Source organism: Candidatus Villigracilis sp. (assembly GCF_057083605.1).
Window position 1 is genome coordinate 1 of sequence record NZ_JBXMTI010000140.1, and the last position, 57,671, is coordinate 57,671.

Genomic DNA, 57,671 nt, shown 5'->3' on the forward strand with positions numbered 1-57,671 from the left:
GGGCGCGGAACCACATGCTGGCTAAATCCATTCACGATTGGAATCTGGCGCGTTCCTAATTGTGCAAAATAGCCTGTTATCGGTAGTGCAGGGAGATTAAGGGTTTGTTTACGCCAACGATTAATTGCAGTACGAAACATTTGCCATGCGATTTGTTCGCCCAGATAGTAAGTTGCTTTGTTGTAGCCTGGCATGGGAAGTTTAGGAAATCCCATGAGAGGAAACATCTTGGTACGAGCCAATGGAATTACAGCCGCTTGTGCCATATTTTTCTGCCAGGTCAAAGCCATATAAACCCGCTGGCAATTGATTAATGATAAGGTCTGTTTCACCCAACTGAGGTGCAGAGAGATCGCGGGCATAGCCTTCTGCAAGAGAACCAAAAGATCGCACAAGCCCGAGCATATCAGCCCCTCCGTTGGCGACTAATGCTTGGGCGTTTCCTTGAATAGGGTGAAAATCCAGTTTGTTTTCGGCAACAAGAGAAGCAAAACTCTCAAACGTAATAAAACGAACTTGGTGCCCAGCAGATTTCAGACCATTGCCGAGTGTGGCATATGGTTGAACATCACCGCGCGAACCAAGAGCAAGAATTGTTATGTGCACAGAAAATATTTAGAGTGTAGGCCACTGCATGCTGTATTAGGTGGCGCTGGAACCCGCAACTTCTTATTCTTGATCCACATTAGTTTGTAGTGTATTCTCAATAAACCCGTTAATGGCATTGTTTACTACGTGTTCAAACCAGACAATAGGGGGAAACAGCTTTGATGATTGAAAAACACTCATGAAAGCTCTCGATGGTGCTGTTGGTCCTATTCCAATCGCGGAACCTGGAGGAAAGGGATGGCCACTATGCGTTAACTTCCCGCGAGCGCTGTAAATGATGTCTAAAACAGACACGAAATCTTCCCTCTTGGGAGAAAGTGAAGTTGGTAATTTAAATAGATCATCTTCTTCCCAAAGCTTGTCATTTGTATTGTCGACAATGAATTTAGCAAACTTGCGCGATGCCCATGGGATGCCTCGGCATGCTTCAATCGCAAGTAAGTTTGCTTGCTCGTCTGACAATCCAAATTCTTTTGCTAAATTTGCCACAGATCTCTTGACTTCAATCTTTTCGTCTTCAGTAGGAGTATAGTTTTTCAATGAACTATTTGCCATAGTCTCAATAGATGCGATAAGCAACTGATATGCAATATCAATATCTTGTTCAAGTTGCTGAAGTGCAAGAGAATAAAGTCTAGCGCTAAGAATAATGCTCTCAGCGAACGGGTGTTGGGAAATACTTGCTAATAAATGTTTTAGCCGTGTTGGGTCTATACCAAGCGGGGAAGGGTTGTAGTCAGTAATTTCAGAAATTCCCTCTGGGCCGTAAACAAATGTAGAAGGTTTGTATTTCCAATGAGTCGGCTTAAGGGATTTCACAAAACCAATAGGCCAATCTTGAAGAAAAGGAGGCTCACCAAGACGTTGCTTTGGATAGCCCTCTCGTATTTTTGTGGCTACCGTAATAAGACGCCGACAAAGAAGTGTCAACAGGGCAGCAAAATCTCGCGCTATATCATCATCTGGATAAAACATAGATGTAGATTGCCCATATTCTTCCCTAACTAAGGGAGCTGAAAAGCGCAGGGCAAGCTCTTGTGGGAATTCGTCAAATGGATGGCTACTAACAATGAGAGTGACAGGTGAATTCAAGAGAATTCGAGTAGCATCACTTTTGCTCCAATCTGCAGTGACAACACGGTTGTTGTAGATCACACCACTGCACAGCAAGCGATATTCAAATGAAACTATATCCTCTGCTCGTGGTAAATTTGGAAACCCTTTGAGAAAGTCTAGAATATACATAGGAAAAAGCGTGAAAGCCACCTAACTAGGGTTAGACTGTTGTCGTCTGTATAACTGCTTATGGGCGGGCAAAAGATTAAAGCCGAGTGAGCAAATTATAGTATGGGCATTTTGCTTCAAGACCGCAGACAATAAACCATTGTCCACCGTCTATCGTCCGTCGTCCAACCTCATGCCTTCCAATCGCTTAGCCTTTCGCTAAGTTTCGTAATTCTCTCCCGCATAAGCACGGCCAGAATGCCGAGCGCCAGCAGGATTACGCCAGTGCAGCCGATGATGACGATGGCCGCGGGGCCTTTCAATGCGCTGTAGACCAGGGTCATCACGCCGAGCACAACAAATCCAATTGGGAAGAAGGTGAGGCTGCGCGAGCGGATGACCAGCCCATAGATCAGCACCGCCAGCGATTGGAAGAACAACACGAAGAAATAAGCCAATTCGTTTTTGTTCACCATCTCAATATAAGTTGTGCCAAGCAAAACAAATTGCGAAAGCATGCCCATGATGAACGCGCCCGTTTTGCTTTCCGCGCGCACCAGCAGGTAATGTTGGATCAACCCCAGCAAAGCCGCGCCCATCGAATAGAACTGCGGCTCATCCACCTTCAACTCGAAGAGGATGATGAAATACGCCAGCAGATACAAACCATTTGCGGGAAGGGCCAGCCAGGCGTTTCTCTTTGCGAAGGCTTCAGCCGCCCAAAGCGTGGCGGCTATCGCGACGGGGATCGCCGCATCCAATCCGCCGATAGCTGGTGCGGCCAACGAGACAACGACTCCCAGCCCAAGCCCGCTGTAGAGCAGGGTTGCGTCCCAGCCTGTTAAACGTTTCATGGCGCGAAGGACGTATCCCGTAGCGTAATACATCACTGCAATGACGATGACGGGGTGAATCCACTTGGTAATGTCAAATTCGCGGAATACGAATGTGACAAAAAGTGGCAGGGTCGCAGTAAAGGCGTAGAACAGGTTTGGTTGGCGATAGAGCAGGCTGACGATCAGGAAAAGAAGCGTGTAGATTCCGAATCCGACCATGGCGATGGAAGTGTCATTCTCAAAGAATAGGAATCCGTAATTGAAGAACGCCAGGATTGCGCCAGTCCCGCGCACAAACCACTTAAGCGGACGTGGGTCCTTGAACGCGAGATGGCTGATCAAATCGGAGACTAGCCACAGGCCGCTGTAGACGAGTAGGTGGTAGGGCACTTGGTCAATGTCTAAATCACGCAGAATGAGGAAGGCGCCGATGTTGAACATGATGGGTGTGCCGATCTCAAACAGCCCATTGTGGCGCAGGTACGTTTCAGCTGTGAAGAGCAAGCCGATGACAAGCGCATACCATCCGCCTGTTTCTTTGAGGGCAAAGAGCGCGGCGAATGAGATCAATGTACCAAGCGCAAGCGCGCTATTACGAAGCATGAAAGACCATGTTTCTTTCGCGCGAACTGCAAGACCAACGACGAAATAGAGAACGGCCAGCGCTGTGAGAGCGGGAAGCCAGGCGTCAATGTCAAAATATTCAAGGGCGAAAATAATGGTTAAGGGGAGATACGCAGCAGGGAGATAGCCAAAGATGGCTTTACGCTGGGCGAAAGCATAGGCCGCAAAGAACAATGTGTAAGCTGCGAAACAAATTGCAACATGGTTTGCTTCGCTTTGGAGCAGAAGCACGAGGGTTGTATACAAAGCGAATAGCGCGCCATAAATGCGCGGAGGCAGCCGCCACTCCGGGTTTGCCGTCAAATCTTTTTTCAGGAACAGGTCTGGCAGCAGGAAGAGAATGCTGATCCCGAGCACTGGATAGCCAAAGAAGATATCCAGTTTTTGCATGAACTCAAGCTCGAAGAAGGCAAAGTAAGCGATGATGAAACTGAATAATGCCAGTGTCCACAACCACCAGCGCGTGCGCAGCAGGTGCAAGCCTGTGTAAATAAGCGCGACGCCGAAAGCAGCGATCATCCCTAGTGCAGTGCTGTAAACAAAACCATTGATGATGGCGAGGGCAAAAGATGGCATGGAGGCCAGGAGGAGAGGCAGGCTGTATTTGCGGCTTGCATCAAACCTATGTGATGCTTCACTGGCTATGGATGCTATTGCCGCCCAAACAAATAGGAGGATGGTGGAACCCAGACTTTCGAGTTCAAAAGCGGCGGCAATGAACCACGGCATCGGAATGAGCGTACCCGCCGCAAGCCACGGAAAAAATAGAAATGGAAATAATATATCAGAGAGGATGTAAAAACCAAAAGCAAATGCCCAGGCAATGAGGGTTGCGAGATGCCAAAGTGGCGGGTTGGAAGAATCGAAAGTATTTATGCCAAAGATCGAAATGGAGGAAACCAGGATGGCGACTTGTAATATTTGTGCGGTCGCGAAGAGCGGGAGCGCGAAATTTGAGTCTTTCCATTTTTTGAGAAGCCACACACCAGCCAACCCTATGAGGGCGGCCAAGCCCGTCATGACTGTATAAAATTCTGGCTCGGCATCGAAAATATCACCGATGCGGAGGAACGCGAGGACAAGCGAAATAAAAGCGGTGATACTGAATAGGCGTGATACGTATAACCAGGTGCTGCCACCCCAGATGACCGCCATGATGAAATAAACAAACACCCAATACCCTGCACTGAAAGCCGTACTGAGGTTGAGTGCCTCGTGAAGCGTTTCTTCAATGGTGTTCGCGGTGATCGGCAGGAGAAATGAAAAAACGATGAAGAGCGCAAAACTTGGCTGGGGGAGTCTCTTTTTTATGGCAATCGACAGCGCGCCAAAGATGATTGTGCCGATAATAAGTATGGGCAGGCGCAGTTCAGGGATCACCGCACCTATGATCGCGGCAGAGGCGATCACAAAGAAGGCGCCGAGGTAAAGATATATTTTGATGCTGGCTTCACTAAGAAGCGTTTGCATCAAAGTTGGGCGAGGGCCTTCAGGCTGAGCTGGAGTGGGTGGCGCGACGGGTGCTGGGGCTTCAGTAGCCTGAGAAACTGCCCCAGGCACAGCCCTAATCTTGGGCGCATCCTGAGCGCTGGTTGCAGGTTGCGATGCAAAGTCAAAATCGTAGCGGCGGCGGATCACATCCGCGTTTTGGTTTTCAAGCAAACCATCTTTTTCCCAATCATTGATTTCCTGTAGAAGGGCGTAACGCTCACCACGGCTTATTTTATTAAAGCGGCTCAATACATTGCGTTGTGCGGGCAGGTTGAGTGCGGCAAGCGCATCTTGGCGAATATCCTTGTTGCCACTTTTAAGTGAAAGCCTCTCAAGTTGACGGCGAATAGCTTCACTGCTGAAATTTAGGTCCTGCAAAGATGCGAGGGCTTGCAAGACAACCACATCATCATCGCTTTGCAGGTTTGAGAAAAGTTCCTTGAGAATTTCTTCAGGCGTGCGGGGGTCGTTTTCGGACATATCGCTCTCCTATCAAGCAAGATCAGAAATTTGAACCGCCAATAGCTTTCACTTTTTCATGCCTAATTACAGAGTATCGCGTAACTTGCCTAGCCAGAGTTGTGACTGACTCAGTTTGCTTCCTGCGGGCGGCGCAGGACTTACTCAGAAAACGCCGCCGAGGACGGCGGCTTCGAGCCTACACCAACAAACTTTGAGTGCTCCCTTTAAAAAGCCAGGTTGATTATCTGACTTTTACATTCCTACTTTATCACAATTCCACTGCGTGGAGGGATGGTAATTTTATTTCCCGTAATTAGCGGATTCCCGAAAAGGATCTGTGGCTTTTTGGCGTGTTGGTGTTCCAATATCTTTTCTTCGCTGGAGACATTGAAAGCGATAATGATCGTTTCATTCTTGTATGTTCGTGAAAATGCCATCACCTCGCCATCGGCATGGATGCGTTTGTATTCACCTCTGCGCAAGGCTGCGTGTTCTGTCCGCAGGGAAGTGCAGGCTTTGGCATATGCGAGCAGATCTTTATCCCACTTTTTCTCGTCCCACGGAAAAGACTTGCGGCATTCAGGGTCGTGCCCGCCATCCACGCCGACTTCGTCACCATAGTAAATGCAGGGCGCACCGGGGATCGTGAACAGAAATAGCCAGGCGAGTTTGAGCGCATCTTTATTTCCACTGGCGCAGGAGAGGAAACGGGGCATATCATGGCTATCCAGCAGGTTAAGTTGGGCAAAGGTGATCTCCTGCGGATATAAATTCAAAATGCGTTCCAATTCGTTTGCGGCGTCATGGGCATTCATCGGGCGCACCCGATGCTTTAGGTCACCTGTGTGCTGGATCACGTTCATGTTTAGATGATTCGCCGCAAAGAAACTTAAGGAAACTCCTGTGATGAGATAGTTCATGACAGCATCGAACTGGTTACCTTGCAGCCAGCGCTGCGCCTCATGCCAGATTTCGCCGACAATATAGGTATCGGGGTTCACCGCACGCACGCGGCGGCGGAACTCGCGCCAGAATTCGTCATCATCAATTTCGGCGGGCACGTCCAGCCGCCAGCCGTCAATGCCAAACTTTACCCAGTACTCGGCAACATCGAAAATAAATTCTCGTACCGCAGGTGTTTTCGTATTGAACTTTGGGAGCGCTGGCAAATTCCACCAGGCACGGTAGCCAATGGCGGTGAGGCTGTCCTCATGTTTCAAGGCCTGCTCTTCGTGATGGGTTGGGTAGGCTCCCCAATGCTTTTTCCCATTCAATCTTTCTTCATCGAAATGAAACCAATTACGATAGGGCGAGGCCGCGCCTGTTTCCAGCACGTGATTGAATTGCCAGAAACCTCGCGAGGCGTGGTTGAATACTCCATCCAATACGATGCGAATCTCGCGTCTGTGGGCTTCTTTTATCAATTTCTTGAGCGCCTCATTCCCACCGAGCAGTGGATCGACATTGTAGTAATCATAGGTGTGATAACGATGATTGGAGGCAGAAGCAAAGACCGGGTTGAAATAGATCGCGGTGATGCCTAGCTCCTTCAAGTAATCCAGTTTTTCGATCACACCATATAAGTCACCGCCTTTGAAACCATGGTGCGTGGGCGCGGAATCCCAGGCTTCGAATGGTAAATTGCTTGCAGGGTTGTGCTCGCTCTTCGCGAATCGATCTGGGAATATTTGGTAAAAGATCGCATCTTTTACCCAGGTTGGGATTTTCATGTTTTAGCCTCAGTTATAAAGTTTATGTGGAACCAAACATCATCCGTTCGAGCAGGGTGCGTTGGAAGATGAGAAAGATGACAACAACAGGTGCAGACATCAAGATGGCAAGCGACCCGATCTGACTCCAGGGTTGGGCCGAGCCAGAAGTAAGGATGGCATAGATGGACATAGCAAGTGTGACGGTTTCCGCCTTTTCGACAAATAACCAGCCGATGGTGAATTCAGAATAAGCCATCAGGAAGGCGATCAACGCGGCAACTGCAATTGAAGGTGTTGCCAGTGGCAGAGTAATGCGCCAGAAAGAGGTGAAGTATCCTGCTCCATCCAGGAAGGCGGCCTCTTCCAGTTCTTTTGGAATGGACTGGAAGGCAGCGCGTAAGTTCCATACACAGAATGGCATGGCAAATGCAGCATACACAATGATCAGCCCAATAAGTGTTGCACGGATTTGCATCCAACCGAGCAGAAGATACAGTGGTGTAGTGAATGCGACGGGGGGCAGAACCGCGGTCAACAAGATCAGGAAAAGCCCACGCTGTCGGCCCGGGAAGCGGAAACGAGCGAAGGCATATGCCAGGCTGATGCTAAGAACGGCTGCAATGAGGGCGGCGCTGCTGGATACTATCAGACTATTTTGAAACAGCGTCATGAATGAGACAGATTGATAAGGCCGATCCAACACGCTTAGAAGCGGCTGGATGCTGAACTCCTTTGGAAACCAGTGAAACTCAGTTGGGCGATTCCTAATGGAGCCGTCAAAGGCCAGGTGCAGGATGCCCCAAATAGGGATGATGACGTATAAGCCGATCACTGCCAGCACAAGCTGGGATAGGATCTGCTGAAACGGCTTCATCTTTCTATGCATAGGTCACTCCTTCCCCTGCCTTGCTCCAGCGATTGAACAGGATGATGAATACGGTCAGGAAGAGAATGGTAATAATATTGACGATGGCTGAACCCGTGAACCACCTCGCATCATAAACGAAAAAATAGGAAAGACGTGCGAGAGTGAACATGGTGAAATCGGGGTTTACAAAATAAAACATCTGGAACAGGTAGAACTGGTTGAATGCAAAGATGGCGCGGATGATAATGGCTGGCACAACCAAGGGTATGAGAAGCGGCCAGGTAACGTAGCGAAACGTTTGCCAGGCACTAGCGCCGTCTATGGATGCGGCATCGTATACTTCCTGTGGAAGCAGTTTGAGGCCTGCACTGGCGGCCAGCATCATAAAGGGGAATCCATACCAGAGTGCCGCGATAAGTAAAACAACCAACGACATATTCGGGCTGTGCTCCCAATCTTTAAAAATGTTGAAAAGAACAGTAGGGCCAAATTTTTGCACTGCCAGATTCAGCCAGCCTGATATGGGTGCGAAGACGTTCAGCCAGAGCATGGTGCCGATGGCTTCGGGGATTGCCCACGGCAGAATGAATAATACCTGCCAGCCTCGGCGGAATTTGATATCACGCTGCCAAAGTAAAAGCGCCGCACCAATGCCCAGCACAGTTTGCAGCGCCACGGAGATGATTGTCCACATCGTGTTGAAGAATGGTAACCCAGTTCCGCCGACCCAACTGAAAATTTCGGAATATGCATTCAAGCCGATAAAGTGGACTTTAGAATCTTCCACATAATCGCTTAGTTTTATCTGTCCCGTTATTCCGCCCCAAAACTCGCGCCAGATTCCGCCTTGAAAACCATCGCGCAGTGTACTGCCATCCAGGCCGATCACTGAGATGGCGAATTGAAATAGCAGGGGAAAAATCGTAAGAGCCGCAAAGGCGATTAAGCCTGGGATAAGCCAGGGGATGGCACTCACAGTTTCTTTGCGGGATGGTTTTACCGCTTCCGCCCGCCGCTGATGCCTGCTCTGCCACCATTGGAGAGCATTCCTGCCTGTTGCCTTTATCCCCTCTGCCGCAATAAACGAGAGCGGAGTTGTTACGACAAGAATGTATTGTGCCCATTTTGTGCGCCACACGAGCAGGGTGAATATACCCACGAAGAACCAGATGGCTATGAATCGATTCTTTCGCCATGTATCCGCTATTCCAATCAGGGCGAGAACAAAAATGATTCCGTCCACCCGAAACAGGAAACCCTCTTCATTCCAGAAACGCGGCACTGAAGAGGATAGATGTATCAGTGGCTGCCACACGGGCAGGTTTGCCTTTATTACATTTGGGTTCGTAGCCGTGGCGCTGACTGCCTCATACGTAACCTGAATGCGCTCCAGCGGAGCAGGCCAATAAAACGGATTGAACACAAAAAAGACAGCCAGAGAGAGCAATCCCCATAGCAGAGCATCCCTAAGGTATTTTTTTATTTCATTGGATTGTATGGCAGAGAGCAGCCAGTCAATTAGAATTGCAAGACCAACCATTGAATGCAAATACTTGGACGATGTACTCAGCCCCAAAAAGACGGCTGATGTAACCAGCAGGGCAGTTTTGGATTTTCCGTTTTTCTTTTTGGAAAGATAATACGTCAATGCCGTGGCTGTGCTCATCAGGGAAGCGAAACCATCCAACATGACCTGGGATGTATATTTGATGGTGAAACTATGAACAGCAAGAATCAGGCCTCCCAACGGGTTGATCAGCGCCAGCAGCATCGCAGTGAGCGATCCCCACAGCGCAGACATTTTTCGCGCTGCTGCTAACAGGTCAGGTGGGAGATTTCTTGCAGGGGCGGCTGTGATAGGAACATCTGCGATCAAGGGTTCTTCGCGCAGGCTGAGGATGCTCAACCCGAACATGATCTTTGCAAGCTGCGGATGCTCAGGGCGGTAATTCGTTTCCAGAAAACCAGACCAGTTATCAGTTTGGATGAGATGCGCGAATTCCTGTCCCGCACGCAAATAATCATCTTCGTCATAGTCAATAGACAGGTTGTTGGCTGCGTAGGTGCGTAATCCAAAAGCGACTGCAAAAACCAGCAGGACGGAAAGGAGATAAAGGAGCGTGCGAAAGGGTTTGTTCATTGGGCCCCGAATGCGGAATTATGTGTAGGATTGTATCAGCACTTCACAGTTGTGTTTTTGGAGATTGCAGACAAGATTAAAATATTATTCATGCTTAGTGGTTGCTTCCTGCGCCGTCCTCGGCGCAGGATTTACTCAGAAAACGCCGCCGAGGACGGTGGCTGAATCCTACCTAACTTCAAAGTTGCATTTTTGGAAATTGTAGGCAAGGTCAGAATATTAGACATGTTTATTTGAGGGTGAAGATGTAGGTCTCGTACGGTAACAATTCATTGACTGGTTTATAGTCGATGAATTGCCCGTTTATGATTTCCAGCGATTCAGCTTGTGTGGAATCGATAAGAGATGATGGCGTGATGTCTCCATCGATGAGTATGTTTTGTTCCAAACTCAATGAATAGTCTGTCACTGGTTCATCTCCCAGATTGATGACGATCAGAATACTTTCACTGTCACTCTTACGCAACAATGCAAATATGGCAGGGTTGTTTGTCTCGATCAAAACGGCATTACCTGCAAGCAAAGCTGGGTTTTCCTTGCGGAGTTTTATCAATGTGCGGTAATGATTTAACAGTGAGTTGGGGTCTTCAGTTTGTGTAACAACATTAACTGTCACGTAATCTGCATTTGGAATATGCCACGGTGTGCCTGTGGTGAAACCTGCATTGTCTGTATCTGACCATTGCATGGGCGTGCGGATATCTTCATCTGGTTTTTTGCCTGCCATGCCGATCTCTTCACCATAATAGATAAACGGAGTGCCAGGGGAAGTGAGCAATAATGTTGCTGCAGCCTTTGTCTTGCCTGTATCTCCATTGAATACCGACATGGCGCGGTTTTGGTCGTGATTGGTGAGAAAAGTCCCATAATTAAAATCGGGCATATCTTGAAAGGCGAATTTGAATGCGCTGGTTACGCCTGAGTTTGCGCCGCCATTGACGCTGTTCACGAATCCGCTGGACATTTCAAAGTTGAAGATATGGTCAAGTTGATTGCCCGTATACGATTTTACAACTGATGATCCCGCTCCAAATACTTCACCAATCGCGTAGGCTTGCGGATTCTGTTCCTTATATGCTTTATAAAATCCTTTGTACCATTCGTGTGTGGCGGGGGTGTTCTCGCGCTTGCTGCCCTCTTCAATGAGATGCTTTGCGGCATCCACGCGGAAGCCATCCACGCCAATATCTTTTAACCAGAAGCTGGTTACCTTTAGCATGTCTGCGGTCACATTGGGGTTGTTATAGTTCAGGTCAGGCATGCCTTCCCAGAATAAGCCGAAATAATATCCCTGATTGCCCGGATGCCAGCCGCCATCTCCCTCGCCAGTTTCAGACCATACGTAGTAGTCATGATATTTTGATTTAGGATCGCTGTTGGCTTCAACGAACCAGGGATGTTGATTTGACGTGTGGTTAAGTACCAGATCAATGATGATGTGGATATCACGTGTGTGCGCTTCGGCCAGCAAGTTTTTGAAATCATCCATTGTGCCATATTCAGGGTTGACAGCGTAATAGTCTGTTACATCATAGCCATGATAGGATGGAGACGGGTGGATGGGCATCAACCAAATGGCTGTGATGCCAAGTGATTCCAGGTAATCCAATTTTTGGGTGATGCCGTTGAAATCACCGATTCCGTTTCCGTCAGTGTCATAAAATGATCGGACGAATATTTCATAGAAGACCGCTTCGTTCCACCAGTTGGCTGATTCTGTTTCGAGGGGCTGAGTGGCTTCTTGAGCAGAGTCAGTTGTCGGCGGGGTGGGAGCGCAGGCTGATAAAAAAGATAAAAGCAGCAGCGTGGAGAAAATCCGTTTAAGCATGAGTATCCAGGGGCAAAAAATTTCCTCTCTCGTCTCTTTGCAGAAAGAAGGAAGAGGAATGATCTGTGTAATTTTTTTGAATTAACCTTTGACGCTGCCCGTGGTGAGGCCACCGACGATCTGTTTTTGCAAACCGATGTAAACTATGGCAACAGGCAGGGCAACGATAACGGCCATCGCGGCAAAGCGATTCCAAGGGACGCTGTTGGCGTATTGACCGGTCATGTTGTAGAGGGTCATAGCGAGGGTGTAGTCTTTGGGTTGAGAAAGGAAGAGCCAGGTGGTTACGAATTCCTGCCAGTGACCGATAAAGCCCAGGAAGAATGTAACGGCAAGCTGCGGCGCGGCCAGCGGTATGACGATCTGCCAAAAGGTTTGGTTGGTGTCAGCGCCGTCGATGGCGGCAGCTTCTTCCAATTCTTTTGGAATGGTATCGAGATAGCCTTTCAGATTCCACACTGCAAAAGGTAGCGCGGTGGCGGTCATGGCAATGCCAACACCCAAAAGCGAGTCGCGCAGGTTGAAAACCAGCTTGCCTTTGCTTCCGCCTTCACAGGATGTAAACGGCTGAACCGCTACAACACCTCCAGCACAGTTCTTTACCTGTACATTATTTAATAGAAGGTAAAGCGGGGTGGCTAATCCAACTGCTGGCATAAGCAGTGGGATAAACACTAGGATCATAAGAACTTCTCGCAGTTTGAACTTCAACCTGGAGAAGGCGTACGCGGCTGTGACTGCGATTAACAGGGCGGCCAAGCCAACACCTACGGAGAGCACGATGCTGTTTCTCAAGAGCTCAATAAAGGTCACGGGGTTGCCGGTTGGCCGATCCAATACCTGCCCATAGGCGACAAAGGATATTTCAGTTGGAAACAGTTGCAGTGTGGATGGACGGGTTGTTTTGGAACTAAACGACAGCGTAAAAATATACATGATCGGGAACATCACCGATGCAAGGATCGCCAGGCAGATGAGTTGGAGCAGGATTTGCCGCCATAGCGGGAGACTCCGTCCGCTGGTTTGCCCGGAGGTGTTCATAGTCAGAAAGCGAACAATTGGGTTTTTGCTGGTTTCTACTTTTGGGGCGTTCATGGTTAGGCCTCCATGTAGTTTTGCGTGGCGCGGGTAATGCGGTTGGTGATAAGGAATACGATCAACGCAACCACAAAGATGATGACCGCGAAGGCTGCGGCTACTGCATACCAGCGCAAGTTGCGCACCAGGTTATATGCAAATGTGACCAACAGTTCAGTGGAGCGTGCAGGGCCACCCCCTGTCATGAAGAAGACGAAATTGAATAAGTTAAAGGATAAGGTGAAGCCATATACAGCGGCTGGGATCATTGCCGGGCGCAACAACGGGACCGTAATATTCCAAAACTGCTGGCTGCCCGTTGCACCGTCTATGGAGGCGGCTTCGTACAGGTCTCTGGGAATGCTTTGCAGCGCGCCTGTGGCAACTACAGACATAAAGGGCCAACCCAGCCAAAAGTTTGCGATCATCATGGCGTAGTATGCCAGGGTCAATGGTGCTCCAGGTAGAAAGCCCGGTATGGGCGGTCTCACTTCCTCGAACCAGCGGATATATACAGGACCCACGTGCCCAAGATATGTTCCAATGTTTGCGAGCAGTTGGTTCATCGCCCCATAGCGCTCATCGAAGATATTCGTCCATACTGTAGCTACCACCAATGGCGGCACAACAACAGGCAGGATGAAAATGGCGCGGTATAGGCGTTTCATCCACAGGCCCTCTGTGTTGAGCAGGGTGGCGATCAATACACCGGCAGGCACATGCAGCATTACATTGCTGAGCGCCCACCAAAAGTTGAATTCCAAAACACGAAAGAAATTAAAGTTTTCGACAGGCAGTGCTGCCGTAAAGATATCAACATAATTTTTTACGCCGATGAATTGGAGGTCTGGGGAATCCAAGCCAAGCAGGAGGTGTTGTGTATCAAAATTCGTGAACGAAATGATAACTTGATAGATCAATGGATAAAATGTGATTACCCCCATGATCAGAAAAGCGGGTAAAAGGTAAAGGTAGGGCAATGATTTTTTTTGCCATTGGGCTTTTCGGTTGGAAGACTTTGCAATTTCCATTTTGTACCTCCTGGCTTGAAAATACAACCTATCACTAAAGAAGGAGCGGACAAGTTCCCCTGTCCGCTCCTGGATTACAGTTTAGATCAAAAGCTTACTTGGTAGCGCCTTCAAAGGCGGTAGCAACCCAGTCAGCGGCAGGAGTGCCGGCATCAAAGACCTGGTCGGTACCACAGAAGTTGCCCCAGTAGTTACCCATGGCTTCCACTTGCGGGCGGAAATATGAGGTGGAGAATGCATCGAGCAAGCCCTGGATGAGCGGATCAGTAACTTTGACGGTGGTGTTGGCAGGGACGTGACCAGCATCTTTCATCATGAGGGTTTGAGCATCGGCATTGGTCAGGTAGAGAGCTACCTCAATGGCGGCTTCTTTGTTCTCACTGTTGGGGTTAAAGTACCAGCCGTCAACACCGAGAAGTGGATTGGAAGGACCACCAGGACCGGCAGGGATCGGAGCTACGGCAAGTTTGTCACCGAGAGCAGTGCGATAATCGCCCATGGCCCAGTTACCATTGGTAATGGCAGCGACTGTACCTTCGGTGAAGGGAGCCAGGCCATCACTATCATTGCGAGGCCAGCCGTTTTCTACGGAGATCTGATACAGATCGTTCAGGTAGGAGATTGCATCGGCAACCTTGGCCTGGTTGGCATCATCAGCAACGAAGGCGAAGTTGTCATCGAAGATTTGTCCGCCGAAGGAGCCGAAGAAGCCCCAGTGGTGGTAGCAGCCAAAGCTGAGTGCGACCGGTGTGCCGCCTTCCATCAAAGCCTTGAGATCGTCGGTTGTAGCGGGGGCTTCGGGGAGCATATCTGTGTTGTACCAGAAGACGACGGCCTTGAGGGATTCGGGAATACCGTACATTTTGCCATCGTACATCATGCCGCCCTGGGAGAGTTCGCTATAGTCGCCAAGTTTGCCAGCTACGAGGTCGGTGATGTCGGCGATTGTTCCAGCGCGCACCTGGCCGCCGAGGTTATCGTTCGGGGCGATGAACATGTCAGGCCCACCACCAGCAGCGACATCAGTATCATATTTGGTGAAGACGTCGTTGAAAGGAACCTGAAGCACGTTGATCTTGTACTGGGGCATATCCACCGCGGCTTTTTCGAGAAGGGAGGCCAAGGCAGTCTCTTCAGCGGAGCCGGTGCCATAGGCGTGCCAGAAGGTAACTTCTGTTACTTCACCACCAGCGGCCGGGGCGCCACCACCACAAGCGGAGAGCGCAAGCGACGCAATGATCAGCGCGCTCAACAAAACAAGCAAATTCTTTTTCATTCTCTTTTACTCCTTGAAATTTTTAGGAACGTTCGTACAAAACCTGAAAGTGAATCGACATCTCGTTACTTGATTTGCGATAGCGTCCGACCACCTCCTTTCAAGGGATTTTAGCGGACCGCCTCTTCAGTGCTGGCATCAAAGATATGGACCTTGTCCATATCTAAAATGACATCGGATGAAACGCCCACGTGCAGTTTGGAGCGCGGATCCACACGGCCCACAAAGGTATTCTTTCCGCTGAGGAGATAAAGCAGGGTTTCGTTGCCCATTAATTCCGTCACGTCAACTTTTGCCGCGATTTTTTCGCCGTTTATGTTTTGAGGCGCGAATTCGGGGTCATGGATATTCTCAGGGCGAATGCCGAAGATGACATTCTTTCCATCCATGCCTTTATATGGCGCGGCATGAGCTGCCGGGATTTGCACCTTGAAATCGCCTGCATCCACGATGATCTTCTCGCCGCTTTTCACTAATTTCGCCGGGAAGAAGTTCATGGCGGGGGAGCCGATGAAGCCAGCCACGAAAAGATTATTGGGATAGTCGTATAGGTTTTGGGGAGTATCAAGTTGCTGTAAATTGCCCTTGTTGATCACGGCAATGCGGCTTGCCATCGTCATGGCTTCGGTTTGATCGTGGGTTACATAAATGAAAGTGGTGTGCAAACGCTGGTGTAACTTGCTGATCTCGGCGCGCATTTGCACGCGCAATTTCGCATCCAGGTTTGAGAGCGGCTCATCGAACAAAAAGACCTTTGGCTCACGCACGATGGCGCGTCCTACAGCCACGCGCTGGCGCTGTCCACCGGACAGCTGGCGCGGCTTGCGATCGAGCAGGTCTGTAATGCCGAGGATTTCCGCTGCTTCACTGACGCGGCGCTTGATCTCTTCCTTTGGCGTCTTGCGAAGTTTGAGGCCGAAAGCCATATTGTCATAAACAGAAAGATGGGGATACAAAGCATAGGACTGAAAGACCATGGCAATGTCGCGGTCTTTCGGGGCGACGTCATTCACAACCCTATCGCCGATAATGATCTCTCCTTCTGAGATCTCTTCCAAACCAGCCAGCAGGCGCAGGGCAGTTGTTTTGCCGCAGCCTGATGGGCCGACCAGCACCAGGAACTCTTTATCTTCCACTGCAATATTGAGATTCTTGATGATCGTCAGGTCGCCGAACTTTTTTACAACATTTTTGTACGTAACGCTTGACATGGTAATCCTCCAGTCTTAAGAATATGGTAACTTTATTATAACCACAAGGTCAAGTTTGACCTATGATTTTGTTAAAAGAGTTAGTTGTGTAGAAAAACTAATCACCACTTTTTATAGGAAAACAGGCTTATGTGTATTGCTAGATTCAATCAGAGCCAGAATGGCAGCAATATTTCCGCGGCTATCACTGAGCGAAATGCGAGGCGGCTTATTGAGCAAAATCGCATCACACATATCTTCCACTTCTCCAAGATATAACTCGGTTCCAGTCACGTTGATTTTTTCTTCCACGTCACGATGCACCAAAAACATGCTGCTTTTACTTCCAGGTTTAAAAGGCACGGGAATTTTCAAAACTGCCTCACTGCCGACGATTTCCATATAGGATCGATTTGGTGACTTAAAGCCCGAATCAAATTGAAGATGGACTCCGTTTGCAAATCGCATTTGCCCGATGAAAGACTCATCGCTTCCTCCCTGACCCTCAACCTGCCAGCCAAAAACTTCAACCGGTTCCTCCCCGACGATCATCCGCGCATAACTGATGGGATAGCACCCCACATCCCAGATGCTGCCACCGCCCATTTCCTTCACGAAGCGATAATTCCCTTCGCGAGTCAGCGTGAAAGTGAAAGCACCTTTGATGAGCTGTACCTTCCCAAGCGCGCCGCTTTCAATAATTTCTTTTACCTTCAATGTCTGTGCGTGGTGGCGGTACATAAAGGCTTCGGCCAGCACTTTCCCCGTTTCGTTTGAAGCGGCGATCATTGCATCCACTTCGTCAAGTGTGAGGGCGAGAGGTTTTTCGCATAAAACATGCTTGCCTGCGCGGAGGGCCTTGATGGCCCATTCGGCGTGCAGGTGGTTGGGGAGGGAGTTGTAGATTACATCAACTTCAGGGTCGGCGAGCAGGGCATCGTAGCTCCCATGTGCGCGAGGGATTTTATGCTCGCGGGCATAGGCCTCAGCGGAGGATTGGCTCCTCGATGCAACGGCCAGCAAGCGGGTCCGTTTTGAAGCGTTGAGGGGTTTGATCAAAGCGTGGTTAATTTTCGCTGTCGAGAGGAGTCCCCAGTTTAGTATTTTTTCCATTTTGGTTATTCCTGAAAAGAATGAGGATGAAAATAAGCATCAATGCAACCAGTATGATATTTACGGTAAAGCCGATTTGCAAGCCGAAAAGCTCACTGCCCCAAGCCACCAGCCAGGGGCCAAATACACCGCCGAGTCCTGCAAAAGTAAACAATAAGCCGAGCAAAGTATTTACGTTTTCGTGATGCGAATCTGAGGCTGTGGCGGTGATGGTGGGAAATATGATGGAAAAGAAAAACCCTGTGAGCGGCAGAAAGAAAGATAGATTCGTAAACGTGCCGATGGATAAGCTGACCAACGCACAAGAAGCAGCAATGAGGATCGAATAGAGATAGCCTACGCGATGAACGAAGAAGCCGCCGACTAATCGCCCTGCCATCAGCATGGCGAAGAAGAGGGCGAGTGCCTGATTACTAAGCGCTACGGAGACACCGCGAATCTCTTGCAAGTAAATGACCAGCCAAGATGCAACGCCGATCTCTGCTGAAACATAAAACGCGATAGCAATATAAAATAATGGCATCTGGTCCTTGAATGCCACTTGCGGGACATCACGAAAATCAAGCGAGGTTCTTTCCGCTGGTTTTGGAAAACGCAGAAAGGTGGATAAGAAAATGAATGCAGCAATGACAACCAGGTCCCAGCGATAGACCGTACGCCATGTGACATCTAGGCTGAAGAGCCAGCCCGCGAAAAGAGGGGCAAGCGTGGCTCCCAGACCATGCATGACAGCCATCAAATTAAGGAAGAGACCTTTTTGCTCGTGATACAAACTGACGATTACCGCGTTGGGGCCGAGTTCGAAAGCGCCCAGCCCGAGGCCTATCACAAAGAGGGAGGTCGAGAGCAGGAGGGCGGTATTAAACGTGCTGTATCCGCCCACGCCGATCCCAAGAAGAATCCCTGCTAATACGATGACGAGTTTGAGCCCAAATTTATCGGCGAGGATGCCGGTTAGCAGGGTGGCAACAAAAAAGCCAACATATTGGCTAAAGAATATATTGCCGCCAGTACCGTAATTAATATTCAATTCGGCGAGCATGGGTGGGAGCGTAGGCCCCTTGAGATTATCGGTAAACCCAAAGAGAAAGAATGCCAAAAAGCATCCGGCAGTGAGCAGGATTGTTGTAGTGGTAGCTGTTTTGTTTTTCATTTGAAGTTTTGGGGGATAGAGCTGGTTTCAGATGAAACCAGCTCTATTTTAGGTGAGAGGCTTAGCCTTTGAGTGAGCCCGCTAAGAGCCCGCGCAGGAAGTAACGCCCAAGGAAGATATATACAAGCAGGGTAGGGAGTGCAGCCAGTAGTGAACCTGCCATTTGCACATTCCAGGCAATGATCTGGCTGCCCGCCATATTATTCAGAGCAACCGTGATGGGCCATTCCTTGTTGCCTGTGAGGATCACAGCAAAGAGAAAGTCATTCCAAGCTGATGTGAACTGCCAGATTAGCACCACAACAAAGCTTGGGAGGGAGATGGGTAATAAGATGTAGCGATAGATGCCAAGCATATCCGCGCCGTCCATTTTTGCGGCTTCGAGTAATTCCTGCGGCAGGCTGGCATAATAATTTCGGAAGGTGAGCGTGGTGATGGGGATGCCGTAAATGATATGCGCCAATGCCAGCCCAGGCAAACCTGAAAACCCCATGCCATTCATAAATTGTACAAGCGGGATCATGATGCTTTGATATGGAATGAACATGCCAAAGAGGATAAATGGGAAGATCGCATCTGCCCCGCGGAATTTCCATTTCGCAAGCACAAAACCATTCAATGAACCAAGCGCAGATGAGATCAGCGCAGCAGGGATCACCATTGCAAAACTATTCCATAGGGAAGGCGAAAGTTTTGTCCAAGCTTCTATATAGTTATCAAAGGCAATGCCCTTCGGAAGATCCCACATGGTTTTCAGGTCGATCTCTGCGAAACTCTTGAAACCCGTCGCAAGCATCACGTACATTGGCAATAAATAGAAGATCGCCATCATCACCAATGGAACATAAAGCCAGTTTCTGCCAAGGCGGAGTTTAGCTTTCATTTTCACGCTCCGTCTTCAGGGTAAAGCGGATATACGGAATAATAAGGATGGCCACGCTGATAAGCAATAGTATGCCAATGGCAGCGCCTTTTCCGTAGAATAAACCATCAAAGGTGATCTGCCACATGTAAATGGCAGGGACGTCCAAAGGCAGTTGCTTCCCTGCGATCGCTATGATCAGATCAAATACTTTGAGTGACATGTGCCCAAGAATAATGAGTGCTGATAGAGTGACAGGTGAAAGCAGGGGGAGCATAATATGACGATAGATTTGAAGTTCGCTGGCCCCGTCAATTTGGGCTGCCTCTTTTAATTCCTGAGGAATTGCCCGCAACCCGGCTAGGTAAAGTGCCATGGTGTAACCTGACATTTGCCAAATTGCCGCAAGTGCAATGGCCGCCATGCCCCAGGTTGGGGTCGTATGCCAGGTATTAACGAGAGAATCCAACCCAAAATTTGTGAATAATAGGTTCAAACCGCTGGTACGTGTGCCTGTTGCCGGGTTCATCAGCCAACGCCAGACCACGCCAGTTACGATATATGAAATTGCCATAGGGAACAGGAAAAGGCTTCGGAAGAACCCCTCACCTTTTAATCCCTGGTCAAGCATTACTGCCAGAATAAAACCCAGAGAAATACTACCAATCACGAATACGCCTGTGAAGATCAGCGTGTTACGAATGTCAACATGAAAGCGCGGGTCGGAAAAAAGTTCAAGATAATTCTTTATACTGTTCCATGTGTAATCTGCGTTCAATCCCTTCCATTTGCTTAGCGATACACGCACAGACCAGCCGATAAAAACATAAACAAAAATGAACACGGCCAATATGGAAGGCGAGATAAGAAGGATATTTAAAAAGCGGTCTTTATCCCTGTGCATGTCATGCCTCTTTTCTGAAATCAAGCCACATAAAAGGTTGAGGCTCCGCAAATACGGAGCCTCAACGATTCTAACATTAAGTCTTTACTTGCAAGGGCCAGAGCTGGCACAAGCCGCAACCAGTGCGGTTTGGAAGCCCTCTACATTGCTATCGGCCAGGAACAAGCCAAGAGCGGTGTCGATCTCAGATTTCCAGGAGTCATTTGCAACCACGCCGTGAGTCAGCGAACCGACCACAACATCGCTGGACCAATCATCCATGGCGGATTGTAGATATTCGCCAAAGAGGGATTTGTCGCAGTCGGTGCGGGCGCAGATGGAACCCTTAACAGGATTGAACGCTTCCTGACCTGCCTTTGAACCTGCTACTGTCAACCAGGCAGTTGCCGCCTCTGGATCCGGGGCGCCTACTGCAAGGACGAAGGAGTCTGAGAGGAACTGGAAGACACCATCGCTTCCTGGAGTGGCGGCCCAACCGTAATCGGTATTAGGAGCCTTGCCCAATTCGCGGAAGTAACCTTCAGCCCAGTCGCCCATCACGTTGAATGCTGCATCGCCGTTGATGACGAGTTGTGCGGCATCCTGCCATGAGAGGGAGGTGGAGTCACTGTTGGCATAGGTGAGGGCATTGGCGTAGTTCTCCAAAGCGGCTGTAACTTCAGCGCTGCCCCAGTCAGTTGTGCCATCCCACAAACCATTGTAGGCATCGGCGCCAAGTGAGCCAAGCAGGACGGTTTCCAGCAAGTGCATCTTGGTCCACTGTTCACCAACGGCCAGAGGAGTCACGCCGGCAGCTTGCAGGGTATCCATCGCGGCAAACCATTCTTCAACTGTGCCGGGAACTTCAACACCATTGTCGGCCAGGACGGTTGGGTTGTACCAGAGTACATTGGCGCGGTGGATGTTGACAGGCACAGAATAGATGTTGCCATCCTGTGAGATCAATGGGATCAATGTTTCGGGCATAACCTCAAGCCAGCCCTGAGCTTCGTAGAGGTCATTCAGAGGTTCGATCTGGCCGCCAGCAACATAGGTGCCGATCAATTCCTGCCCGGCATGACCCTGCCAGCTATCGGGTGGGTCGCCAGCCTGCAAGCGGGTTGCGAGCACGGCACGGGCATTGGTTCCTGCGCCACCTGCTACTGCCGCATTGACGAATTCAATGTCGGGATATTCCGCGCTGAACACAGCCTGCATGGCTTCCAAACCCGCCGCTTCACCGCCGCCGGTCCACCATGAAAATACTTCAACGGAATTGCCGCCAGCAGCGGGAGCTTCTGTTGCGGCAGCTCCGCCGCAAGCTGTGAGCGCAATGGATGCGATCACGAGGATGCTCAATAGAGCAAAAAACTTTTTGTTCATTCTTCTCTCCTTATTTGGAACATTGATATTGATTCGAATATTACGGTCTTACACAGAAGTTATTCCTCGCGGCGATCACCTCCTCTCAACATGAATCGGTTTTGACAAAACATCGTCTACAACGATGGCAATGGCTCCGATCAGGCTGGCATCGGGCCCAAAGGGAGATAAAAGCACCTCGGCCTGCTGATCAATTTCGGGCAGGGAATGACGCGTCACTGTTTCTTTGATCGCAGGTAAAAGGTATTCACCGGCGATGCTGAGCGGTCCGCCAAGGATGATCTTTTCAGGATTGAAGATATTGATCAGACCGGCAAAGCCTTGCCCCATGGCATGGCCTGCCTCGGTAAAAGAATCAATCGCTTCTCGGTCACCCGCATCTGCGGCTTGTTTGATGAGGGCAATGGTGAGGGGAGAATTTTGTTCTGCAATAAGTTTTGGGATGATGCTGGTACGTTTGACTTCGAGGCGTGCCTGTACCCGCTGGATGATGGAATATTGGTTGGCGTATGTTTCCCAACAGCCGCGATTGCCGCAATGACAGACTGTCTGCGACGGCTCTGCCATGATGGGGGAGTGACCGATCTCGCCGGCGTAGCCATTTTTTCCGCGATATAGCTTGCCATTCAGGAACAGCCCGCCACCAATGCCAACACCGGCAAAAACAAAAAGGAAGTCCTGGCATTGGCGTGCTGTGCCAAATAAATGTTCAGCGATGGCGGCGGCATTCGCATCGTTCTCAACAAAGACGCTAAGTTTTGTTTGTTCTGAGAAAATTCTTCCAAACGGCACATCTCGCCAGTGAAGATTTGGAGCGAAGATCAAGACCCCTTCTTTCAGATCAACAGTTCCGGGTGTTGCGAGACCGAGCCCTAAAAAGCGAATGTTTCGTTTCCTCCCAGCGGCCATTGCTTCTTTGACAATGCGCAGGGTTTGGTTGATCATCTTTTCCTGGTCTTCATTTGGGTTGGCGTCTTCGCGCCTGCGCCAGATGATGCTGCCGAGGAAATCAGTTACAGCCACTGAAACGAAATCCACACCGAGCTCCACGCCAATGATCAGGCCAGCTTGTGGATTCATTTCAAGTAATGTGGCGGGGCGGCCGGCCCCACCTGAGTTACTGCCAGTTTCATGGACGAGCTTTCGGGCGAGCAATTCGTCCACCAGGCTTGAAACGGTGGATTTATTCAGACCACTGATGACCGCCAACTTCGCGCGTGAAATGGGTGACTGGGTGTGGATCAACCTCAGCACTGATGATAAATTATGTTCTCGAACGAAAGCTTGATCTGCTGTGTTCTTAGGCATGTTAATTAGTATGTTGGGGCAACAAACTAATTATAACCACCGGAGAACTTTTGTCAACTTAAAAAATTGGACTCACAATGAAAATAAAAAGTGCGGAAGTTCAAACGAACTTCCGCACAAATTTCCGTTGCCAATTGGTCTAGGCGTTCTTCAAAGCGCCCCAGCCTGCATACCCTGCTTTGGTTCCCAACTCTGCTTCGATGCGTAGGAGCTGGTTGTATTTCGCCACTCTGTCCGAGCGGGCGGGTGCTCCAGTTTTGATCTGCCCGGTGTTGAGCGCAACTGCCAAGTCTGCGATAGTGGCGTCTTCAGTCTCACCGGAGCGGTGGGATGTGACCGCTCTCCATCCGGCGCGTTGACAAAGTTCAACGGCTTCAATGGTTTCGCTTAATGAGCCGATCTGATTTACTTTCACGAGCAAGGCATTCGCCGCATTTTCTGCAATAGCTTTGCGGACGCGTTCGGGATTGGTCACCAGGAGATCATCACCAACGATCTGGATCTTGTCACCTAATTCCTTGGTCATTAAACTCCACGAACTCCAATCGTCCTGCGCGTGACCATCTTCGATGGAAACAATGGGGTAGTCCTTGACCCATTTGGCCCAGAATTCAACCATTTGCTCGCCAGTGAATTCCTTGCCTTCCTTGCGCAGATTGTATTTCTTGGTCTTCTCATCATAGAATTCGGATGCGGCTGGGTCAAGCGCGATGGCTACTTCCTGGCCGCGCCCAACCTTGAAACCAGCTTTTTCAATCGCGGCCAGGATCAATTCAATGGCTTCGCTATTTGCTTTGAGTGCGGGTGCGTATCCGCCTTCATCGCCGACAAGGGTGCCATATCCTTTTTCTTTCAAAACGGATTTGAGAGCGTGATAAATTTCCGCGCCCCAGCGCACGCCTTCAGTGAATGAGGAAGCACCAAAAGGCATGACCATGAATTCCTGCATATCTGTGCTTTGCCAACTGGTGTGTGCGCCGCCGTTCATGATGTTCATCATAGGCACTGGCAATACGTGCGCATACACGCCGCCGAGATAACGGTATAAAGGCATACCAAATGAATTTGCTGCAGCTTTGGCAACCGCCAGGCTGACTCCTAAAATGGCGTTCGCGCCAAGCTTGGATTTGTTGGGCGTGCCATCCATAGAAAGCAATTCAGAGTCAATCGCTTTTTGTTCAGATGCATCCCAACCGAAGAGCGATTCTGCGATCACACCGTTGACGTTGGCCACTGCCTTCGAAACGCCTTTACCAAGATAACGCTTCTTGTCACCGTCGCGCATTTCCAATGCTTCATGCTCGCCAGTGGATGCGCCTGAGGGAACCGCTGCGCGCCCCCATGCGCCGTCCATTAAAACCACTTCAACTTCGATGGTTGGGTTGCCGCGCGAGTCTAGAATTTCCAGCGCGGAGATGCTTTCAATTGTTGTGTCCATTTTGAACTCCTGGGGTTGTGATATAAAGCCAGACCCTAAAGGTCTTTGTTGTATTGATGTGAATTTTGCAGCGTTTCGTTGACAGATTGGAACTTACAATATTTGTGTGCAGACCCTTAAGGTCTTATTGTCGTAGCAAGTATAATCCCAAATATTGGGGACGAAACTATAACGAGTAGGGCAATCGCCCTTGGATTTTTTTATCCACCAATCCTCGCCAATCTCCGCGAATTCATATTCAGATTATCGTAAATTTGCGGAGATTGGCGGATTCTCGAACGTAATTACTGATTACTTCTTCACCTTTTCCTTCGCGGCCTTGATCAATCCCACAAACAGCGGATGTGGCCTCATGGGGCGTGATAAAAACTCAGGGTGGAATTGACTCGCCACCATATACGGATGGTCAGCCAGTTCAACGATCTCAACCAATTTGCCGTCGGGGGATAAACCTGAAAAGACCATGCCGTGTTCACCGAAGGATTCACGATAGGCGTTATTGAATTCAAAGCGATGACGATGCCTCTCATCCACTTTGGAAACGGCATAGGCGTTGGCGGCCTTCGTCCCTTTTTGGAGCAGGCACGGGTAGAGTCCGAGGCGCATGGTTCCACCCATTTCGGTGACGGAGCGCTGATCGAGCATCAAGTCGATCACAGGGTGTTCCGTACTTCGGTCAAATTCGGAGGAGTTGGCTTCTTCAAGATCGAGTACATGACGCGCGAAATCAATGCACATCACTTGCATCCCCAAACATAAACCAAGATATGGGACTTTGTTTTCACGAGCGTAACGCGCCGCGAGCACCTTGCCTTCGATGCCGCGCGACCCAAAGCCGCCAGGCACAAGGATCGCATCCGCTTTTTTGACGATATCCCAGCCTTTATCTTTTTCGAGATCGGCGGAGTGAACCCAGTCGATCTCAACCTCAACGCTGTTTGCAAGCCCCGCATGTTTGAGCGCCTCGCGGACAGACATGTATGCATCCTGCAATTCAACATATTTTCCGACAAGCGCTACTTTGACGGTGGGTTTCGGCTTGCGGACTTCATCTACTAGTTTTTTCCAGGGCTTCATATCTGGTTTGCGGTTGGCTTTCAACCCAAGCTTGCCGAGCATCAATTCGCCCACACCAAGTTTTTCCAAAAGCAATGGGACTTCATACAACACATCTGCGGTTTTCATCGGAATGACTGAGTCTTTATCCACGTCGCAGAAGAGCGCGATCTTTTCACACAGACTTTTGTCCACATCCTGATCTGCTCGCGCGATGATGATGTTAGGCGAAATGCCAATGGAACGTAACGCAGCTACGGAATGCTGTGTAGGCTTTGTTTTGATCTCGCCCGTCGCGCCGATGGTAGGCAGCCAGGTCACATGCACGAAGAGACAGTTCTCACGCCCCACTTCATTGCGCAGTTGACGCAGCGCCTCAAGAAATGGCTGCGATTCAATATCGCCAACTGTACCGCCAACTTCCAAGATGACGATCTCTGCACCTGTTTCCTTTGCTACAAGACCGATCCTGCGTTTGATCTCGTTGGTGATGTGCGGGATGACTTGAATCGTCCCACCGAGATAATCACCGCGTCGTTCGTTGGCGATGATCTCGGCATAGACTTGTCCCGTAGTGAAGTTGCTGACTTTGGTCAGGCGGTTATCAATAAATCTTTCGTAGTGCCCAAGATCAAGGTCCGTTTCTGCGCCGTCATCCAGCACATATACTTCACCATGTTGGTAAGGTGACATGGTTCCAGGGTCGACATTGATATAAGGGTCAAGTTTCTGTACGGCAACTTTGAAACCGCGCTCCTTGAGCAACAGCCCCATCGCCGCGGCTGTCACACCCTTGCCAACAGATGAAACAACTCCACCGGTAAAAAATAAATATTTTGTAGTCATATAAAATCCTTTCTAGGATAATTCGCCCTGAGCGGAGTGACGAGTGTTTTTCGAGGAATGCAGTCGAAGGGCAGCTTGATGTTACTTTTTTCTACCTTGTAATCTGTCCTTCGACTGCGCCGCGCAAAAGAAAGGGCGTGCGGCTCCGCTCAGGACGTAGTTAATACAAAGAGAATGGGGAGGGCGTTTAAGCCCTCCCCATTTGGGGTTGCGTACTTTTTGGTTGTGGTTGTCGTATGTTTCTCATCCGACCAGTTTCACCAGATCTTCGGCGGCGCGCCTCATCTCGAGGAAGATCATGCCGAGTTTGCCATCCTGGCGCGACATCGCGGTCAGCACGGCTTCTTCGCCAATGGCCGTCAGCACAATTGCGCCCTTGTCGCCCTTGATATACACCTGCTCCAGCCCGCCGCGTCCAAGTTCCCCTGAAATACGCTCGCCAAGGCTCAACATCGCCGCAGACATGGCCGAAACGCGGTCTTCCTCCACACCCTGCTGCAAAGCAGACGCCATGATCAAACCGTCCACAGAAACGACGGCTGAGGCTTCAATGTCTGGTGCGGCGGCCTGCATATTGCGAAGGCGTTCCACCATTTGGTCAGAGCGGGATTGTGCCATAACTCGGTCTCCTAAGGAAGCGGGTTGCCCCGCCATTAAGTGTGATTGAACGGTTAGAGTTTACCAGAAAAATAATCATTCGAGAATTGCCCGCACATTTCAATTCTTTTTCAAACCCTCATCTCCCATTATGCACCGATGAGGGATGGATATTTGACCCTGCCACTTCTTCATGTTAGACTCAACGGTTGCCATGATGAAATTACTTTTCACTCTCCTGCTTTTTTTGATTCGGGATTCGCCTATCAATATCTCATCGCCTCAAGCAGGTGAGATTTTACGAGGGCAGGTGGAGATTATTGGCAATATGGACACTCCGAAATTTTCATCCGCTGAGCTGGCTTTCTCATATGCCGCTTCCAACTCCGCCGATACCTGGTTCGCCATCCAGACATTTTCTCAGCCTGTGGCTGACCTCACCGTCGCCGTTTGGGACACCACCTCACTCACGGATGGCGATTACACCTTGCGTCTGCGTGTCTTTCTTCAGGATGGCACTTTTCAAGACCTGCTCATCTCAGACCTAATGATTCGCAACGATACCCCTTTACCAACGGAAGTTGGTCCAACCGAAACAGCATTTCCTCAATTTATCACCACTCTTCAGCCCTCTGTTTTGGTTGATCCTCCCGCCACTGCTGGAGTAACTTATCCCTCGCCCACGCCATTGCCTGCCAACCCCGCATCGGTCACCACCTCATCCATCTATTCGACCTTTGGCCGAGGTGCACTGATAGTTCTAGTCTTATTCGCCATCTTCTCATTAATACTTCGGCTCCGCAAAAACTGACAACTGTTTACTTGTCACTGGAAACTAACATATGACAGACTCCACATATCTCTTGATCGGTCTCGGCAACCCTGGCCGCGAATACAAAGACAACCGCCACAACATTGGTTTCATGTTGATCGACAATATCACTGTCCGTTTGAATGCACGCGGCATGAAGCTGCAATCCAAAGCCATTGTCATCTCCGCACAATACGAAGAGCGGAAGATCATCCTTGCCAAGCCGCAAACTTATATGAATCTTTCTGGCCAATCGGTGCAGGGACTATTGCACTTCTATAAGATTCCATTTGAAAACCTGCTTGTCGCTCACGATGATTTGGACCTGCCCTTTGGTACCATCCGCATACGCCCTGGCGGTGGGCCTGGCGGCCAGCGTGGCATGGCATCAACTATTGAAAGACTCGGCACGAAAGACTTCCCGCGCTTGCGCCTCGGCATCGGGCGTCCGCCCGGCCGCATGGATCCAAAAGACTATGTGTTACAGGACTTCTCGAAGGAGGACTTCAAACTTCTCCCCGAAATTTTAGATCGCGGCGCCGACGCCGCGCTGACATTTGTTATGCACGGCCTCAATAAAGCGATGAATCAATTCAATGGCGACATTCGCGAATCGTAATTCTCAAACCATTCAGTCTATATCTCGACAGGCTCGACCACCAATCGCAAATCCAAAATCGTAAATCGTAATGCTCAATACACACCTTCTATCCTCAATTCAGAATCTGGCAGAGTATAAAAAACTGCTGACCCAGCTTAACGTTGGCAGCCCCACCTCGGGACTCGGTCTGCCTCGTTCTGCGCGTTTGCCCGTCTTAGCATCTTTGCATAATGATCTAAATCAACCCGTTCTACTCATCACGGATCGAGCCGATCATGCCTTGTCGTTGTTCGATGAACTTGGCTTTTGGGTGAAGACTCCGCGCTATTTATTCGCAGAACCGAATCCGTTATTTTATGAAGAAGCCGCTTGGGGAATCGCAACCCGCCGCGAACGACTACAGGTCTTGACTGCGCTTTCTGCCTATCATTTGCCTTTTGCAAAAAAGCCAGAAACGCCGCCGATCATAGTTGCGTCTGCCCGCTCGTTGATGACGCGTACACTGCCGCGCCGTGATTTTCTCAAAGCCTGTAAGAAGCTATCAGTAAACCAGAACATTCAACCCGATAACCTGATCCGTGAGTGGGCGAGGATCGGCTACCAGCGTGTGAATACTGTGCTCGAGCCAGGTCAATTCTCACATCGCGGAGGTCTGCTGGATGTTTGGCCTTCAACGGAAGTTAATCCCGTTCGCCTGGATTTCTTTGGTGATGAGATCGAAACCATTCGCCGTTTTGACCCAGCCACCCAGCGCACTGTCGAGAAACTTGAATTTATTCTTATCACACCTGCGCGTGAGTTTTTGGCCGATACAGTTGATGAGGGCATACAGCTTTCTGAATTCCATATCCCGCTTCTGCATGGACAACCTGCTTCACTATTGGATTACCTCCCACAGAAAACCATCATGCTCGTGGATGATCTGAGCCTGGTTGAGAGCATGGCGAATGAAGTGGAAGAACAGGCGGTCAAGTTCAGACGCGAATCAATTGCAGAAGGCACGCTGTCTGCGGATTTCCCTGTGCCATATCTTCCCTGGTCTGAGTTGAACGATAGTATGAGTGAGTATATGTCTCTTGAGCTTGGTCATTCAACTTCATCATCTCCTGTTGGGAGAGGGCAGGGTGAGGGGGATACTGAACTTGCATCATGTTTCAGCCATGATGAAAGATTTGGCGGCAGACTTAAACCTTTTATCGATTACCTCACGCCGATTGTTGAAAATGGCGAACAGGTCTTTATCATTTCGCGTCAATCGCCGCGTCTGCATGAGTTATGGAATGAGCATTACCCTGACACTGATCATCCCAATCTCAAATTCATCGAAGCATCTTTATCAGAAGGCTTTGTTCTAACCGGCCAGCCTCCAATCTCTGATTCTCAATTACCAATTACCAATTATCAATTTCATAAAATTCATCTCATCACCGACTCCGAAGTCTTCGGTTGGGAGCGACCCCAACCACGCACGCGGCAGAGGCAGGTTGCAGATACGCCTGAATCGCTTTATTCCGATTTGCAAATTGGGGATTATGTTGTGCACGTCGATCATGGCATTGGACGCTTCGGCGGTCTCACCCAGCGACAGTTGGACGGCCACGAGAGAGAATTCTTGGCTGTTGAATATGACCGCAACGACATTCTCTACGTTCCTGTTCATCAAGCGGACAGGCTCACGCGTTATGTGGGTGCAGATGGCGGCAAGCCATCACTTGATAACCTTGGCGGGCAAGCCTGGGCCGAGACCAAATCGCGCGTCAAAGAGGCAGTGCAACAGGTTGCGGAAGATTTGCTCGATCTCTATGCACGTCGTCAGGTGGTTCAGGGGTTTGCATTCGCCCCTGATTCGCAATGGCAGAAGGAATTGGAAGATAGCTTCCCTTATGTTGAAACAGACGACCAAAAAACTGCAATCGCTGATATCAAACGCGACATGGAAGGCGCGCGCCCAATGGACCGATTGTTGTGCGGAGATGTGGGCTATGGAAAAACAGAAGTCGCCTTGCGCGCGGCGTTCAAGGCAGTGATGAGTGGTAAGCAGGCGGCTGTACTTGTGCCGACGACGGTGCTGGCGCAACAACATTTTGAAACCTTTTCGCAACGCCTTGCCGCATATCCAGTAAAAGTGGAAATGCTTTCGCGTTTCCGCACACCACGTGAGCAGACTGAAATTCTGTACAAACTTGCCATTGGCGAGGTGGATATCGTCATCGGTACACATCGATTGATTTCATCTGATGTGCAATTTAAAGACCTTGGTTTGGTAGTGATCGATGAAGAACAACGATTCGGCGTCACTCATAAGGAGCATCTCAAAAAACTCCGCACCGAAGTGGATGTATTGACTCTGACCGCCACACCAATTCCGCGCACGCTCTACATGGCGCTAACGGGCGTGCGTGATATTTCCAATTTGAATACGCCGCCTGAAGAGCGACTGCCTATCATCACGCATGTTGGGCCCTATTCACCGCGGCTTGTAAGGCAGGCGATTCTGCGTGAACTCGAACGCGGTGGACAGATATTCTTCGTTCATAACCGTGTGCAGACGATTGATGCAATGAAGGCGCATCTCAATAAACTTGTGCCCGAAGCGCGGGTGGATATTGGTCACGGGCAAATGCCAGAGGGGCAGTTATCCGCTGTGATGCACCGCTTCAATATGGGAGAGATCGATATTTTGCTTTCGACCACCATCATTGAATCGGGTTTGGATATCCCAAACGCGAACACCCTGATCGTTGACCGCGCGGATACCTTTGGCCTTGCCCAGCTTTATCAACTGCGTGGGCGTGTGGGGCGCGGCGCGATGCGTGCTTATGCCTATTTCTTCCGCCATAACAAAATGTCGCCAACGCAGGAGGGTCAGGCGCGGCTTGAAGTCATCGCAGAGAATACCCAGCTTGGTGCAGGATATTCGATTGCCATGCGTGATCTGGAAATACGCGGGGCTGGCGAATTACTGGGCACACGCCAGCATGGGTACATCCAATCTGTCGGCTTTCATCTTTACACAAGGATGCTGGCCGATGCTGTTCGCCGCATCCGCTTGCTGATGAAAGACAATTTGGATATTGATCTATCTTCGGCGCTGATGCCATCCACTTTCAATTTGCCCCTATCCATGCCTGTAAATGTGGATTTGCCTCTTGCAGTTGGAATCCCAGCCGAATATATTTCCGATCAGGATTTGCGCTTGCGTCTATATCGCCGCATTGCAGACCTGCGCGATGAAACCGAGTTGGACGCTCTTGGCTCCGAATTCCGTGATCGCTTCGGGCAAATGCCGGAGATGACTCAGAACCTGCTTTATCAGATGCGTGTAAAACTGCGTGCTGAAAAGGCGGGTCTAACTTCGGTCAACATGGAAGCAGGGCAGATCCTGCTAAAGTACGCCGCACCAACTGACGGCACGGAGCCGAAGCGTTTGCCTGATCTTGGTAATGGCATCCGTGGAGGTCGATCCGCTTATTGGGTGATGTTGTCAAAAGATGAAGTCTGGACCGTGAAGCTCCTGGATGTATTAGCCCAATTGGGTGATGGAGCATTGACCCAAAAATAAGCTAATATACGACAATATTTTACGCAATACCGCAATAGTATTGGTAGCAAAAAGGAGAATCATGAAAAAGAAAATATTGTTTGTGTTATTAGTTGTTGTTTTATTGGCCACAGCCTGTATGCCTTCACAGGAGCAGATCGATCAGGTGATAAATTCAGCGCAGCAAACTGCGCTTGCGCAGATCACCGTTCTTCCAGGCTCCACTCAGGATGTCAACCAGATCGTTCAAGCTACGTTTCAGGCATTGACCGCGCAAGCCGCAACGCAGACTCCATCAGCCAATGGTGGGATGGGAAGCATTTCTGGAAATCTTTCTTATCCATCTGAAGGTATTCCACCTTTATATGTGGTCGCATTCCATGTTCCTTCTAATTTTTATTACTGGGTAGCGACAACGCAGAATCAAACGACCTATCAAATTGATAACCTACCGCCCGGTGTTTATCATGTTGTGGCATATACCCAGCCTGATGGTCAACTGATGGGCGGCTACGATGAATTCTATCTATGCGGCTTGCAGCAAGGCTGTGCAAACAACACATTGGTGGATGTCAATGTGCAAGCGGGCGTTGTGACACCAAATATTAACCCCGGTAACTGGTATGGCGGCGCGGAAAGTTATCCACCTTTTCCGATTGCCAATGCTCCCCAAAACGGCGGCACGGACAATATCCCCACATTTACTCCAATCGGCGGGCTTTCGGGAAGTATCGCAGGACAATTAAGTTTTCCATCTGAAGGCATCCCTGCGATGGCAATCGTTGCATACGTGGTTGGTGGTTCTCCGTTTGATTATTATTACGTGGTCACGAATAGTGGAGCAAGCACCTATCAGCTCGATAATCTTCCACCCGGAGATTATTATGTTGTTGCGTACCCGATGACCAGCCCAACTTCATTCTCTGGTGGATATTCGCAAGCCGTTCCCTGCGGGCTGTCGGTGAACTGTACTGACCACAGTTTGATTTCTGTAGCTGTGACAGGTGGGCAGGTGACTCAAGGAGTTAACCTTGGCGACTGGTACGCGCCCGATGGAAGTTTCCCAGATTATCCGCTTCCATAACCAGCCGATAATTGATTCTGTTCCAATAAAATTTTCCGCCCCGACGATCATGGTCAGGGCGGATTTTTTTGTTAATTGAATTATTCACTTAACTCCAGTTGCTATCACACTCCCGTTGTGTCATGCTGAGGGCGCTCTTCCCTGCACCGAACGCAGGACGGTGTGCCCGAAGCATCTCCGCTAGTGTAAATAGAGACTCTTCGGTCGCAACGAACCAGCTCCCTCAGGGCGACACAGTCTTTTAATATCGATGTGGCAATCTGGGTTAATTTATGAGGAATCTCTATTGATAATCGACACAAGCTAGGTCATCTTTCAAGTTGATGATCGTCTCATCGCGCTGTTGTGAAGCTGGCGCATTAACTTGAAGCCTATCCAATGCGCCGCAAAGGCTGGGCTCCAGCCCGGCGGTGATGCGTTTAGCGAATTTGGTTAATTCCTTTACCTGCTCCCAATCTTCCATATGACCAAAGCCTTCAATGAAAGGAATGTACTCGAAACCATTATCTGCCCGCTCACCAGCAGATTGTGATTCTTCCCAAAGCTTCACTACTTCGTCCCATTGTCCAAACTGACGCGCCAAGTCCGCTTTTTGGAAGTAATAGCACCATGTTTCTGTATTTTGTTTTCCATAAATATCCTCAGGCAGGGATGGTTCTTCTCCATCCGCCTGTTTGATAAGGCTGATATCCGAGCCTGCGCTTAGCTGACGCATATCATCACTGACGAGCCGCAGATTCGTATCCTGTGGCTGCATAACCCATAAACATCGATTCAGTTCAGGGTTGAAAGAAAGCAGGAGCATTTGTTTGCTGCTGCCTATAAAGTCCATGCTTAGTTTGCTGTATTCGAGTGGTGCGCCTTGCAAAAGGTCGTTTACGTTTGGATTGGTGTAATAGAAGGGGAAATACCAATAGGGAGGTGTGTGTTCAAAATTCTTAACTTGATAACTTGTATTGATCGAAAATGAAACAGCATATTCGCCCATCATGCCAAGCACTTCTTCATCGGTCAGTATGGCAGTGCCCGTTTCTATCCTGGGTGCGCGCCACAATAACTGCTGTGAAAGCCTGACCTGTTTTTCCCATGAATACTGGAATTCTTTTGTGTTATCCAAATGAAAGTTGACCGCCAATGCCAGCGCCAGGGAAAAGAGTAGGATTTTTTTGTTACTGTCATTTACAAAATAATCAATTATTAGAAAACTCAATAATGCCGCCCCGAACATAGCGGGAATCCCAAAGCGTGAAGCTGATAAAAGATTCTTGCTTTCAACAATCGATCTGCCGATCAACCATACTGGCAAGCCACCGGTCAATAACCCCGCAATTGCCAGAGTCAAACTCCCTGCCTTCCAATCGTCGTTAACTTCTGTCGGGTCGGGCAGGAATCTCTTAAAGTAGAAATAAGCAACACCAAGACTCATTAGGCAAATACTAAGTTTGAATTGAACGAATGGAGAATTGAAATCCAATCCGCTTACGTCAGTTGCTTTTTGCCAGCCAATCGTCAACACCGAGATCGCATCCTTGATGGAGGCGGAGATCAAAAATCCAATCGCTTTGATCGGCTCGCTGAATAATTGCATCAGGATCACGGGTTCGTTTCGAGTGACATCTGGCGGGTTTTCATAGACCGCTATGCGCCAGTAAAAGAATAATCCCAATATCAGCAAGTAAGGAAGCCAGTTCAATAAAACTTTCGTCACTCTTTTTGACGAAACAGATTCTGAACGCGAGATCAAAATCCATAAGATGAACAGACGCAGTAGTTCAAGCCCCGCAAAATATTCGCTGGTGAATAGATGCGCAGCTTCCAACGCCATTGCCAGGATAGTGAGTATCACCATCTTGATGGAACTTGATTGAAGCGCATAGATCATTAATAAAAGTGAAAGCATGAATGCAAGAAAACCGAACCAGTGATGCGTCGACCCCACTGCGAATGGCTGAAGCATGAAGAAGGGATAAACGGCGAATAATAATGAGATGTAGAGTGCTTCTCTTTTGCGCTCGGGCCACATTGCGCGGACCACCATCCAAAACAATACAACCGTCCCCCAGCGCATGAGCAGCGCGGCAATGTGCCATGCCATGGGTTTGAAGCCAAGCACGTTGAACCCAAGCATATAAAGCCATGCGGCGTTGGGCCTACTATCGAAAACCAGCATTTCGCGCAGGCTGTCGATCCCTTTTAGTTTTGCATAAAAAACATAAGGCCAGTCATCCATATAAAACCCCAGGTTGGGGATGAGCAGGCCAAAGCTAATGATACAGGTGACTAAGAAAGCCAACGGCGCGCTTTTTTCGGAAAAATGTAATTGTTGAAAAAATGATTCGATTTTTTTCATATTATTGGTGATTATACCCTCGACGTTAACCATCGCTTCGCGCTTGGCTGCGAGTTGATTCCGCTTACTGGTTATTCCTCCGCCTTTGGAGTAAAATAGAACGCACATTCTATCTACATCCTGAGCGGAATACTGAGTGCGTTTCGAGGTATACAGTCGAAGGATGAACATTATAGAGAAAAAAACTATGGACTTCAAACTTCAAGCACCCTTCATTCCCATGGGCGACCAGCCCGAAGCCATCCGCGGACTTGTGGACGGCGTGAACAAAGGCCTCAAGCACCAGGTTCTGCTCGGCGCCACCGGCACAGGCAAAACCTTTACGATTGCATCCGTGATCCAGGAATTGCAGAAGCCAGCTTTGATCATGGCACATAACAAGACCCTGGCGGCTCAGTTATATGCCGAGTTCAAGGAGTTCTTCCCTGAAAATGCGGTCTCGTATTTTGTTTCCTACTATGATTATTACCAGCCTGAAGCCTACGTGCCGCGCCACGATCTTTTCATCGAGAAAGAGACTCAGATCAATGAAGAGATCGAACGTATGCGCCTCGCTGCGACGACTGCGTTGATCTCACGGCGGGATGTGATCATCGTCGCTTCGGTTTCCTGCATTTATGGTTTAGGGTCTCCTGAAGAATTCGGCAAAGGGACGGTCACTCTCAAAGTGGGTGAGATTTATCGTCGCAACGCCCTGCTGCGCCAGTTGATCGAGAGTCAATATCAGCGCAATGATATGGAACTTCGCCCCGGTACATTCCGTGTGCGCGGCGATACGTTGGAGATCGTCCCCGCCTATGAAGACAAGCTTGGATTCCGCATCACTTTCTTTGGGGATGAAGTGGAACGCATCATGCGCTTTGATCGCGTCAGCGGCGAGATCATTGAAGAGCCGCAGGAAATATCTGTTTTCCCAGCCAAGCAATTTTTGACCGATGCTGATAGATTGAAGGATTCGATCAAGAACATCGAATTAGAGTTGGAAGAACGCCTTGCCTTCTATAAGAGTCAGGGCAAGTTTCTGGAAGCGCAGCGCATCGAACAGCGCACTCGTTACGACCTTGAGATGTTGAAGGAAGTGGGCTATTGCTCAGGGATCGAAAACTATTCCCGCCAGCTTGATGGTCGCCCGCCCGGTTCGCACCCGTGGACGATGATCGACTTTTTGCCAAGTGATTATTTACTGGTAATCGACGAGAGTCACATGACTGTGCCACAGATACGCGGCATGTATAACGGTGACCGCTCGCGGAAAGAAACGCTGGTCGAATATGGATTCCGCCTGCCTTCCGCAATGGATAACCGTCCGCTGAAGTTCGATGAATTCGAGCAAGTAATGGGAGCAACGATTTACACTTCTGCGACTCCATCCACTTATGAAATGGAACATGCTGAGCAGGTGGTCGAGCAGATCATCCGCCCAACAGGGTTAGTCGACCCTGAGGTCGTGGTCCGCCCAACCAAGGGCCAGATAGATGATCTGGTCGGAGAGATCAAGCAAAGGGTGGAAAGAGGCGAGCGCATACTCGTCACAACATTGACCAAGCGAATGTCCGAAGACCTGACCACCTACTTGAAAGAGCTCGGGATCAAGGTCAATTACCTGCATTCGGAAGTGGAGACGCTTGAGCGGGTCAGCATCCTGCGTGACCTGCGTTTGGGTGTGTTTGATGTGCTGGTGGGAATCAACCTTCTGCGTGAAGGTTTGGATCTGCCGGAAGTTTCTCTCGTGGCGATTCTGGATGCGGATAAGGAGGGCTTCCTGCGTTCGGACACGGCTCTGATCCAAACCATCGGGCGTGCGGCCCGTAATGTGCAAGGCCGTGTGATCATGTATGCAGACCGCCACACCGATTCGATGAAACGCGCGATTGATGAGACAAATCGCCGCCGCGCCAAGCAGATGAAATTTAACGAAGAGAATGGCATTGTGCCGATCAGTATTCACAAGGAAATCCACGACCTGACGGAGGGAATGTCTGCCAAGGCTGTGGCCGAGATGAAGGGTGAATACAAAGTGAAGGGTGCTGCTGCGATGCCGCGCAGCGAACTGCGTAAGATCATTGCTGAAGTGGAAAATCACATGAAGGAAGCCGCGAAGAATCTGGAATTCGAGCGCGCCGCCGCACTGCGTGATGAGTTATATGACTTGAAGAATTTATTGGCTGAAGATGAAAGCTTGAAGCCGTGGGAGCGTATCAAGTTGATGACTGGTGATGAAGAGTAGGCATGCAGACTGACCCTGCTTCCCTGGACCCCGAGGAACGCTTCAATAAATTTTATGCGCTTGCATCTGCTGCACTGGGCGTATTGAGTTTGTGCACGGGGCTCATCCCGATACTCGGCACGATATTTGGTATTCTTGGCATCACCCTGGGTGTGTTGGGGAGAATATCTGAAAATAAAAGAATTGCGATGGTTGGGATCGGGCTTTCCATTATCGGCATGTTGACTGCGATCATTTTCTCGATTTTGGTATATATGCAGAAGTATTAATGGGGCTTCGCAGCAAAAATGATGTCGTTGCGAGGCGTTCTTGTACTTGGCCGAAGCAATCCTCTATTATTAGGAGATTGCTTCGGCGGAAAAGGCAAGAGCCCTCCTCGCAACGACATATTAGAATTGCGTTCTTTTTCCACTCTTTGTATTTTCTTTATAAAACCTTTACATTGCAGTTGTATCCTTTGAGCGTAATCAGGAATAAGCCTGAAATATCACTCAAAGGAACATAAAATGAAAAAGACAATTTTGATCGTAGCTTTGGTAGTTTTGGCGCTTGGCGTGTTCGGTGTGGGAGCGGCTTTCGCACAGGATGATGTCCCTCCATTTACTGGACGTGGCCCCATGATGCAGAACGGCACAAGCGGCCCGATGCATACATTCATGGTCACCGAGTTTGCGAAGAAACTCGGCTTGAACGTAAATGATATCAATACCCGCCTCACAGCTGGCGAGACCATGTACGACATCGCGCTCTCGGCCGGCGTCACCGCTGAGGAATTCCCTGCCCTTATGACGGAAGTCCGTGCGAATGCGATGGCAGCGGCTGTGAAAGCCAATGTCATCACCCAGGAACAGGCAGATTGGATGCTCTCACGCGGTAGCATGATGTACGGTGCTGGCTTTGACGGTAATTGCCCGATGCTGAATGGAGATTACCAGAACGGCTTCCGCGGCGGCCCCTCTGGCATGATGGGAAATGGGTACGGGTACGGCTATGGCCGTGGGATGATGAACGGTTGGGGCACAGGACAACAAACGAACCCGTAGTGGGTTGGAAGTAGAAAATAAGTAGTAATAAGTAACGAGTAAAAAGTTGGCGGTCAATTGATCGTCAACTTTTTGTTTTACGGTTTCCCCATTTCCTCCTGGAAAAAAATAATATGAATCGTTATCATCCTAATGTTGTGTCATGCTGAGGGATGCTTTTCCCCGAAGCATCTGTGTGATGATGTCAGAGACCCTCACCTGCACCGAACGCAGGTACGGTGTCAGTCGCAACGTGCGCTCCTTCAGGGTGACACGTCTCGTGAAGGGATTGCAGGCAAAATAAGAAACTACTAATTTTGTGTAGATTTCTTCAATATTCTACTCGTAGCTCACCCAGGTGGGTGACGTCCAGCTAAGGTGGCTATTATATCTTTTTGCTTTAATAGGCAGTGAAACACCATATGATACGGTCTGACTGAAATGTCGGCTGAGAGAATGAAACTGGTTGCAGATTCATTCTCGAGCTGTGAAAATTGAAGCGGGGTGCAAGGCCCTCGAAGTATCTTTAAGAGACCTTCGTCGGTTTAAAACTCAAGGATGGATAAAAATTGAATATGAAAACTTAGTGGTCCACACGAAAAGACCATGCAAGGATGGCGAGTAAATTTTGTCGTCCCGAAAGTACTTGATGGATTTTCACAGACAACATTCGCGCGGATCGTATCGCTTCACTTTCAAAAGTGAATTGGAGGTCCCATGAAAAAGATAAGCCTGTTCCTGGCAGCTGGGCTGGCAATTGCTTTGCTGTCCAATATGACCATTGCCCAGGCAAGCCCGGCTGTTCAGGCCGATGTACGGCGTGTTGGTTTGGTCGTTGCCTATACGGAAGGGGATAGCATTACCATTTTGGCCAAGGACGGCAATGAGTACACCTTTGAGATTTCTTCGCCGCTCAAGATCGTCCCGGGTCATCGGGCCAGTACGCTGGGTGTAGGATCCTATGTGACGATCATTGCGCCCAACAACGTGCCTAATGGCAAGCAGATTGCCGTAGGAGTTGTGATCCATCCGCAGGCTCCGGCCAGTTTCCCAATACCGACAGCCACTTTGACTGCTGTCCCAACTGATACCGCACTACCGACCGAAACGGCCACTGCAACCGAAGTCCCCACTGAAACAGTAACTGCGACAGCCACTGAGACTTCAACCACAGAAACTGAAACCCCGACAGCCACATCTACGGCTACAGAAGAGGGCGCTGCTACCACCACCTCAGCATCTCAAGTAGATGCCCAGGCAGCCGTTCAAACATTCCTTGAGTGGCTGGCTTCGCTGTTCCGCCAGGTAATGTCAAGTATTAGCTAACCCTTTGGTTTAGCCATGAAAAAACACCCGCTGTCAGTTGATCTGATAGCGGGTGTTCGTTGTGTCAGAAAATGTTTTCTAGTGACGAGGATCAGCAGTTTTATGATTTCTTCTTTTTTGCTTTCTTTTTCGCATCTGACTCAGCTCTTGCTTGATTACCATCGCCTGCAACGATGTTTCCTCCCGTGACATCACCGCCGACGTAAATGTTCGTGATGGTTGCTGCGCTTTGCTTGCGTTGAACTTCGCTCTCAATGCCACTCAATAATTTGCGGACATTTACTTTGACGTTGGGGTCTCCACGTACATTTCAGCGAAGTGTTCCATCAACAGGCGGTGGACGAAGATATATCCGCCACCGACGCGGCGCAGGAAGATCAGGTCAACGCAGTGGTTGAGGAAAGGGACGTAGTAAAAGGGAATATTGTCACTGAGGTAAAGTAAAAAACGTAATGTATAGTGATTAATTACAGCATAACCTCCAAACATCAATGCAAACCATAATCCACTACTTAAACCCCAATACAAGTCGCTGCTTATCAAGCCAAGCATAATTGATGAAATAAATCCAAAAATAATAGCATTCATAATAGATAGATCTACACCTTGATTCGCTTTAGTTCTTGTTTTGACTTCTGATGTTTTAAATCCTCCACCTAATAATCCACCAATAAATCCAACTCCTCCACCTATAATTCCAGCAATTGGGTCAATAAAGAACCCACCAGCTATTCCTAGGAATAATGGTGTTCCTATCAGCACCATCCAATCCTTTCGTGAATTAGGCAATGTTGCTTTCAACGACCACCTAGTAATTTCAACTGGTTCTTCACTAATACCAAAAAAAGCTGTAACCATCATTGCAATGCCCAAGATTAAAGCAAGCCCAGTTGATTGAAGACTATGAAATGCACCTAAATAGACCATCAACCCAACGAGTAGCGAGAACATTACTGGAATGACACTGTGTATTGTTTGCTGAGCTTTTGTTTTTAACCAGTTCTGCCTCATATGTTCTACCAAGAAGATTAATTGTTCTTGTTTAAGCAATTGGCGTGCCAACCATGAAAGCCAGCGTAATATATCTTTCTGTTCAAATGTTTTCTTGTTTGAACGTTCTGGACGCCCGAACATGCGCTCAACATAATTATTAAAGAGATGTTTGCGCTGCGTCTTCTCATCTCCTGATACAAAAATATCCACATCCCGTTTATCCCGATACGCCATTATCATAATGCTCAAAAACAGCGGCGTTTCTGCCATTCCGCGCAGGGCGCTATCTTTTTTGAGAACCTGCTTAATGCCCGCCATCTCTTTGCCAAAGCGGTTGAAGAATTCGGTAATCTGTTCCTGCGTCAAAGGCTGGACTTCAATTGCGCCTTCAAAGGATAATTTTGCCTTGAGGTCCGCGTAATCCTGACTGCGGCTGCACACGGCAAGCGAGGTCAATCCGTGTGCTTTTCTAAAGGCGTTGACCGCCTCCACACACTTGGCGCGACTCTCCTGCCGCACTTCATCCAAGCCATCCAGAAGCAAAAGTAATTTATCTCCCTTAACCCAATCGGGGGCACTCTTGCGGGGGACGCTGTACAAGTTGTTCAACTCCTGCGCCAGCCAATCGGCGAGGATGAGTTTCTCAGTCCACGAGGCGAGGTTGAATACCATCGGGATGGGATAGATGACATCTTCTCTGGCGCGTGCAATCAACTGGCGGGCGAGCTCTAGAAGCATGGTCGTCTTGCCAGAACCAGGCGCGCCGAGTATCAGCAGGGAACGTCCCATGCCGATGGAGTCGAAAATCTCCAGCATGGACAAGCCTGCGGGGAGGGTTTCGTCCGTTGATTCTTTTTTGATCGCCCACGGATATTTGGTCACCGCTTCGAGGTCTTGTTTGATTCCCAAATCCAACAATGCCGCGCCGTGCAGGGATGCGTCCAGCACGCCTTTGATCCATGCGTTTTCCACATGTCCCAGCAGGATGCGGCGGTTGCGCTGCTCGAGAGTTTCTTTGTCACTTGGGAATATGTAGTTGACTATTTTCTGGAAAATATTGTTGTCCCCGATAGAGACAATGCTATCCTTCACATCGCCGCTGATGGAGATGTTTTTGTTTGTAGAAGGATTGGGCTTCCGTTTGTCAGCCATTTAGTTGGCGCTTTTCTTTGCGAGGAAAGTCCCCGCTTAGTCCCTTTATTTTATTCGACTTCCTTCAACTTTCCTACCTTCAAACCTTCCAACTTTTCAACTCCCGTAGCGAACATCGTAACTTCGATCTGCCTCTTGGTCAACTTCATCATCTCGACGGCTTTCTCGGTTGACACTGCTGCAGCCTTCAAGAAATTCCCAGCCATGCCACCAAGGGTTGCGCCGAGGGCGATGCATTTGGCGATGTCGAGACCGTCTTTGATACCGCCGCTGGCGAAAATAAGCGTGCCGGGCACGGCTCGCTTCACGTTTAGTATGGATTCTGCGGTTGGGATGCCCCAGCCAACAAAAGTGGCGGCGAGGTTACGGGTGAATTCGTCGGGCGCGCGGTGCATTTCGACTTGAGACCAGCTTGTGCCGCCTGCGCCAGCCACGTCAATGGCACCCACGCCGCAATCGGTTAATAGTTTTGCTGTCCGATCGGAGATGCCCCAGCCAACTTCCTTTGCTATGACAGGTACTTCAAGTTTCTTGCAGACTTCTTCGATCTTCTTTGCAATGCCAGCCCAATTTGTGTCGCCCGCATCCTGCACGGCTTCCTGTAATGGATTCAGATGTAGGTAAAGCGCGTCGGCTTGGATCATGTCCACGGCTTTGCGGCATTGGTCAATGCCGTAGCCGTAATTGAATTGCACTGCGCCGAGATTTGCAAACAATAAAATATTTGGCGCAACCCTGCGTACTTGAAATGTTTTCGCCTGCTCGGGGTTTTCGATGGCGGTGCGCTGTGAACCGACTCCCATGGCGACTCCGCATTCCTGCGCAGCTTCGGCCAGGCGCAGGTTGATCGTCTCCGCTTCGGATGTGCCGCCGGTCATCGAGCTGACAAGGGTAGGCGATTTCAATTGTTTGCCGAACAGGCTGAGGCTTGTGTCGATGCGGTTTAAATCCAGTTCGGGTAATGCCTCGTGGATAAAGCGATAATTTTCGAGTCCGCTGGTCAACGCAGAACGTACATCCTGCTCTAAGTTGATTTTAATGTGGTCTGCTTTTCGCTGGTCGATTGGCGCAACTTTTGTCATGGGGTAGTGTTCCTGTGTTTGTGCTGAAAGCATGTTGGCTTGACAGTGCTAGTCAAGCGATTACAATAAGTAAATCAAAAATTTAATTGGAGGTTGTAATGTCTGACACATATACGGAACTCAGAGCGATCGTAAAGGATTTGCTTGGTGCGGATGAAGCGAAGATCACAATGGAAGCGCGCTTCCGTGAGGACCTGGAGGCTGATTCGCTGGATCTTGTGGAGTTGATCATGGCTTTTGAAGATAAATTCGGCGCCGAGATTTCCGACGAAGATGCCCAGAAGATCACCACTGTTGGCGAAGCTGTCAACTATATTGACGCTCGTAAGAAATAATTGATTGAGATTATAACCGTAGAGCCGCCTGTTGAAGGCGGCTCTATGTGTTTCTTGGGTATGTGGGGTAGGGGTACAGTGGGCGGATTTCGCGTTGAAGTCCTTGATGGTTCTGCTGTGCCCTTACCATTTTCTATAAGTAGGGGGCACAGCGGATGATTCTATGTTGAGATTCTTGATGATTCCGCTGTGCCCCTACGTGTTACATCAACAATGTTGGAATTTCTTCCGGGTGCTTGGCGACTTTTACCCCAGCGGCTTCAAGAGCTTTGATCTTGTCTGCGGCTGTGCCTGCTCCGCCTTCGATGATCGCGCCGGCGTGGCCCATGCGTTTGCCGGGAGGGGCGGTTTGACCTGCGATGAAGGACGCGACAGGTTTGGTCATTTTGGATGAGATATATTGCGCGGCTTTTTCCTCTTCGTTGCCGCCGATCTCACCGATCATGATGACCTTTTCGGTCTTGGGGTCATGCTCGAACATTTCCAATACATCAATAAAGTTCGTGCCATTGACCGGGTCACCGCCAATGCCAACGCAGGTGGAGGCGCCCATGCCGAGATTCTTCATGGCATAAAGCACTTCATAGGTCAGCGTGCCGGAGCGTGAGACCACGCCCACGTTGCCAGAGATGGCAATGTCACCGGGGATGATGCCGACTTTTGCTTCACCGGGGGTAAGCAAACCTGGGCAGTTTGGCCCAATCAAACGGACTTTCTTCTGGTCGAGATAATTGCGCACGCGCATCATATCCTGCACAGCAACGCCTTCGGTAATGCAGACGATGAGGGGAATGCCCGCATCTGCGGCTTCAAACATGGCGTCTGGTGCGAAGCGGGCAGGGACAAAGATGATGGTAGCGTTCGCATCGGTGGCATCTTTGGCGGTCTTGACAGAGTCAAAGACGGGGAGTTTTTCAAGTACCCATTCGCCACCTTTACCGGGCGTCACACCGCCGACGACGTTGGTGCCATAGGCAACCATTTGCGTGGTGTGGAATAAGCCCTCGTTACCTGTAATGCCCTGGACGATCAGGCGGGTGTTCTTATCAACTAATATGCTCATAAATAGTTTTCTCCGATGTCGTTGCGAGGAGGAGCGGAGCGACGACGAAGCAATCTCATAAAAAGAATGAGATTGCTTCGGGCGGGAGATCTCCGCCCTCGCAATGACATGTTATTTCTTCGCAGCTTCAACAGATTTCTTCGCCGCGTCGGCGAGGGTTTCTGCGGTGATCATATTTGCATTTTCAAGCAAACGACGGCCTTCTTCGGCGTTCGTCCCTACCAGGCGGACAACCATTGGAACTTTCGGTTTGACTTCATCCATTGCAACAAGGATACCGCGTGCCACTTCATCACAGCGAGTGATGCCGCCAAAGATATTGAACAAAACGGCCTTGACATTTGTGTCGGTGAGAATGATACGCATGGCGGCCGCAACTTTTTCCGCGGGTGCACCGCCGCCTACATCCAGGAAGTTGGCTGGTTCGCCTCCGAAGAGTTTGATCACGTCCATGCTGGTCATGGCGAGACCTGCGCCGTTGACCATGCAACCGATGTTGCCGTCGAGTTTGATGAAGGAAAGTCCATATTTGCGGGCTTCGATCTCAGAGGGGGCGTCTTCGTCTGTATCCCGCATTTCTGCCAGTTCAGGCTGGCGGAAAAGTGCGTTGTCGTCGATCATCATCTTGCCATCCAGCGCGAGCAGCTTCTTTTCCTTCGTGATCACCAGCGGATTGATCTCCGCCAGTATCGCATCTGTGGCGCTATAGACCTGCCACAAACTCATTGCGATCTTCACGAAATCTTTCCAGTATTCGCGCGGAAGGTCAATTGCAACTGCTACATCGCGGGCCTGGTATTCGCGCAATCCCAACAGCGGATCGATGTGAACTTTGACGATCTTCTCAGGGGTCTTCGCTGCTATTTCTTCGATATCCACACCGCCTGCGGCAGAAGCGATCATAACCGGCTTCTTCGCAGCGCGATCATTGGTGATGGCGAAGTAGATTTCTTGGTCTATGGCAGAGGCTTCATCGACCAGCACTTTGCGAACAGGCAATCCCTTGATGTCCATCCCCAGAATTTGAGTCGCAAGTTGTTCGGCTTCAGCGGAATCTTTGGCAAGCTTAACGCCGCCCGCTTTTCCGCGCCCGCCCACCAGCACCTGTGACTTAATGACAACGCGGCCACCGAGCTCTTCTGCAATATGCTTTGCTTCCTGAGCGGTAGCCGCAACCCTTCCTTTGGGGATCGGGATGCCATACTTTGAAAAAATTGTTTTTGATTGGTATTCGTGGAGTTTCATTATTCTCCCTCGGAGGATTTTTTGCTTATCACTTGTCGCATAAATTTATCCTTTGGCCTTGCAAATCATGCGTTACTTTGAAAAAGCATCGGCATTATACCACCATAAAAATTTGAAACAACAAAAAATCTCGTAGGTTTTTAGCCCCACGAGATTTTTTGTTTACTGTGGCAAAGTGAATCTCATGATGCGGTTATACAAGCCATCTGTTACCCAAACGTGCCCATCCGCATCGACTGCGACCCCAGACGCCAGGCCAAAGCTGGTGCTGGTATTCCCGAAATCGCCCCAAGTGCGTACCAGGGTTCCAGTTGGGTCAAACTCCATTACGCGGAATCCCTCAGGGTCGGTAATGAATACGTGCAAATCATCGCTTACCGCAATGAACGGCTTGTTATCCAGCGATTGGCCGAACCAGCCGTAGACATCCCATTGCTTGTCGGGTATGAAGGTTAGGAATTCATCGGTCTGGAGTGGGGTAAATGTTTGTATGCGTTGATTCCATGTATCCACAACGTAAACAGTTCCATTTTTATCGACGGCGATGCCGACAGGTTCATCGAATTGACCGGGTTCAAAGCCTGCGCTTCCAATCTGCGCGATGAATTTCCCATCCGCATCAAACACGACGATGCGCTTGTTCCCGGTATCTGTGACATAGACCCGCCCCTCGGCGTCCACCGCCAGTCCACGCGGGCCATAGAAGGCATCCGGTGTTTCACCCTGTCCGAATACTCCCCAGGTCATGATGAATTTACCCGTTGATGTAAATTTCTGCACTCGGTGATTCCAAGTATCCGTCACATAGACTGAGCCATTAGGCCCAATTGCTATTCCCCAGGGTTCGTTGAATGTTCCAGGCCCAATTTGGGTATTTACACCATCTGCGAAGGTGCCCCATTCATGCAGCGTTTTTCCTTCCATATCAAGATGTAATACGCGGTGATTGCGAGAGTCAGCTACGTAAACGGTACCATCTTTGGCGAAGGCTAGTGAGCGCGGCGCATTCAAGATGACAGGGTTTGCCTGTGCTGCATCGAAGGTCAAGTCGGCGGGGAGCACCACGTATTTTCCTTCGGTTGGGTCTTCGATAGTCTCAACTGGGTTTGGTGCAACACCATAATTCCAAATCTGCGATGCAACATCCTGACGAATATAAAGGCGCATTCGGTCAGCGGGCTGCCAGGTGGTGAGGGTCAGGTCGGGACGTCCCTTGGCTTGTGCGTAAACGCTGTAATCTCGGTTAAGCCAGATCTGCACAATGCCTGCCCGAATATTTGGGTCGGTGAATCCTGCGCAGAAATTTGTATAATCTTTTGATTTCCGCAATTTGAGGAAACTCATGATTCCCTTACAGGCGTAATCTTCGGGGAAGGGGGTGCTTGGGTCGCGGTCACTGACAAGATTGAAGTAGTCCTGCATCGGCCACCACATGCGGACGTAATCCACGCGGTAATAGCCGGGGCCGATGGCGGGCTCGATCTTGTCAAAATTCTTTTCATCCACAATGATGACGACAGAATCGCGCAGGGAGCGGGTGGGCTGGTCGAATGAGCGCTGGTTGGTGAAGTCCCGCAGATACCAAACGAAAGGCCAGGAGACGCCAGTGTCCGGTGCGCTGGCATCGTAGGCAATGGCGACACCCATTCCACCCGTTGTGCGCTCGGAGATTTCTTTTGCCTGCTCGATAATTTCTTTAATCCCTGTTGCGCCGTGAGCGTAGACGAGGAATTCTGTTGCCTGGTCATATGTAATGTACGAAGCGCGGAATGAAGCACGTGTTGTGAGCAGTGCTAAAAAGGCGAAGAAGACCAACACGAATACTTTTCCAATTTCTTTGAATGTCCACTCTCTTAAGAGATAGAGAATGCCAAAGGCGCTGAAGATTGTAGCGATCAAAGGCAGGAGGAAGGCCCCGGTTGCTTGTAATTGCGCAAGTTCCTTTCCTTGAAAGGGCGGAGTTGGTCCGTTGAGAGCCAGTACCATGCCTGTTGTGCTGGCTATGAATATCGCGAGTGCGGCCAGAGTAAGTGGGATGCGTTGTTCTTTTAGTTTTTCCCAATCCGTTGTGTCGATCAGGCGCCCCAATGCCCAGCCTGTGATCAAGATCATGGGCCATGCCATGTGATAGGTCAGCCAGGGCATTCTCTCGCCTGCATAAGTGAATGCGACAATGCTAATAACGCTCCACCAGACTAACAAGCCAAAAGTATTTGGAAAGTTTCTTTCTTCTGTTTCCTTATCTTCCAGCAGGTTGATGATCTCATCTTGTTCTTCATCGATCTCAGCCGTCACTACAGGTTTTCTTGTGAATCCAATAACTAGTGCGAGTAGCAAGCCGAGCGCGGGCAGGAATTCATAGATGGGAATCTGTACCAAGAGATAGTAATACCAGGGCTGACTGCCTCGCTCTACATCCTGTTGAACGACCCAATATCCGAGGGAGCCGATAGTGCCTGTGAAAAACCCGTCGCTGTTGGTAAAGACTGTTGTGTAAAGGATTGTGAATGGAACCCAGAAGACCAGCGCGGTCTTCCACCATTTTTCCCTGTTCCACAATAAACCGATTGCCGCAGCGAGGATGAACATGACAAGCAGAAATCCGCCGATGATGAGAATGGAGCGCAGGTCTGCGCTTAAGGCCTGCACTTCTGGCGCTGTGGTTGGGATGGTGACTTTTAGATATTTTTCCAGAAATTTGATCGGGAAGGGTGCGAGTTGCGGGAGTACCATCGTCCCTATGATGATCAGCAAGTCAAATGAGCGTTCATTGCGAATGCGTTCCCATGAATAGCCTCGAATGAGGAAGAAAGATGTGGCTATGAACGCAACGAAAGCGGCCAGGGCCAGGATCGTGGTCAAAGATAATGCAACAGCCTCGGGCGGAGTCAGAGGCGATACCATCTCTTCCGGGTTGCTTGGCGCGGCAGTCTCTGTCCCTGAAATCGTGATGGCATCGCGGGTATAGAGTCCATATCCTGCTGCTGCGCCTGCCAGCAAAATTGTGACACACAATGCGATAATGAAGGCGGGATATTCCCATTCCGCGTTTTTCCACGGGCGGCGTGTAACTTGCACAATGAAATAGATGGCTAGAAAGATAAGAGCCTGGGCGCTGTAAATAAAGGACGTTTCCTTTGTAACAAAGTGAAGTGCGAGCGCCGCGGCTACAATGAATAAATATTTTTTGCCGCCAACTTCGAGATGGCGCAGGATGGCATATAACATCACCAAGCCAGAGAGACCAACATATGATTCGTTGCGGACGTAACGCCCGTAATAAAGCATGAAAGGTGAAATGACCAGTAAGAAGCCGGCGATCAAAGCACCCCATTTGCCGAGATAGCGGCGCCAATACCAGACCATCCAGATCGAGGCGATGCTGAATAAAGCGGCGGGAATGCGGGATGTGAAATCAGATGCGCCAAATAAAAAATATGTGAGTGCTACGATGTGAAATTGAAACGGCCCGTGCATCATGGGTGAATGTTGATAACCCCGGCCCTGGTATAACAGCCATGAAAAATAAGTGTGCAGACTTTCGTCGTGACTCATCACACGCGCGCCAAGATCATAAAAGCGGCTAATGAATGCAAGCAAAATAATGACCGCGAAGATCGCGATCTCATTTGTTAAAGCGGGGAGCGAGGAATGAATGGGGCGTTCGAGCCAGCTTCGTTTTTGATCCATGAAGTTTCACCTTTGATAAAGTAACTGACAATTTCTCAAGCAATGATATTCGCAATAGTTTAATGAGATGTGAGAGGTATTATAACAAGATTATTTAGGGTTTTCGCGTAGGCACGTCATGTCCATGTGTCATCCTGAGCGGCTTTATCGCGAAGGATCTCCACCACAGCGAACGAGATTCTTCGGTCGCGACGAGCGCTCCCTCACATCGTCCCGATGTCCTTCGGGAGAATGACACATTTTACTTCGACACCGCCCCCGCAAGCTGACCACAACCCGCGTTGATGTCAATCCCACGGCGCATGCGGATCGTGCATGGAATTCCAGCCTGCTCCAGCGTTTCTTTGAAAAGGATTGCCCGCTGACGGTCTGTCGCCTTGCCGTCGAATCCCGCGGTTGGATTTAGCGGAATGGCATTGACGTGGCACATTAGCCCGCGCAATTTGGAAGCGAGTTTCTTTGCGACTTCAGGTGTGTCGTTCACGCCGTTGATGAGCGCCCATTCAAAGGTGATGCGGCGGCTGGTTTTCATCACGTAATACTCACAGGCTTCCAGGACTTCGTCTATTTTATAGCGCTTGTTAACAGGCATCATCGCGACCCGTGCAGCATCATCGACGGCATGTAATGAGATAGCCAGGTTGACCTGCCTCTGCTCATCCGCAAAGCGTTTGATCTGCGGCACCAGCCCCACAGTTGAGATCGTAAAACGCCGCGCGCCGAAGTTATAACCTTCCGAATCGTTCAACCTGTCTATGGCGGACATGGTGTTTTCATAATTGTGAAATGGTTCGCCCATGCCCATGAAAACGATATTGCTGACAACTTCATCTTGTTCCTTCAACATTTGTGCATAATACAGCACCTGTGCCACAATTTCCCCGCTGGAAAGATGACGTTTGAATCCCATCTGACCCGTGGCGCAGAAGACACATCCCATAGCGCAACCTGCCTGCGTGGAAACGCAAAGTGTGCGACGGGGTTTTGAACCGCTAGGCTCGCTAAGTCCGCTAAGATTTGTTTTTTCCTTTGCGCTCGTTGCGCTCTTAGCGGTTAGATGGGCTGGATCATCCGCTGGGTCGCCATAGCACATCAACACCGCTTCGATCAAATTCTTGTCGGGCAATTCAAATAATGTCTTGCGGGTATAACCGTCCGAAGAATCCTGATAGACCTTCACTGAAAAAGGCATGAAGATTAATTCTTTCGCCATCTTCTCGCGCAAAGATTTGGACAAATTCGTGAACTGCTCCGGCGAGTTATAGAGATGTTGATACAGTCCCTGCCAGATCTGCTTAGCGCGATAGGCGGGTTCGTTCCATTCTTTTAGTAAGTTTTTGAGAGATGCAAAATCAAGATCGTAGATGAGCATGCCCAGATGATACCAGACTGTCTCCCGCGGCGCTTACGGCATCGCGCTTATTGTTTCTGGATCCCAATCTATTGGCAGGTTGTTCACATCCAAGATGAAAAAAGATGGGCTTGTCCAAACGATTCGCGAGCCAAAGAGACGGATAGAGCGATTATATGCAAGAAATTCAAACGAAAAGCGACTGGGTTGTAATTCTATACAGGGTTACCAGTTGAATCTTGTCATGTCATTTTACTAGCGTTTTGGAATTCACAGGTTTATACTTAATGTTCATAAAAATATGACTTCTCTCAAAAAGCCCGCCTTATCGGGCAATTTCATGAAAAACGAGGGTAGTAAATAATTTACGCTTCCTTATTGCTTCTTTACACCGGGGATCGTCAAGTACCCTTATTGAGAAATACCATCCGTCGAGGGAGTAATGATCAATTTAAAGTTATCAGCCAATTGTAGGAATGCTATGTGGCTAATTGCCATAGTGATCGGTTTTTACTATGCAATTGTCGTCCTGTTTTCCCGCAATTTCCCAATCAGCGACGATTATGTGCTTCTTGAGTTTCTTACCAAAACAGCCACCACCTCCGACCTTATGAAGATATTGGGTCTTCTTTTTGCGCAACATAACGAGCATAGAATAATTACAACAAAGCTCTTTTTTCTGCTAGACTACTGGATTTTTAGTGAACTTAATTTTAGACGATTGATCTTAATTGGCAATCTTTTCCACTTGGGCACTTTTTATATTTTAATGAAAAATATCCCTAAAATAAATGGGTACCGATGTTTTTTTGCCATTTTTGCCGCCTGTATGATTTTTCAATTTGGCTCGGCTGAAAGCATGCTTTGGGCAATGGCTGCAATTTCAAACTATCTGGTCTTGATGCTTGTATTGTTGACGCTGCATCTGTTTTCTAGGGGCGGCGCGAGCAATTATATGCTTGCCGTCATAGCCGCCCTGTTGGCTGTCTTTTCCCAGGGAAATGGAATGCTCATATTGTTCATTGGAATAGCCTATCTACTGAGTCAAAAACGCTTTAGAGAATCTCTTATATTGGTTGTGATAACACTCATAGTCCTACTGGTTTATTTTATTAATTATCAAGTACCTGAGGTGCATTCCGATCCAATGAATGCCCTCCATAATCTCGGTAAAATAATCATCTTCGCATTGTCGTTTACCGGTTCTGCATTTGGCGTGGGAGGGTCCCATTATCTGGTTCTAACCAACCTATCATTATTTCCCACCTTAACTTTCGGCTCCCTTGTATGGATATTCACGGGGTACAGTTTTTATAAAAAAAGCTACACTGATGGGAATATTTTTATCTGGTTTAACGTTTTTATCATCCTAACCGCAATCCTGACCGCAACAACTAGAATAAATTTTGGTTTATCGCAGTCCATGGTGATACGCTATCATGTCAATTCAAACCTCGTATTGATTTCGACAGCAGCGCTGGGTTTGCAGACATTGCCGATTATGCAAATTGGCAAACGTGCGCTGGATCGAGTATTTAATATGTCGGTGATCGCTTCTGTTGTTTATCTTGTAGCTACATTTGCCCTTGCTCTTTATTTTTATTTGATTGTCTTTTCACCCCTTGATTCTCAGGGGATTATATATCCCGATAACGACTATGCCGCGATGGTTCTGGAGACTGCCCAAAAACTTAATGTCTTTGATATCCACTAAAACCCGACGGAAGTGTTGCGGGTAAAAGTTCAACTGATTCGATGGTCGGTTGCGAGACTGTTCATTAATTGGGGTATTGACCCTCCCGTTCGTTGGCTTGAACCCGGTGTAGACTTGTGCATCTTGGCATTGTTTGAGAACTTGTAAGCAGGGTTTCTTGTTTTAGGGCGGTATTACTTGTCTTATAAAACATAAAACAGCGGATGCAAAACAGTGGCGCCTGCGCGTGAACAGCTATGTATAAATCACATTTGTCGCTGGCATTGCCATGGGGGCACCACGGCAACTGCAATCGGCAACGTGGTCAGCCCCGGCCAGTCTGTGGGTAGTAGCTCAGTGGCGCAAGTTGACTAAGCGCAGCCGGTGATTCTGCTAGAATCTGGCGTCTCGTTAATGACAAGGTTCAGCCGTTTGGTACAGCGTTAACCATTGTGATCCAAGTAGGTGCGGGCACTTCAACAGGAATCCCAGCTGTCACTCCTACTTCACCAACATCGCCAACCTATTCGTGGATGTAACCAAGTAATAAAAACAGCCCCGCATTATTTTTGCAGGTCTGTTTTATTATGCAAGTAACGAAGCAAGGTGGTCCGCAATGATATCCATCTTAGGTTGCCATTCCTCCGCTTGTTCTCTTGAGGAGACTCCGCTTAATACTAACGCAGTGGGGCATCCCACGGCCTGGCCTGCGGCAATGTCGGTCTCCAGCCTGTCGCCGACCACGAGGGTCTCCTCTTTCTTTGTCCCGAGTTTTTCCAAGGATAGTTCCATTAGATATGGAAACGGCTTGCCTGCTATGATCGGCTCCACGCTTGTTGCAATGGTAATCACAGATACCCACGCGCCGGACCCGGGGATTTCTCCGCGCGGGGTAGGGAAGGTTTTGTCGGTATTGGTGGTATAGAACGGGATGCCAGCCCTCACGAGCAAGGTCGCTTCGGCAACTTTCTCGAAAGTAATGCCGCGGTCAATGCCCATGACGACTGCTTGCGCTTGCGTTGCGTTTTCAACCGTCAATACTTCAAATCCCTTTTCCTCCAATGCCACGCGGATGCCGTCTTCGCCGATCACGAATATTTTTGTCCCAAGCGGATATTTTTGGGAAAGCATGAAGGCGATCCCTAAAGCAGAGGTGACCACTTGCGAAGCTTCGATCTCAACACCAAGCTCGGCTAGTTTCTGCTGATATTCTTGGGGAGTCTTTGTCCCGTTATTTGTGGCAAAGACAAATTTCAATCCGCGCTCACGGATGCGTTTGAAAATGGCTGGCAGGTCACCGATCGGCGTATCGCCTTTCCAGATCACGCCATCCATATCGAGGATGAGGGCTTTTATGTTTGAAGGAAGCATAGGATTTATGATTTCTGATTGACGATTTTGTGATTGTAGTGGTGGTCGAGTAGTCCCGCATGTTTTTGCGGGACGTATCGAGACCACCGAGACCACATTTCATGATTATAAACGCAAGACCTCGAGGATCACTCCTCGAGGTCTTGCTAATTGCTAATAGCTAAAAGTTGAATTACTTCTTCATCACCTTGTCGGGCGTTTCAATGACCTGATCCACCAAACCATAATCCACGGCCTGTTGTGCGTCCAGATAGAAGTCGCGGTCTGCATCGCGCTCGATGATCTCAAGCGGCTGGTTGGTGTGTTTGGCGAGGATACCTGTCAACAAAACTTTCAGGCGCAAAATCTGCTTGGCTTGAATTTCGATGTCCGTGGCCTGACCTTGCGCGCCGCCAAGAGGCTGGTGCATGTGGACAGTCGCATGTGGCAGGGCGTAGCGCCTGCCCTTCGTGCCGGCAGTCAGCAACACGGTCCCGAAGGATGCGGTCACGCCCACGGCAACGGTGCTGATCGGGTTCGAGATGATCTGCATCGTGTCGTAGATCGCAAGTCCCGCGTAGATCACGCCGCCGGGGGAGTTAATGTACATGCGAATTTCCTTCTCAGGATCTTCGTGATTCAGGAACAACAATTGCGCCACGATCACATTTGCGACCTGGTCATCAATTGGCGTGCCGAGGAAGATAATATTATTACGCAGCAATAGTGAGTAAATATCATAAGCGCGCTCGCCGCGGCCCGTATTTTCAACAACCATTGGAACTACATTTTTGAAATCAGGGATCATTTTTGTCTCCTTTAAATTGGGACAATCATACACATATTATATTGGATTTTTATTAAAGTTTGGTTGGCGATGTAAAAGTGCGTCGCACCTTACTTAATGAGATGATTCAACTCTTTGGATTCTTTCCATTAAGCAGATACTCTCATCTATGCGGTCCCCATACGGGGATGATATGCGACGCACGCTTCATTCTTAAACTGTCACCTGCCAGCCATTAACCAGCGTCTCTTACTCTGACTCTTTTTCCTGCTTATCTTCCACAGGTGCGGCTTCTTCTTCCTTCTTCTCTTCTTCTTTTGCTTCCTCAACAGGCTTATATTCGCCCATCGCAATAGACTTGATCATTTCCAGCGCTTTGCGGGTCATCACGCGGCTGGCAGATTCCATGGCAATGGCTTCGCTCAATTGTTTCTGTCCTTTGCGTCCACCGCGCACCTTGCTGAAGTCCATGCCTTGCTGTGCGAGGCTGTTGATGGTGTCGTTGTATTCCGCATCCAAGGCTTCGTTATCCAGTTGGATATTTTCCTTGCGGACGATTTCATCCAGCACCAGGCCGCGCTCGAGGCGTTTCTTGGCAACTGGTTCCACTTCGTCTTTTATGAATTGCTCGCGCGTGGTGTTGCGGACTTTGAAATAGGTTTCCAAATCCATGCCTTGCTGGGCCAGGCGGTTGGACAAGTCCGAAAGCACATGCTCGCCCTCATGTTCCACCGTGTGTTCGTGATACTTGATGGTTGCGCCTTCTTTGATCTTTTCGATCAAATCGATGAAATACTTATCGTCATAATCATTCTGCGAACGTGTTTCCACATCTTTTTTGACGGCTTCCTTCAGGTCATCTAATGTGTCGCCTGCCCCAGTCATCTTTGCGAATTCATCGTCCAGGTCGGGCAGGGTCACGCCGCGCACGGTTTTGACCGTGACTTCGATCTCGACACTTTTTCCTTTTAACTCTTCCACTTCCCAATCTTCGGGAAATTTGTGTTTGACGGTTTTGCTCTCGCCAACTTTCATGCCAACCAGTTCCCTGGCGAAGCCGTTATAAGGCCATTCCGTATCTCGGTCTTCCTGACGAACGAAAGTTGCAAAGCCTGTGCGGTTCAATTCTGTGGTTTCAGATTTCACATCCACTAAAACGTAATCACCGATCTCAATCGCACGGTCTACAGTTTCTGTGGTGGCGTACCTTTGACGTAAATCTTCGAGGGCGGCATCTACATCTGTTTGTTCGGGGGTCTTCCATTCATATGCCAGGCGGATGGAGTGATAGTCACCTAAGTCCACTTCGGGAGCAAGCGGCACGCGGAAGGTGAACTTGGGCGGCTCAAGGCTGTCAATTGATTCAAGTGAGCCAGCCGCGCCGGGGTTAACTTCCGCTTCCTTGAGGATATTGGAATATTCCGCATCGATGAACAGGTCAACGGCCTGCTCGGTGATTGCGCCTTCACCGTATGTGCGCACGACGACATCGTAGGGTGCTTTGCCGGGCCGAAAGCCAGGGATATTTCCGCGTGAGGAGATCTTCGTTGCCGCACGCCGTTTGTAAGTGGTCATTTTTTCTGGTTCCACTTCCACGATCAGTTTGATGGAGTGGTCTTCTTGAATTTGTTTTTCTATGTTCAAAGTTTCCTCTTTTTTCAAACCTGACAGGTCTTAAAGACCTGTCAGGTTTTATTTTGTTTTGGTGAGGATGGTGGGAGTCGAACCCACACGCCTTGCGGCACATGATCCTAAGTCATGCCTGTCTGCCAGTTCCAGCACATCCCCGGTTGTATGATTTGGTGAGCAATGAGCGGCGGAATTATACCGTAAGGTATGTCTAATTTGTAGATTTGAAGCCGATATTTAGCAGTTATAATAGCGCCCATTCATAAAGGAGAAACATAGATATGCCCATCTCTTCTGGAATCCCTGCGCCCGATTTTGAATTATTGGATGATACAAATACGCCGCGAAAGCTATCCGATTATCGCGGGAAGAATGTTGTCTTGTATTTTTATCCCGCCGATGACACGCCGGGTTGTACAAAAGAGGCTTGCAATTTTCGTGATGATTATTCCGCTTATGAGAACGCGGGTGTGGTGATATTGGGTGTCAGCCCTGATTCAGTTAAATCGCATGTGAAGTTCAAGAAGAAATTCCAATTGCAATTTCCGCTGCTTGCGGATGAAGGGCATAAGGTCTGTGATCTTTACGGGGTATGGGGGCCAAAGAAATTCATGGGCAAGGAATATGAAGGCGTGCTTCGTACTACTTTTCTGATCGATGCGGAGGGAAATATCAAACAGGTGTTTGAGAATGTACGTCCTGCTGAGCATAGCGCTCAATTACTGGCTGATCTGGGAGTTCAATAAGAGTATCGTTAGCCCGTATATTGGGTTAAGATATACATTATTGCCGACGGTGTTGTGAAAAAAGCCGTCGGTATGATTCTGCCTATTGAATTGGAACAGATTTCGGTTAAGGAAGATGCGTACAATGTCCACAAAATATAGTGACAATTCGCAAAGAATTTGGTATATTGGTCGGGTTGTGAAAATAGTGACAATTCGTACTTAATTAGTCCAATTCAGGTTTATGAACCTTGGGGTGGTTTCCCCTTATTTGATTTTTCATTAGGAGAGAGCGTATGCGACACTTTGTAATCGTGGGAATTCTCGTCATTGTGACGGCCATTCTTACTTATGTCGGTCTGGACGCTGTTGGGTTGATGCCTGTTCAGGCCAGCCTGCAAGCTGTTTCGATTGACTGGTTGTGGGATTGGCAGTTGATCGCGATGTCGTTCCTTTTCGCGCTCATTGTTGTGCCGATGTTCTATAGCTTCATCGTTTTTCGGCGTAGGAAGGGCGAGACTGGTGATGGCGAACATATGGAAGGCAACACCACTTTGGAGATCACATGGACGGTGATCCCGCTTTTTGCGGTGTTGGCGATGGCTTA

The 57,671-nt window shown here is 49.2% G+C and carries 42 protein-coding genes, 1 tRNA gene and 1 pseudogene (1 of these 44 running past the window's edge); 12 read left to right on the forward strand and 32 right to left on the reverse strand.

Annotated elements, in window-relative coordinates:
• The 21 genes and pseudogenes from AC14M5_RS20775 to AC14M5_RS20875 form a co-directional block, all read right to left on the reverse strand.
• Window positions 1–194: pseudogene (locus AC14M5_RS20775) on the reverse strand (glycosyltransferase); the annotation flags it as partial.
• A 7-nt stretch (window positions 195–201) separates the two neighbouring features.
• Window positions 202–606 (reverse strand): glycosyltransferase, encoded by a 405-nt coding sequence (locus AC14M5_RS20780; protein WP_484031630.1) that lies wholly within the window; start codon window positions 604–606, stop codon window positions 202–204.
• Between the two features lie 63 nt (window positions 607–669).
• Window positions 670–1,854 carry a hypothetical protein gene (locus tag AC14M5_RS20785; protein WP_484031631.1) on the reverse strand — a complete coding sequence of 395 codons (1,185 nt, stop codon included), beginning with the start codon at window positions 1,852–1,854 and terminating at the stop codon, window positions 670–672.
• Window positions 1,855–2,024: 170 nt separating this feature from the next.
• Window positions 2,025–5,264: a hypothetical protein gene (locus AC14M5_RS20790; RefSeq protein WP_484031632.1), complete on the reverse strand. Its 3,240-nt coding sequence runs from the start codon at window positions 5,262–5,264 to the stop codon at window positions 2,025–2,027.
• A gap of 242 nt (window positions 5,265–5,506) precedes the next feature.
• A complete protein-coding gene (locus AC14M5_RS20795; protein WP_484031633.1) occupies window positions 5,507–6,976 on the reverse strand; it encodes a glycoside hydrolase family 13 protein in 1,470 nt (489 codons plus the stop codon).
• A gap of 22 nt (window positions 6,977–6,998) precedes the next feature.
• Window positions 6,999–7,844, reverse strand: coding sequence for a carbohydrate ABC transporter permease (locus AC14M5_RS20800; protein ID WP_484031634.1), 846 nt, complete (start codon window positions 7,842–7,844; stop codon window positions 6,999–7,001).
• Window positions 7,837–9,966, reverse strand: coding sequence for an ABC transporter permease subunit (locus tag AC14M5_RS20805; RefSeq protein WP_484031635.1), 2,130 nt, complete (start codon window positions 9,964–9,966; stop codon window positions 7,837–7,839). The genes AC14M5_RS20800 and AC14M5_RS20805 overlap by 8 nt, the downstream gene beginning before the upstream one ends.
• 229 nt (window positions 9,967–10,195) lie before the next feature.
• Window positions 10,196–11,794, reverse strand: coding sequence for an alpha-amylase family glycosyl hydrolase (locus tag AC14M5_RS20810; RefSeq protein WP_484031636.1), 1,599 nt, complete (start codon window positions 11,792–11,794; stop codon window positions 10,196–10,198).
• A gap of 81 nt (window positions 11,795–11,875) precedes the next feature.
• Window positions 11,876–12,889, reverse strand: a complete 1,014-nt coding sequence (locus AC14M5_RS20815) for a sugar ABC transporter permease (RefSeq protein ID WP_484031637.1) — start codon at window positions 12,887–12,889, stop codon at window positions 11,876–11,878.
• Between the two features lie 2 nt (window positions 12,890–12,891).
• Window positions 12,892–13,902 carry a carbohydrate ABC transporter permease gene (locus AC14M5_RS20820; RefSeq protein ID WP_484031638.1) on the reverse strand — a complete coding sequence of 337 codons (1,011 nt, stop codon included), beginning with the start codon at window positions 13,900–13,902 and terminating at the stop codon, window positions 12,892–12,894.
• Window positions 13,903–13,996: 94 nt separating this feature from the next.
• Window positions 13,997–15,178: a sugar ABC transporter substrate-binding protein gene (locus AC14M5_RS20825; protein ID WP_484031639.1), complete on the reverse strand. Its 1,182-nt coding sequence runs from the start codon at window positions 15,176–15,178 to the stop codon at window positions 13,997–13,999.
• 110 nt (window positions 15,179–15,288) lie between these two features.
• The gene (locus tag AC14M5_RS20830) at window positions 15,289–16,389 is read right to left on the reverse strand and encodes an ABC transporter ATP-binding protein (RefSeq protein ID WP_484031640.1); all 1,101 of its coding nucleotides are present in this window, start codon (window positions 16,387–16,389) and stop codon (window positions 15,289–15,291) included.
• 111 nt (window positions 16,390–16,500) lie between these two features.
• The gene (locus AC14M5_RS20835) at window positions 16,501–17,481 is read right to left on the reverse strand and encodes a Gfo/Idh/MocA family protein (protein ID WP_484031641.1); all 981 of its coding nucleotides are present in this window, start codon (window positions 17,479–17,481) and stop codon (window positions 16,501–16,503) included.
• The gene (locus AC14M5_RS20840) at window positions 17,435–18,634 is read right to left on the reverse strand and encodes an MFS transporter (protein WP_484031642.1); all 1,200 of its coding nucleotides are present in this window, start codon (window positions 18,632–18,634) and stop codon (window positions 17,435–17,437) included. Before AC14M5_RS20840 ends, AC14M5_RS20835 begins: the two co-directional genes overlap by 47 nt.
• A 61-nt stretch (window positions 18,635–18,695) precedes the next feature.
• The gene (locus AC14M5_RS20845; protein WP_484031643.1) at window positions 18,696–19,517 is read right to left on the reverse strand and encodes a carbohydrate ABC transporter permease; all 822 of its coding nucleotides are present in this window, start codon (window positions 19,515–19,517) and stop codon (window positions 18,696–18,698) included.
• Window positions 19,507–20,400, reverse strand: a complete 894-nt coding sequence (locus AC14M5_RS20850) for a carbohydrate ABC transporter permease (protein WP_484031644.1) — start codon at window positions 20,398–20,400, stop codon at window positions 19,507–19,509. The genes AC14M5_RS20845 and AC14M5_RS20850 overlap by 11 nt, the downstream gene beginning before the upstream one ends.
• Window positions 20,401–20,484: 84 nt before the next feature.
• On the reverse strand, window positions 20,485–21,762 hold the full coding sequence (locus tag AC14M5_RS20855; protein ID WP_484031645.1) for an ABC transporter substrate-binding protein: 1,278 nt from the start codon (window positions 21,760–21,762) through the stop codon (window positions 20,485–20,487).
• 75 nt (window positions 21,763–21,837) lie between these two features.
• Entirely contained in the window at window positions 21,838–23,070 is a 1,233-nt protein-coding gene (locus tag AC14M5_RS20860) for an ROK family transcriptional regulator (protein ID WP_484031646.1), read from the reverse strand.
• Window positions 23,071–23,209: 139 nt separating this feature from the next.
• A complete protein-coding gene (gene eno, locus AC14M5_RS20865) occupies window positions 23,210–24,508 on the reverse strand; it encodes a phosphopyruvate hydratase (protein ID WP_484031647.1) in 1,299 nt (432 codons plus the stop codon).
• 291 nt (window positions 24,509–24,799) lie between these two features.
• A complete protein-coding gene (locus AC14M5_RS20870; RefSeq protein ID WP_484031648.1) occupies window positions 24,800–26,410 on the reverse strand; it encodes a CTP synthase in 1,611 nt (536 codons plus the stop codon).
• A gap of 243 nt (window positions 26,411–26,653) precedes the next feature.
• Entirely contained in the window at window positions 26,654–27,028 is a 375-nt protein-coding gene (locus AC14M5_RS20875) for a roadblock/LC7 domain-containing protein (protein ID WP_484031649.1), read from the reverse strand.
• A 307-nt stretch (window positions 27,029–27,335) separates the two neighbouring features.
• Here AC14M5_RS20875 and AC14M5_RS20880 point away from each other — a divergent pair, with 307 nt between their 5' ends.
• The 4 genes from AC14M5_RS20880 to AC14M5_RS20895 all read left to right on the forward strand — a co-directional run bounded on the left by AC14M5_RS20880 (window position 27,336) and on the right by AC14M5_RS20895 (window position 33,044).
• The gene (locus tag AC14M5_RS20880; RefSeq protein ID WP_484031650.1) at window positions 27,336–27,818 is read left to right on the forward strand and encodes a hypothetical protein; all 483 of its coding nucleotides are present in this window, start codon (window positions 27,336–27,338) and stop codon (window positions 27,816–27,818) included.
• Between the two features lie 31 nt (window positions 27,819–27,849).
• Complete coding sequence (gene pth, locus AC14M5_RS20885) at window positions 27,850–28,437, forward strand: aminoacyl-tRNA hydrolase (RefSeq protein WP_484031651.1); 588 nt, start codon at window positions 27,850–27,852, stop codon at window positions 28,435–28,437.
• A 70-nt stretch (window positions 28,438–28,507) separates the two neighbouring features.
• A complete protein-coding gene (mfd, locus tag AC14M5_RS20890; protein ID WP_484031652.1) occupies window positions 28,508–31,981 on the forward strand; it encodes a transcription-repair coupling factor in 3,474 nt (1,157 codons plus the stop codon).
• Between the two features lie 61 nt (window positions 31,982–32,042).
• Window positions 32,043–33,044: a hypothetical protein gene (locus AC14M5_RS20895; RefSeq protein ID WP_484031653.1), complete on the forward strand. Its 1,002-nt coding sequence runs from the start codon at window positions 32,043–32,045 to the stop codon at window positions 33,042–33,044.
• 283 nt (window positions 33,045–33,327) lie between these two features.
• Here the strand turns inward: AC14M5_RS20895 and AC14M5_RS20900 are convergent, their stop codons facing one another.
• Window positions 33,328–35,394 carry a hypothetical protein gene (locus tag AC14M5_RS20900; RefSeq protein WP_484031654.1) on the reverse strand — a complete coding sequence of 689 codons (2,067 nt, stop codon included), beginning with the start codon at window positions 35,392–35,394 and terminating at the stop codon, window positions 33,328–33,330.
• Window positions 35,395–35,581: 187 nt separating this feature from the next.
• Between AC14M5_RS20900 and uvrB the strand changes: the two genes are divergently transcribed.
• The 4 genes from uvrB (at window position 35,582) to AC14M5_RS20920 (ending at window position 39,969) form a co-directional block, all read left to right on the forward strand.
• Complete coding sequence (gene uvrB, locus AC14M5_RS20905; RefSeq protein WP_484031655.1) at window positions 35,582–37,621, forward strand: excinuclease ABC subunit UvrB; 2,040 nt, start codon at window positions 35,582–35,584, stop codon at window positions 37,619–37,621.
• Window positions 37,622–37,623: 2 nt separating this feature from the next.
• Complete coding sequence (locus AC14M5_RS20910; RefSeq protein ID WP_484031656.1) at window positions 37,624–37,890, forward strand: hypothetical protein; 267 nt, start codon at window positions 37,624–37,626, stop codon at window positions 37,888–37,890.
• Window positions 37,891–38,127: 237 nt separating this feature from the next.
• The gene (locus AC14M5_RS20915; RefSeq protein WP_484031657.1) at window positions 38,128–38,664 is read left to right on the forward strand and encodes a hypothetical protein; all 537 of its coding nucleotides are present in this window, start codon (window positions 38,128–38,130) and stop codon (window positions 38,662–38,664) included.
• Window positions 38,665–39,360: 696 nt separating this feature from the next.
• Complete coding sequence (locus tag AC14M5_RS20920; RefSeq protein WP_484031658.1) at window positions 39,361–39,969, forward strand: hypothetical protein; 609 nt, start codon at window positions 39,361–39,363, stop codon at window positions 39,967–39,969.
• A 279-nt stretch (window positions 39,970–40,248) separates the two neighbouring features.
• Here AC14M5_RS20920 and AC14M5_RS20925 read toward each other — a convergent pair whose 3' ends face one another.
• Together AC14M5_RS20925 and fni are read right to left on the reverse strand one after the other, a co-directional pair.
• A complete protein-coding gene (locus tag AC14M5_RS20925) occupies window positions 40,249–42,114 on the reverse strand; it encodes an NACHT domain-containing protein (protein WP_484031659.1) in 1,866 nt (621 codons plus the stop codon).
• A 50-nt stretch (window positions 42,115–42,164) separates the two neighbouring features.
• Window positions 42,165–43,196 (reverse strand): type 2 isopentenyl-diphosphate Delta-isomerase, encoded by a 1,032-nt coding sequence (gene fni / locus AC14M5_RS20930; protein ID WP_484031660.1) that lies wholly within the window; start codon window positions 43,194–43,196, stop codon window positions 42,165–42,167.
• Between the two features lie 98 nt (window positions 43,197–43,294).
• On the opposite strand from fni, the gene acpP reads away from it, so the two are divergent.
• Complete coding sequence (acpP, locus tag AC14M5_RS20935; RefSeq protein ID WP_484031661.1) at window positions 43,295–43,531, forward strand: acyl carrier protein; 237 nt, start codon at window positions 43,295–43,297, stop codon at window positions 43,529–43,531.
• Between the two features lie 202 nt (window positions 43,532–43,733).
• On the opposite strand, the gene sucD is transcribed toward acpP, so the two are convergent.
• From sucD to rlmN, 4 genes are all read right to left on the reverse strand, one after another.
• Complete coding sequence (gene sucD / locus AC14M5_RS20940; protein ID WP_484031662.1) at window positions 43,734–44,594, reverse strand: succinate--CoA ligase subunit alpha; 861 nt, start codon at window positions 44,592–44,594, stop codon at window positions 43,734–43,736.
• A gap of 111 nt (window positions 44,595–44,705) precedes the next feature.
• On the reverse strand, window positions 44,706–45,839 hold the full coding sequence (sucC, locus tag AC14M5_RS20945) for an ADP-forming succinate--CoA ligase subunit beta (protein ID WP_484031663.1): 1,134 nt from the start codon (window positions 45,837–45,839) through the stop codon (window positions 44,706–44,708).
• Window positions 45,840–46,001: 162 nt separating this feature from the next.
• Window positions 46,002–49,529, reverse strand: a complete 3,528-nt coding sequence (locus tag AC14M5_RS20950; RefSeq protein ID WP_484031664.1) for a flippase activity-associated protein Agl23 — start codon at window positions 49,527–49,529, stop codon at window positions 46,002–46,004.
• A 241-nt stretch (window positions 49,530–49,770) separates the two neighbouring features.
• Window positions 49,771–50,901 (reverse strand): dual-specificity RNA methyltransferase RlmN, encoded by a 1,131-nt coding sequence (gene rlmN / locus AC14M5_RS20955; RefSeq protein ID WP_484031665.1) that lies wholly within the window; start codon window positions 50,899–50,901, stop codon window positions 49,771–49,773.
• Between the two features lie 421 nt (window positions 50,902–51,322).
• On the opposite strand from rlmN, the gene AC14M5_RS20960 reads away from it, so the two are divergent.
• Complete coding sequence (locus tag AC14M5_RS20960; RefSeq protein ID WP_484031666.1) at window positions 51,323–52,594, forward strand: hypothetical protein; 1,272 nt, start codon at window positions 51,323–51,325, stop codon at window positions 52,592–52,594.
• A 564-nt stretch (window positions 52,595–53,158) separates the two neighbouring features.
• Here AC14M5_RS20960 and AC14M5_RS20965 read toward each other — a convergent pair.
• The 4 genes from AC14M5_RS20965 to AC14M5_RS20980 all read right to left on the reverse strand — a co-directional run bounded on the left by AC14M5_RS20965 (window position 53,159) and on the right by AC14M5_RS20980 (window position 56,498).
• Complete coding sequence (locus AC14M5_RS20965) at window positions 53,159–53,944, reverse strand: HAD-IIA family hydrolase (protein WP_484031667.1); 786 nt, start codon at window positions 53,942–53,944, stop codon at window positions 53,159–53,161.
• Window positions 53,945–54,116: 172 nt separating this feature from the next.
• On the reverse strand, window positions 54,117–54,731 hold the full coding sequence (locus AC14M5_RS20970) for an ATP-dependent Clp protease proteolytic subunit (RefSeq protein ID WP_484031668.1): 615 nt from the start codon (window positions 54,729–54,731) through the stop codon (window positions 54,117–54,119).
• Window positions 54,732–54,959: 228 nt separating this feature from the next.
• Window positions 54,960–56,354 carry a trigger factor gene (tig, locus tag AC14M5_RS20975; RefSeq protein ID WP_484031669.1) on the reverse strand — a complete coding sequence of 465 codons (1,395 nt, stop codon included), beginning with the start codon at window positions 56,352–56,354 and terminating at the stop codon, window positions 54,960–54,962.
• 59 nt (window positions 56,355–56,413) lie between these two features.
• Window positions 56,414–56,498: transfer RNA gene (locus AC14M5_RS20980), tRNA-Leu, on the reverse strand.
• A gap of 122 nt (window positions 56,499–56,620) precedes the next feature.
• On the opposite strand from AC14M5_RS20980, the gene bcp reads away from it, so the two are divergent.
• Window positions 56,621–57,085: a thioredoxin-dependent thiol peroxidase gene (gene bcp / locus AC14M5_RS20985; RefSeq protein WP_484031670.1), complete on the forward strand. Its 465-nt coding sequence runs from the start codon at window positions 56,621–56,623 to the stop codon at window positions 57,083–57,085.
• Window positions 57,086–57,360: 275 nt separating this feature from the next.
• Window positions 57,361–57,671, forward strand: partial view of a cytochrome c oxidase subunit II gene (gene coxB, locus AC14M5_RS20990; protein ID WP_484031671.1) — the 5' end (the start) only. 691 nt of this gene lie beyond the right edge of the window; the window shows 311 of its 1,002 coding nt (coding positions 1–311); the start codon lies at window positions 57,361–57,363; its stop codon lies beyond the right edge, outside the window.

Bases quoted from the DNA above. Each gene is read 5' to 3' on its own strand.
- AC14M5_RS20785 (WP_484031631.1), bottom strand. From the start codon at position 1,854: ATGTATATTCTAGACTTTCTCAAAGGGTTTCCAAATTTACCACGAGCA.
- AC14M5_RS20790 (WP_484031632.1), bottom strand. From the start codon at position 5,264: ATGTCCGAAAACGACCCCCGCACGCCTGAAGAAATTCTCAAGGAACTT.
- AC14M5_RS20795 (WP_484031633.1), bottom strand. From the start codon at position 6,976: ATGAAAATCCCAACCTGGGTAAAAGATGCGATCTTTTACCAAATATTC.
- AC14M5_RS20800 (WP_484031634.1), bottom strand. From the start codon at position 7,844: ATGCATAGAAAGATGAAGCCGTTTCAGCAGATCCTATCCCAGCTTGTG.
- AC14M5_RS20805 (WP_484031635.1), bottom strand. From the start codon at position 9,966: ATGAACAAACCCTTTCGCACGCTCCTTTATCTCCTTTCCGTCCTGCTG.
- AC14M5_RS20810 (WP_484031636.1), bottom strand. From the start codon at position 11,794: ATGCTTAAACGGATTTTCTCCACGCTGCTGCTTTTATCTTTTTTATCA.
- AC14M5_RS20815 (WP_484031637.1), bottom strand. From the start codon at position 12,889: ATGAACGCCCCAAAAGTAGAAACCAGCAAAAACCCAATTGTTCGCTTT.
- AC14M5_RS20820 (WP_484031638.1), bottom strand. From the start codon at position 13,902: ATGGAAATTGCAAAGTCTTCCAACCGAAAAGCCCAATGGCAAAAAAAA.
- AC14M5_RS20825 (WP_484031639.1), bottom strand. From the start codon at position 15,178: ATGAAAAAGAATTTGCTTGTTTTGTTGAGCGCGCTGATCATTGCGTCG.
- AC14M5_RS20830 (WP_484031640.1), bottom strand. From the start codon at position 16,389: ATGTCAAGCGTTACGTACAAAAATGTTGTAAAAAAGTTCGGCGACCTG.
- AC14M5_RS20835 (WP_484031641.1), bottom strand. From the start codon at position 17,481: ATGGAAAAAATACTAAACTGGGGACTCCTCTCGACAGCGAAAATTAAC.
- AC14M5_RS20840 (WP_484031642.1), bottom strand. From the start codon at position 18,634: ATGAAAAACAAAACAGCTACCACTACAACAATCCTGCTCACTGCCGGA.
- AC14M5_RS20845 (WP_484031643.1), bottom strand. From the start codon at position 19,517: ATGAAAGCTAAACTCCGCCTTGGCAGAAACTGGCTTTATGTTCCATTG.
- AC14M5_RS20850 (WP_484031644.1), bottom strand. From the start codon at position 20,400: ATGCACAGGGATAAAGACCGCTTTTTAAATATCCTTCTTATCTCGCCT.
- AC14M5_RS20855 (WP_484031645.1), bottom strand. From the start codon at position 21,762: ATGAACAAAAAGTTTTTTGCTCTATTGAGCATCCTCGTGATCGCATCC.
- AC14M5_RS20860 (WP_484031646.1), bottom strand. From the start codon at position 23,070: ATGCCTAAGAACACAGCAGATCAAGCTTTCGTTCGAGAACATAATTTA.
- eno (WP_484031647.1), bottom strand. From the start codon at position 24,508: ATGGACACAACAATTGAAAGCATCTCCGCGCTGGAAATTCTAGACTCG.
- AC14M5_RS20870 (WP_484031648.1), bottom strand. From the start codon at position 26,410: ATGACTACAAAATATTTATTTTTTACCGGTGGAGTTGTTTCATCTGTT.
- AC14M5_RS20875 (WP_484031649.1), bottom strand. From the start codon at position 27,028: ATGGCACAATCCCGCTCTGACCAAATGGTGGAACGCCTTCGCAATATG.
- AC14M5_RS20880 (WP_484031650.1), top strand. From the start codon at position 27,336: ATGGACACTCCGAAATTTTCATCCGCTGAGCTGGCTTTCTCATATGCC.
- pth (WP_484031651.1), top strand. From the start codon at position 27,850: ATGACAGACTCCACATATCTCTTGATCGGTCTCGGCAACCCTGGCCGC.
- mfd (WP_484031652.1), top strand. From the start codon at position 28,508: ATGCTCAATACACACCTTCTATCCTCAATTCAGAATCTGGCAGAGTAT.
- AC14M5_RS20895 (WP_484031653.1), top strand. From the start codon at position 32,043: ATGAAAAAGAAAATATTGTTTGTGTTATTAGTTGTTGTTTTATTGGCC.
- AC14M5_RS20900 (WP_484031654.1), bottom strand. From the start codon at position 35,394: ATGAAAAAAATCGAATCATTTTTTCAACAATTACATTTTTCCGAAAAA.
- uvrB (WP_484031655.1), top strand. From the start codon at position 35,582: ATGGACTTCAAACTTCAAGCACCCTTCATTCCCATGGGCGACCAGCCC.
- AC14M5_RS20910 (WP_484031656.1), top strand. From the start codon at position 37,624: ATGCAGACTGACCCTGCTTCCCTGGACCCCGAGGAACGCTTCAATAAA.
- AC14M5_RS20915 (WP_484031657.1), top strand. From the start codon at position 38,128: ATGAAAAAGACAATTTTGATCGTAGCTTTGGTAGTTTTGGCGCTTGGC.
- AC14M5_RS20920 (WP_484031658.1), top strand. From the start codon at position 39,361: ATGAAAAAGATAAGCCTGTTCCTGGCAGCTGGGCTGGCAATTGCTTTG.
- AC14M5_RS20925 (WP_484031659.1), bottom strand. From the start codon at position 42,114: ATGGCTGACAAACGGAAGCCCAATCCTTCTACAAACAAAAACATCTCC.
- fni (WP_484031660.1), bottom strand. From the start codon at position 43,196: ATGACAAAAGTTGCGCCAATCGACCAGCGAAAAGCAGACCACATTAAA.
- acpP (WP_484031661.1), top strand. From the start codon at position 43,295: ATGTCTGACACATATACGGAACTCAGAGCGATCGTAAAGGATTTGCTT.
- sucD (WP_484031662.1), bottom strand. From the start codon at position 44,594: ATGAGCATATTAGTTGATAAGAACACCCGCCTGATCGTCCAGGGCATT.
- sucC (WP_484031663.1), bottom strand. From the start codon at position 45,839: ATGAAACTCCACGAATACCAATCAAAAACAATTTTTTCAAAGTATGGC.
- AC14M5_RS20950 (WP_484031664.1), bottom strand. From the start codon at position 49,529: ATGGATCAAAAACGAAGCTGGCTCGAACGCCCCATTCATTCCTCGCTC.
- rlmN (WP_484031665.1), bottom strand. From the start codon at position 50,901: ATGCTCATCTACGATCTTGATTTTGCATCTCTCAAAAACTTACTAAAA.
- AC14M5_RS20960 (WP_484031666.1), top strand. From the start codon at position 51,323: ATGATCAATTTAAAGTTATCAGCCAATTGTAGGAATGCTATGTGGCTA.
- AC14M5_RS20965 (WP_484031667.1), bottom strand. From the start codon at position 53,944: ATGCTTCCTTCAAACATAAAAGCCCTCATCCTCGATATGGATGGCGTG.
- AC14M5_RS20970 (WP_484031668.1), bottom strand. From the start codon at position 54,731: ATGATCCCTGATTTCAAAAATGTAGTTCCAATGGTTGTTGAAAATACG.
- bcp (WP_484031670.1), top strand. From the start codon at position 56,621: ATGCCCATCTCTTCTGGAATCCCTGCGCCCGATTTTGAATTATTGGAT.